The sequence below is a fragment of the Escherichia sp. MOD1-EC6021 genome, assembly GCF_002965245.1.
Lineage (GTDB): Bacteria > Pseudomonadota > Gammaproteobacteria > Enterobacterales > Enterobacteriaceae > Escherichia > Escherichia coli_F.
This window is the reverse complement of the sequence record NZ_PTRU01000006.1, coordinates 173,015-227,250: the sequence shown is the minus strand read 5'-3', so window position 1 is coordinate 227,250 and position 54,236 is coordinate 173,015. Positions and strand designations below refer to the sequence as shown.

The 54,236-nt window shown below is 49.9% G+C and carries 69 protein-coding genes, 1 tRNA gene and 2 pseudogenes (2 of these 72 running past the window's edge); 28 read left to right on the top strand and 44 right to left on the bottom strand.

Translation table 11 applies throughout. The annotated features are described in order from the left end of the window. The 10 genes in view from BEB54_RS09825 to BEB54_RS09780 are tightly spaced (at most 55 nt apart) and all read right to left on the bottom strand, a layout consistent with a single transcriptional unit that may run on beyond the window. Positions 1 to 362, bottom strand: partial view of a phage tail protein gene (locus BEB54_RS09825; protein WP_000975111.1) — the 5' portion only. The gene continues 217 nt to the left of window position 1, outside the view; 362 of the gene's 579 nt are visible here — the first part of the coding sequence; its start codon is at positions 360 to 362; its stop codon lies beyond the left edge, outside the window. A gap of 11 nt (positions 363 to 373) precedes the next feature. Beyond that, positions 374 to 727: a head-tail joining protein gene (locus tag BEB54_RS09820; RefSeq protein ID WP_105282181.1), complete on the bottom strand. Its 354-nt coding sequence runs from the start codon at positions 725 to 727 to the stop codon at positions 374 to 376. A gap of 11 nt (positions 728 to 738) precedes the next feature. Beyond that, on the bottom strand, positions 739 to 1,137 hold the full coding sequence (locus tag BEB54_RS09815; protein WP_000158854.1) for a DNA-packaging protein FI: 399 nt from the start codon (positions 1,135 to 1,137) through the stop codon (positions 739 to 741). Positions 1,138 to 1,178: 41 nt separating this feature from the next. After that, entirely contained in the window at positions 1,179 to 2,204 is a 1,026-nt protein-coding gene (locus tag BEB54_RS09810) for a major capsid protein (RefSeq protein WP_000063254.1), read from the bottom strand. A gap of 55 nt (positions 2,205 to 2,259) precedes the next feature. After that, positions 2,260 to 2,592 (bottom strand): head decoration protein, encoded by a 333-nt coding sequence (locus BEB54_RS09805; protein WP_001358225.1) that lies wholly within the window; start codon positions 2,590 to 2,592, stop codon positions 2,260 to 2,262. Between the two features lie 9 nt (positions 2,593 to 2,601). Next, on the bottom strand, positions 2,602 to 3,921 hold the full coding sequence (locus BEB54_RS09800) for a S49 family peptidase (RefSeq protein WP_000123242.1): 1,320 nt from the start codon (positions 3,919 to 3,921) through the stop codon (positions 2,602 to 2,604). Continuing rightward, positions 3,902 to 5,503, bottom strand: coding sequence for a phage portal protein (locus BEB54_RS09795; RefSeq protein WP_001345555.1), 1,602 nt, complete (start codon positions 5,501 to 5,503; stop codon positions 3,902 to 3,904). The genes BEB54_RS09800 and BEB54_RS09795 overlap by 20 nt, the downstream gene beginning before the upstream one ends. Beyond that, positions 5,500 to 5,706, bottom strand: coding sequence for a phage head-tail joining protein (locus BEB54_RS09790; RefSeq protein ID WP_000198149.1), 207 nt, complete (start codon positions 5,704 to 5,706; stop codon positions 5,500 to 5,502). Before BEB54_RS09790 ends, BEB54_RS09795 begins: the two co-directional genes overlap by 4 nt. Beyond that, a complete protein-coding gene (locus tag BEB54_RS09785) occupies positions 5,703 to 7,628 on the bottom strand; it encodes a phage terminase large subunit family protein (protein WP_001027321.1) in 1,926 nt (641 codons plus the stop codon). The genes BEB54_RS09790 and BEB54_RS09785 overlap by 4 nt, the downstream gene beginning before the upstream one ends. Beyond that, positions 7,603 to 8,148 (bottom strand): DNA-packaging protein, encoded by a 546-nt coding sequence (locus tag BEB54_RS09780; protein WP_000453576.1) that lies wholly within the window; start codon positions 8,146 to 8,148, stop codon positions 7,603 to 7,605. The genes BEB54_RS09785 and BEB54_RS09780 overlap by 26 nt, the downstream gene beginning before the upstream one ends. A 388-nt stretch (positions 8,149 to 8,536) precedes the next feature. Here BEB54_RS09780 and BEB54_RS09770 point away from each other — a divergent pair, with 388 nt between their 5' ends. Then, positions 8,537 to 8,731 (top strand): YlcI/YnfO family protein, encoded by a 195-nt coding sequence (locus tag BEB54_RS09770; RefSeq protein ID WP_001307652.1) that lies wholly within the window; start codon positions 8,537 to 8,539, stop codon positions 8,729 to 8,731. A gap of 362 nt (positions 8,732 to 9,093) precedes the next feature. After that, a complete protein-coding gene (iss, locus tag BEB54_RS09765) occupies positions 9,094 to 9,387 on the top strand; it encodes an increased serum survival lipoprotein Iss (RefSeq protein ID WP_000738421.1) in 294 nt (97 codons plus the stop codon). Positions 9,388 to 9,418: 31 nt separating this feature from the next. Here the strand turns inward: iss and rzpD are convergent, their stop codons facing one another. The 3 genes from rzpD to essD are packed head-to-tail and all read right to left on the bottom strand — an operon-like array spanning position 9,419 to position 10,589. Further along, on the bottom strand, positions 9,419 to 9,880 hold the full coding sequence (rzpD, locus tag BEB54_RS29925; protein ID WP_001082739.1) for a prophage endopeptidase RzpD: 462 nt from the start codon (positions 9,878 to 9,880) through the stop codon (positions 9,419 to 9,421). Beyond that, the gene (gene rrrD / locus BEB54_RS09755; RefSeq protein WP_001135278.1) at positions 9,877 to 10,374 is read right to left on the bottom strand and encodes a lysozyme RrrD; all 498 of its coding nucleotides are present in this window, start codon (positions 10,372 to 10,374) and stop codon (positions 9,877 to 9,879) included. Before rrrD ends, rzpD begins: the two co-directional genes overlap by 4 nt. After that, positions 10,374 to 10,589, bottom strand: a complete 216-nt coding sequence (gene essD / locus BEB54_RS09750) for a phage lysis protein EssD (protein WP_000839596.1) — start codon at positions 10,587 to 10,589, stop codon at positions 10,374 to 10,376. Before essD ends, rrrD begins: the two co-directional genes overlap by 1 nt. 588 nt (positions 10,590 to 11,177) lie before the next feature. On the opposite strand from essD, the gene BEB54_RS09745 reads away from it, so the two are divergent. After that, positions 11,178 to 12,275: a porin gene (locus BEB54_RS09745; protein ID WP_000737266.1), complete on the top strand. Its 1,098-nt coding sequence runs from the start codon at positions 11,178 to 11,180 to the stop codon at positions 12,273 to 12,275. A 189-nt stretch (positions 12,276 to 12,464) separates the two neighbouring features. On the opposite strand, the gene quuD is transcribed toward BEB54_RS09745, so the two are convergent. From quuD to BEB54_RS09670, 15 genes and pseudogenes are all read right to left on the bottom strand, one after another. Then, the gene (gene quuD, locus BEB54_RS09740) at positions 12,465 to 12,848 is read right to left on the bottom strand and encodes an antitermination protein QuuD (RefSeq protein ID WP_001204791.1); all 384 of its coding nucleotides are present in this window, start codon (positions 12,846 to 12,848) and stop codon (positions 12,465 to 12,467) included. A gap of 85 nt (positions 12,849 to 12,933) precedes the next feature. Then, positions 12,934 to 13,074 (bottom strand): YlcG family protein, encoded by a 141-nt coding sequence (locus BEB54_RS09735; protein WP_001586249.1) that lies wholly within the window; start codon positions 13,072 to 13,074, stop codon positions 12,934 to 12,936. Continuing rightward, positions 13,071 to 13,433 carry a crossover junction endodeoxyribonuclease RusA gene (gene rusA, locus BEB54_RS09730; protein ID WP_001099516.1) on the bottom strand — a complete coding sequence of 121 codons (363 nt, stop codon included), beginning with the start codon at positions 13,431 to 13,433 and terminating at the stop codon, positions 13,071 to 13,073. Before rusA ends, BEB54_RS09735 begins: the two co-directional genes overlap by 4 nt. Further along, on the bottom strand, positions 13,430 to 13,720 hold the full coding sequence (locus BEB54_RS09725) for a DUF1364 domain-containing protein (RefSeq protein WP_000774490.1): 291 nt from the start codon (positions 13,718 to 13,720) through the stop codon (positions 13,430 to 13,432). Before BEB54_RS09725 ends, rusA begins: the two co-directional genes overlap by 4 nt. After that, entirely contained in the window at positions 13,713 to 13,883 is a 171-nt protein-coding gene (locus BEB54_RS09720; protein WP_000224916.1) for a NinE family protein, read from the bottom strand. Before BEB54_RS09720 ends, BEB54_RS09725 begins: the two co-directional genes overlap by 8 nt. Next, complete coding sequence (ybcN, locus tag BEB54_RS09715; RefSeq protein ID WP_001050829.1) at positions 13,883 to 14,338, bottom strand: DNA base-flipping protein YbcN; 456 nt, start codon at positions 14,336 to 14,338, stop codon at positions 13,883 to 13,885. The genes BEB54_RS09720 and ybcN overlap by 1 nt, the downstream gene beginning before the upstream one ends. Continuing rightward, on the bottom strand, positions 14,335 to 14,436 hold the full coding sequence (locus tag BEB54_RS09710) for a hypothetical protein (RefSeq protein WP_072106870.1): 102 nt from the start codon (positions 14,434 to 14,436) through the stop codon (positions 14,335 to 14,337). Before BEB54_RS09710 ends, ybcN begins: the two co-directional genes overlap by 4 nt. A gap of 91 nt (positions 14,437 to 14,527) precedes the next feature. Then, the gene (locus BEB54_RS09705; RefSeq protein WP_000622057.1) at positions 14,528 to 15,010 is read right to left on the bottom strand and encodes a hypothetical protein; all 483 of its coding nucleotides are present in this window, start codon (positions 15,008 to 15,010) and stop codon (positions 14,528 to 14,530) included. Beyond that, positions 15,007 to 15,255, bottom strand: a pseudogene (locus tag BEB54_RS09700) (DNA polymerase III subunit theta). Before BEB54_RS09700 ends, BEB54_RS09705 begins: the two are co-directional and overlap by 4 nt. Positions 15,256 to 15,266: 11 nt before the next feature. Beyond that, positions 15,267 to 16,019 carry a DUF4145 domain-containing protein gene (locus BEB54_RS09695; protein WP_000371307.1) on the bottom strand — a complete coding sequence of 251 codons (753 nt, stop codon included), beginning with the start codon at positions 16,017 to 16,019 and terminating at the stop codon, positions 15,267 to 15,269. A 288-nt stretch (positions 16,020 to 16,307) separates the two neighbouring features. Beyond that, a complete protein-coding gene (locus BEB54_RS09690) occupies positions 16,308 to 16,601 on the bottom strand; it encodes a winged helix-turn-helix domain-containing protein (RefSeq protein ID WP_000145946.1) in 294 nt (97 codons plus the stop codon). Next, entirely contained in the window at positions 16,598 to 17,299 is a 702-nt protein-coding gene (locus tag BEB54_RS09685; RefSeq protein WP_001361480.1) for a replication protein P, read from the bottom strand. The genes BEB54_RS09690 and BEB54_RS09685 overlap by 4 nt, the downstream gene beginning before the upstream one ends. Then, positions 17,296 to 18,315, bottom strand: a complete 1,020-nt coding sequence (locus tag BEB54_RS09680; protein ID WP_000147901.1) for a replication protein — start codon at positions 18,313 to 18,315, stop codon at positions 17,296 to 17,298. The genes BEB54_RS09685 and BEB54_RS09680 overlap by 4 nt, the downstream gene beginning before the upstream one ends. Beyond that, on the bottom strand, positions 18,312 to 18,851 hold the full coding sequence (locus tag BEB54_RS09675) for a toxin YdaT domain-containing protein (RefSeq protein ID WP_001182887.1): 540 nt from the start codon (positions 18,849 to 18,851) through the stop codon (positions 18,312 to 18,314). Before BEB54_RS09675 ends, BEB54_RS09680 begins: the two co-directional genes overlap by 4 nt. A gap of 30 nt (positions 18,852 to 18,881) precedes the next feature. Then, complete coding sequence (locus BEB54_RS09670; RefSeq protein ID WP_000184665.1) at positions 18,882 to 19,109, bottom strand: helix-turn-helix domain-containing protein; 228 nt, start codon at positions 19,107 to 19,109, stop codon at positions 18,882 to 18,884. Positions 19,110 to 19,219: 110 nt separating this feature from the next. On the opposite strand from BEB54_RS09670, the gene BEB54_RS09665 reads away from it, so the two are divergent. The 14 genes and pseudogenes from BEB54_RS09665 (at position 19,220) to BEB54_RS09590 (ending at position 26,856) form a co-directional block, all read left to right on the top strand. Then, the gene (locus tag BEB54_RS09665) at positions 19,220 to 19,912 is read left to right on the top strand and encodes an XRE family transcriptional regulator (RefSeq protein WP_001295669.1); all 693 of its coding nucleotides are present in this window, start codon (positions 19,220 to 19,222) and stop codon (positions 19,910 to 19,912) included. 129 nt (positions 19,913 to 20,041) lie between these two features. Further along, a complete protein-coding gene (locus tag BEB54_RS09660) occupies positions 20,042 to 21,181 on the top strand; it encodes an ImmA/IrrE family metallo-endopeptidase (RefSeq protein ID WP_000741702.1) in 1,140 nt (379 codons plus the stop codon). Then, a complete protein-coding gene (locus BEB54_RS09655) occupies positions 21,178 to 21,690 on the top strand; it encodes a DUF4411 family protein (RefSeq protein ID WP_000581650.1) in 513 nt (170 codons plus the stop codon). Before BEB54_RS09660 ends, BEB54_RS09655 begins: the two co-directional genes overlap by 4 nt. Before the next feature lie 478 nt (positions 21,691 to 22,168). Next, positions 22,169 to 22,375 (top strand): phage encoded cell division inhibitor protein, encoded by a 207-nt coding sequence (locus BEB54_RS09645; RefSeq protein WP_000233576.1) that lies wholly within the window; start codon positions 22,169 to 22,171, stop codon positions 22,373 to 22,375. Between the two features lie 76 nt (positions 22,376 to 22,451). Further along, positions 22,452 to 22,748, top strand: coding sequence for a host-nuclease inhibitor Gam family protein (locus BEB54_RS09635; RefSeq protein ID WP_000995420.1), 297 nt, complete (start codon positions 22,452 to 22,454; stop codon positions 22,746 to 22,748). A 5-nt stretch (positions 22,749 to 22,753) separates the two neighbouring features. Continuing rightward, positions 22,754 to 23,539, top strand: a complete 786-nt coding sequence (bet, locus tag BEB54_RS09630; protein ID WP_000100847.1) for a phage recombination protein Bet — start codon at positions 22,754 to 22,756, stop codon at positions 23,537 to 23,539. Beyond that, the gene (locus BEB54_RS09625; protein ID WP_000186804.1) at positions 23,536 to 24,216 is read left to right on the top strand and encodes a lambda exonuclease family protein; all 681 of its coding nucleotides are present in this window, start codon (positions 23,536 to 23,538) and stop codon (positions 24,214 to 24,216) included. Before bet ends, BEB54_RS09625 begins: the two co-directional genes overlap by 4 nt. Beyond that, positions 24,213 to 24,395: a DUF1317 domain-containing protein gene (locus BEB54_RS09620; protein WP_105282179.1), complete on the top strand. Its 183-nt coding sequence runs from the start codon at positions 24,213 to 24,215 to the stop codon at positions 24,393 to 24,395. The genes BEB54_RS09625 and BEB54_RS09620 overlap by 4 nt, the downstream gene beginning before the upstream one ends. Next, positions 24,368 to 24,559: a DUF1382 family protein gene (locus BEB54_RS09615; RefSeq protein WP_000548537.1), complete on the top strand. Its 192-nt coding sequence runs from the start codon at positions 24,368 to 24,370 to the stop codon at positions 24,557 to 24,559. The genes BEB54_RS09620 and BEB54_RS09615 overlap by 28 nt, the downstream gene beginning before the upstream one ends. A 76-nt stretch (positions 24,560 to 24,635) precedes the next feature. After that, entirely contained in the window at positions 24,636 to 24,851 is a 216-nt protein-coding gene (locus BEB54_RS09610; RefSeq protein WP_000188870.1) for a hypothetical protein, read from the top strand. Positions 24,852 to 24,949: 98 nt separating this feature from the next. Beyond that, positions 24,950 to 25,168 (top strand): TraR/DksA family transcriptional regulator, encoded by a 219-nt coding sequence (locus tag BEB54_RS09605; protein WP_000763385.1) that lies wholly within the window; start codon positions 24,950 to 24,952, stop codon positions 25,166 to 25,168. Between the two features lie 47 nt (positions 25,169 to 25,215). Next, positions 25,216 to 25,494, top strand: coding sequence for a DUF4222 domain-containing protein (locus tag BEB54_RS09600; RefSeq protein WP_000488407.1), 279 nt, complete (start codon positions 25,216 to 25,218; stop codon positions 25,492 to 25,494). Next, positions 25,466 to 25,531 (top strand): annotated as a pseudogene (locus BEB54_RS29920) (helix-turn-helix domain-containing protein); the annotation flags it as partial. The gene BEB54_RS09600 and the pseudogene BEB54_RS29920, both read left to right, overlap by 29 nt. Positions 25,532 to 25,692: 161 nt before the next feature. Next, positions 25,693 to 26,856, top strand: coding sequence for an integrase (locus BEB54_RS09590; protein WP_000051902.1), 1,164 nt, complete (start codon positions 25,693 to 25,695; stop codon positions 26,854 to 26,856). A gap of 15 nt (positions 26,857 to 26,871) precedes the next feature. Here the strand turns inward: BEB54_RS09590 and BEB54_RS09585 are convergent. Continuing rightward, positions 26,872 to 26,948 (bottom strand) — tRNA-Arg (locus BEB54_RS09585). A 242-nt stretch (positions 26,949 to 27,190) separates the two neighbouring features. On the opposite strand from BEB54_RS09585, the gene fimZ reads away from it, so the two are divergent. After that, positions 27,191 to 27,823, top strand: a complete 633-nt coding sequence (fimZ, locus tag BEB54_RS09580; protein WP_000805420.1) for a fimbria biosynthesis transcriptional regulator FimZ — start codon at positions 27,191 to 27,193, stop codon at positions 27,821 to 27,823. Between the two features lie 2 nt (positions 27,824 to 27,825). On the opposite strand, the gene sfmF is transcribed toward fimZ, so the two are convergent. The 5 genes from sfmF to fimA all read right to left on the bottom strand — a co-directional run bounded on the left by sfmF (position 27,826) and on the right by fimA (position 33,466). Next, complete coding sequence (sfmF, locus tag BEB54_RS09575; RefSeq protein WP_105277234.1) at positions 27,826 to 28,341, bottom strand: fimbria assembly protein; 516 nt, start codon at positions 28,339 to 28,341, stop codon at positions 27,826 to 27,828. A gap of 10 nt (positions 28,342 to 28,351) precedes the next feature. Continuing rightward, positions 28,352 to 29,359 (bottom strand): type 1 fimbria D-mannose specific adhesin FimH, encoded by a 1,008-nt coding sequence (gene fimH, locus BEB54_RS09570; RefSeq protein WP_105277233.1) that lies wholly within the window; start codon positions 29,357 to 29,359, stop codon positions 28,352 to 28,354. A gap of 12 nt (positions 29,360 to 29,371) precedes the next feature. Further along, positions 29,372 to 31,981 carry a fimbrial biogenesis usher protein gene (locus tag BEB54_RS09565; RefSeq protein ID WP_001308462.1) on the bottom strand — a complete coding sequence of 870 codons (2,610 nt, stop codon included), beginning with the start codon at positions 31,979 to 31,981 and terminating at the stop codon, positions 29,372 to 29,374. Between the two features lie 30 nt (positions 31,982 to 32,011). After that, positions 32,012 to 32,704, bottom strand: coding sequence for a type 1 fimbria chaperone FimC (fimC, locus tag BEB54_RS09560; protein WP_105277232.1), 693 nt, complete (start codon positions 32,702 to 32,704; stop codon positions 32,012 to 32,014). A 219-nt stretch (positions 32,705 to 32,923) separates the two neighbouring features. Further along, on the bottom strand, positions 32,924 to 33,466 hold the full coding sequence (fimA, locus tag BEB54_RS09555; RefSeq protein WP_000776555.1) for a type 1 fimbrial major subunit FimA: 543 nt from the start codon (positions 33,464 to 33,466) through the stop codon (positions 32,924 to 32,926). 471 nt (positions 33,467 to 33,937) lie between these two features. Between fimA and folD the strand changes: the two genes are divergently transcribed. From folD to BEB54_RS09540, 3 genes are all read left to right on the top strand, one after another. Beyond that, positions 33,938 to 34,804, top strand: coding sequence for a bifunctional methylenetetrahydrofolate dehydrogenase/methenyltetrahydrofolate cyclohydrolase FolD (gene folD, locus BEB54_RS09550; protein ID WP_000729155.1), 867 nt, complete (start codon positions 33,938 to 33,940; stop codon positions 34,802 to 34,804). A 1-nt stretch (position 34,805) separates the two neighbouring features. Next, complete coding sequence (gene ybcJ, locus BEB54_RS09545; RefSeq protein ID WP_000190288.1) at positions 34,806 to 35,018, top strand: ribosome-associated protein YbcJ; 213 nt, start codon at positions 34,806 to 34,808, stop codon at positions 35,016 to 35,018. A 107-nt stretch (positions 35,019 to 35,125) separates the two neighbouring features. Continuing rightward, positions 35,126 to 35,647: a metal-dependent hydrolase gene (locus BEB54_RS09540; RefSeq protein WP_105277231.1), complete on the top strand. Its 522-nt coding sequence runs from the start codon at positions 35,126 to 35,128 to the stop codon at positions 35,645 to 35,647. Positions 35,648 to 35,682: 35 nt separating this feature from the next. Here the strand turns inward: BEB54_RS09540 and cysS are convergent, their stop codons facing one another. Continuing rightward, positions 35,683 to 37,068, bottom strand: a complete 1,386-nt coding sequence (gene cysS / locus BEB54_RS09535) for a cysteine--tRNA ligase (protein WP_105277230.1) — start codon at positions 37,066 to 37,068, stop codon at positions 35,683 to 35,685. A 173-nt stretch (positions 37,069 to 37,241) separates the two neighbouring features. Here cysS and ppiB point away from each other — a divergent pair, with 173 nt between their 5' ends. From ppiB to purK, 4 genes are all read left to right on the top strand, one after another. Further along, a complete protein-coding gene (gene ppiB / locus BEB54_RS09530; protein ID WP_000256002.1) occupies positions 37,242 to 37,736 on the top strand; it encodes a peptidylprolyl isomerase B in 495 nt (164 codons plus the stop codon). 2 nt (positions 37,737 to 37,738) lie between these two features. Beyond that, positions 37,739 to 38,461 carry a UDP-2,3-diacylglucosamine diphosphatase gene (lpxH, locus tag BEB54_RS09525; RefSeq protein WP_032302619.1) on the top strand — a complete coding sequence of 241 codons (723 nt, stop codon included), beginning with the start codon at positions 37,739 to 37,741 and terminating at the stop codon, positions 38,459 to 38,461. Between the two features lie 118 nt (positions 38,462 to 38,579). After that, complete coding sequence (gene purE, locus BEB54_RS09515) at positions 38,580 to 39,089, top strand: 5-(carboxyamino)imidazole ribonucleotide mutase (RefSeq protein WP_001295318.1); 510 nt, start codon at positions 38,580 to 38,582, stop codon at positions 39,087 to 39,089. Beyond that, positions 39,086 to 40,153, top strand: a complete 1,068-nt coding sequence (gene purK / locus BEB54_RS09510; protein WP_105277229.1) for a 5-(carboxyamino)imidazole ribonucleotide synthase — start codon at positions 39,086 to 39,088, stop codon at positions 40,151 to 40,153. The genes purE and purK overlap by 4 nt, the downstream gene beginning before the upstream one ends. Before the next feature lie 233 nt (positions 40,154 to 40,386). Here purK and BEB54_RS09505 read toward each other — a convergent pair whose 3' ends face one another. Genes BEB54_RS09505 through BEB54_RS09490 form a run of 4 tightly spaced genes read right to left on the bottom strand, consistent with a single transcriptional unit; the run spans position 40,387 to position 45,042 of the window. Then, positions 40,387 to 41,283 (bottom strand): carbamate kinase, encoded by an 897-nt coding sequence (locus tag BEB54_RS09505; RefSeq protein ID WP_105277228.1) that lies wholly within the window; start codon positions 41,281 to 41,283, stop codon positions 40,387 to 40,389. Next, a complete protein-coding gene (locus BEB54_RS09500) occupies positions 41,280 to 42,095 on the bottom strand; it encodes a DUF2877 domain-containing protein (protein WP_105277227.1) in 816 nt (271 codons plus the stop codon). Before BEB54_RS09500 ends, BEB54_RS09505 begins: the two co-directional genes overlap by 4 nt. A 10-nt stretch (positions 42,096 to 42,105) precedes the next feature. Beyond that, complete coding sequence (locus BEB54_RS09495; protein ID WP_000495348.1) at positions 42,106 to 43,365, bottom strand: DUF1116 domain-containing protein; 1,260 nt, start codon at positions 43,363 to 43,365, stop codon at positions 42,106 to 42,108. Between the two features lie 9 nt (positions 43,366 to 43,374). Beyond that, entirely contained in the window at positions 43,375 to 45,042 is a 1,668-nt protein-coding gene (locus BEB54_RS09490; protein WP_105277226.1) for an acyl-CoA synthetase FdrA, read from the bottom strand. Between the two features lie 316 nt (positions 45,043 to 45,358). Here BEB54_RS09490 and allD point away from each other — a divergent pair, with 316 nt between their 5' ends. The 3 genes from allD to allE are packed head-to-tail and all read left to right on the top strand — an operon-like array spanning position 45,359 to position 48,461. Beyond that, positions 45,359 to 46,408, top strand: a complete 1,050-nt coding sequence (gene allD / locus BEB54_RS09485; protein WP_088541942.1) for an ureidoglycolate dehydrogenase — start codon at positions 45,359 to 45,361, stop codon at positions 46,406 to 46,408. A 21-nt stretch (positions 46,409 to 46,429) separates the two neighbouring features. After that, positions 46,430 to 47,665 carry an allantoate deiminase gene (allC, locus tag BEB54_RS09480; RefSeq protein ID WP_105277225.1) on the top strand — a complete coding sequence of 412 codons (1,236 nt, stop codon included), beginning with the start codon at positions 46,430 to 46,432 and terminating at the stop codon, positions 47,663 to 47,665. Positions 47,666 to 47,675: 10 nt separating this feature from the next. Further along, complete coding sequence (gene allE / locus BEB54_RS09475; RefSeq protein ID WP_000540959.1) at positions 47,676 to 48,461, top strand: (S)-ureidoglycine aminohydrolase; 786 nt, start codon at positions 47,676 to 47,678, stop codon at positions 48,459 to 48,461. Between the two features lie 129 nt (positions 48,462 to 48,590). Here the strand turns inward: allE and glxK are convergent, their stop codons facing one another. The 5 genes from glxK to glxR all read right to left on the bottom strand — a co-directional run. Continuing rightward, positions 48,591 to 49,736: a glycerate 3-kinase gene (glxK, locus tag BEB54_RS09470; protein ID WP_105277224.1), complete on the bottom strand. Its 1,146-nt coding sequence runs from the start codon at positions 49,734 to 49,736 to the stop codon at positions 48,591 to 48,593. A 21-nt stretch (positions 49,737 to 49,757) separates the two neighbouring features. After that, positions 49,758 to 51,059, bottom strand: a complete 1,302-nt coding sequence (locus tag BEB54_RS09465; protein ID WP_032302608.1) for a uracil/xanthine transporter — start codon at positions 51,057 to 51,059, stop codon at positions 49,758 to 49,760. Positions 51,060 to 51,115: 56 nt separating this feature from the next. Beyond that, on the bottom strand, positions 51,116 to 52,477 hold the full coding sequence (allB, locus tag BEB54_RS09460; RefSeq protein ID WP_088541939.1) for an allantoinase AllB: 1,362 nt from the start codon (positions 52,475 to 52,477) through the stop codon (positions 51,116 to 51,118). A 60-nt stretch (positions 52,478 to 52,537) separates the two neighbouring features. Next, positions 52,538 to 53,992: an allantoin transporter gene (locus BEB54_RS09455; protein WP_105282178.1), complete on the bottom strand. Its 1,455-nt coding sequence runs from the start codon at positions 53,990 to 53,992 to the stop codon at positions 52,538 to 52,540. A gap of 169 nt (positions 53,993 to 54,161) precedes the next feature. Then, a protein-coding gene (glxR, locus tag BEB54_RS09450; protein WP_000765839.1) for a 2-hydroxy-3-oxopropionate reductase crosses the window boundary here: on the bottom strand, positions 54,162 to 54,236 show its final stretch. The gene runs 804 nt beyond the window's last position; 75 of the gene's 879 nt are visible here — the last part of the coding sequence; the start codon falls outside the window, past its right edge; the stop codon is at positions 54,162 to 54,164.

The window sequence follows — 54,236 nt, the reverse complement described above, 5'->3', positions numbered from 1 at the left end:
GGAATACGACGGTTTCCCACCACAAGCACGCTGCCGCCACCTTTCAGGGCTGAACGCTGCCCCTTTTTACGACGCCTGCGTCGGGACAGGACAATCCGCGCGTTACCCAGCTTTATTACGGGCAAATCCCCCCGGTTAACCTTGATTCTGGCCTGCGGATTTTTGACCGTGGCCCTTTTCAGCCTGGCCCTTTCCTTTACCAGTTTCCGGCGTACCTTTGTCTCACGGGCAACCTGTGACGCCGACAGCGATATCGCGGATGAAGCAACGCGGTTAATGGCCATTGCGGCGGCACCAGGCACCGCCGTTCTGCTGATACGGCTGAGGTTTTCAACGGCCTGCTCAAGACCTTTTATGGCCATACATCCCCCTTTCAGCGGCGACGGTTAACGGCAGGCGGTACGCCCCGCCCAAGCCAGAGATGACAGCTTCCACCATCACCCGGCGAAACCCGGTCTATCCAGAAGTTTTCCTCACCGATGGTCAGCGTGTCTCCACGCCGCAGTTGCCGCACATCATCAGTCCGGACAAACAGGGACGGGCTGGAGCCTTCAACGCGCACGCCCTGTCCGGCATAGCTGATATTTTCAGGGTCATCAAAAACACCACGTATTACTGCGCCGGACTGCTCACCGGATGTCATGGTGGCTGACGTTCCCATGTACCCGCGTATCGTTTCATCGGCGCGGGCAATGGCAGCATCGAACAGGTTATCGAAATCAGCCACAGCGCCTCCCGTTATTGCATTCTGGCCAGGCCGCGCTCTGTCATTTCAACTGCCACACCGGCAGAGACACGGAACTCCGTTCCCGGCAGCACAAAATCCACAGGCTCATCCCGCGTGGCGTGAAGTGCATCGGTATGCAGCGTCACCAGTGCCACGACCGTGACCAGATCAGCCGTATCCTGAATTACGGTATCCGGCGGCTCTGATACCACCTCATTTTCATGCCCGGTCAGCGCATTTTCCGGGCTGACAGGCGTGTCCTGGCCGGAAGTGTCATCCGAGTCATCAAGCTCCTCTTCCAGCTCTGCCACACGGAGCGCCAGTTCTTCCTTCGTCCCCGTCAGGCTGACATCACGGTTCAGTTGCTCACCCAGCACCTTAAGACGGGCAATCAGTTCATCTTTCGTCATGGACTCCTCCACAGAGAGAAAATGGCCCCGAAGGGCCATGATTACGCCAGTTGTACGGACACGAACGCATCAGGATCAGCCAGCAGCATCAGCGGTGCTGACTGAATCATGGTGAACTCACGCGCCGGATCGCCGGTGGTCACCCAGTTTTTCGGGTAGCGGGCAGAGGCGTTAATACCTTCGCGCTGTGCGTCCGCATCCTGAATGCAGCCATAGGTGCGCAGACCGCGTGCCTGAGTGTTCCCCAGCACCATCGTGTTGTCCGGCAGGAAGTTCTTTTTGACGTCGTTTTCCACGTACTGTCCGGAATACACGACGATCGCCGTATCGCCATACATCCCCTTATAGGACACCGCTTCGCCCAGGTCTTTTACCGCTGTCTCCAGCTCGGAATTAGAGCCGCGACGGGTATCCAGCTTCTCCTTGACGGCTTTGAAGGAACGGAACAGCGCCCAGCCTTTCGGATCAAACACGATGATATTCACCACGCCGCTGGCGTTCAGCGCATAGGCTTCGATATCGTCGGTCGGGTCATACGTGGACTTGTCACGCTTGCTCCACTCCGTACCACCGGACTGTGTGATGTTGTTCGCCGCACTGCGGCCCATATCCACCTCAACCGGATCGAAGGCTTCACCGGTCATGGTGTATTTGCCCTTAAGCACAGCAGAAACTGCCTGCATCTCTTCGACCTGAGCAATGGCCAGCTCTTCGTCTCGCATGTTCTGCATGATGATGCGACGGCGGCGGTAAGCCGGGTCCGCCAGATTCTGCGGATCTTCATCCGGCAGGCGACGCAGGGTCATCTGCGGATTCACCTCATGCTTGGGTTTGACATATCCCGGCGTAAATTCAGAGGTGGAGCCGCCACGGGAACGGATAACCTCACCGGAAACAATCGGCGAAACGTACAGCGCCATGTTTACCAGTCCCGGAATTTGTGAGAGATAGACTTTCTCCGTGGTGAAGGGATAGCTCTCACGGAAAAAGAGACGCAGAAACAGCGGATCAAACTTAAATTTCTGCTCATTTGCCGCCAGCAGCTGGGCGGTTGTGTACATCGACATAAAAAAATCCCGTAAAAAAAGCCGCACAGGCGGCCTTTAGTGATGAAGGGTAAGGTTAAACGATGCTGATTGCCGTTCCGGCAAACGCGGTCCGTTTTTTCGTCTCGTCGCTGGCAGCCTCCGGCCAGAGCACATCCTCATAACGGAACGTGCCGGACTTGTAGAACGTCAGCGTGGTGCTGGTCTGGTCAGCATCAACCGCCAGAATGCCAACGGCAGTACCGTCGGTGGTGCCATCCCACGCAACCAGCTTACGGGTGGAGGTGTCCAGCATCAGCGGGGTCATTGCAGGCGCTTTCGCACTCAATCCGCCGGGCGCGGTTGCCGTATGTGCCGGGTCACTGTTGCCCAGCGGCTGGTAATGGGTAAAGGTTTCTTTGCTCGTCATAAACATCCCTTACACTGGTGTGTTCAGCAAATCGTTAACGGCATCAGATGCCGGGTTACCTGCAGCCAGTGGTGCCGGTGCCCCCTGCATCAGACGATCCAGCGCAGTGTCACTGCGCGCCTGTGCACTCTGTGGTGCAGCTGCCAGAATGCGGCGGGCCGTTTCCACGGTCATACCGGGGGTTTCGGCCAGCACACGTGCCTGTTCTTCGCGTCCGTGAGCTTCCTCACAGTTGAGGATCCCCATAATGCGGCTGTTTTCTGCCGCAACCGCAGCGGTGATCTGCGCGTTCACGTCCGGCTGCGCCGCGCTGGCGTTTTCGCCCTCCGTCGCTTGCACCACGTCAGTAACGTCAGCCTGCGAAGCAGTGGCTGAAACAGTTGTTGATTGAGTCTCTTTGGTCATTCGCCCTCCTGAGAGACGGGATTTACGTGCATCCAGTGCATCACGCATAACGGTGATCGCATCGGTGCTGTTGACAAGTTCATCAGCCAGTCCGGCATCAATGGCCTCCTGACCGCTGTACACTGCAGCCTCGGTATCCAGCACAGCCTGCACGGACAGGCCGGTATATGCCGACACCTTCTGCGCAAATATCCGGCGGGTTGCATCCATCCGGGACTGCAGTGTCTCCCGGACATCACCCGGTAGATGGCTGTAGGGGTTGCCATCCACCTTATGGCTGCCGCTGTAAATCAGCGTGATTTCCACGCCCTGTTTCTCCAGCGCAGCGCCGTAATTACTGTGAGCCATCATGACGCCGATGGAGCCTGTCCGGGCGGTCTGCGTGACCAGACGCCGGGAGGCGGCGCTGGCAAGCAGCTGACCTGCACTGCAGTTCATGTCGTTGGCCAGCGCCCATACCGGCTTTATGTCACGCACACGGGCGATGATGTCAGCACAGTCAAATGCTCCCGCCACCATCCCGCCCGGTGTGTCCATATCGAGCAGAATGCCGTCCACCATCGGATCGCTGGCAGCCTGTTGCAGACGGGCGATAATGCCGTTGTAACCGGTCATTCCCGAATACGGCTGCAGCGCCCGCGTCCGGCTGACCAGCGTACCGGACACCGGCAGCACGGCGATGCCGTTCATGACCTGATAACTGCGGGCCTGTCGTGGTCCGTCATCATCACCGGATAACGCCAGCGCCGCGGGTGCCTCTCCGGCAGTCAGGCTGTCGCCGGATACTGCATCCGTCAGGCGACTGATCCCAAGCTGGCCTGCAAGCGCACAAAAGAAAACCCGCGCATAGGCGGGTTCAAGCATCAGCGGCTCATTAAAAGCCATGCTGGCAATATGCGGGAGATTACGCAGCTCTGCTGTCACTCTTCTCCTCCTCTGTTGATTGTCGCAGTCCGGATTCAAATGCCGCAGCCGCCCAGGCGGGCGGTTTAAGACCGGCTGCACGGCGCTCCATCGTTTCACGGACCTGCTGGGCAAAAATTTCCTGATAGTCGTCACCGCGTTTCGCGCACTCTTTCTCGTAGGTGCTCAGTCCGGCTTCTATCAGCATCACCGCTTCCTGAACTTCTTTCAGACCATCGATGGCCATACGACCGGAGCCTATCCAGTCGCAGTTCCCCCAGGCACTGCGGGCTTCCTGAAAGCTGAAGCGCGCTTTTGAAGGTAACGTCACCACGCGGCGAACGATGGCCTCTTCAAGCCAGCACAGAAACATCTGGCTCGCCTGACGGGATGCGACGAATTTTCGCCGCCCCATAAAGTACGCCCACGACTCGTTCGCACTGGCCCGTGCCGTGGAGTAGCTCATCTGGGCGTAATTCCGGGAAAGCTGCTCATACGAGACACCCAGCCCGGCAGCGATATACCGCAACAGTGACTGCTCAAACACGGAGTAGCCGTTATCCGTGTCCTGAGCCGTCTGCAGGTTCAGTGAGTCCCCCGGCATCAGGTGCGGCACTTTTGCGCCTCCCAGACGGACCGGTGCTGCGGCGTAATACGCGGCAATTTCACCAATCCAGCCCGTCAGCCTTTCCCGCTGCTCCTGACTGTTCGCGCCCAGAATAAAATCCATCGCTGACTGCGTATCCAGCTCACTTTCAATGGTGGCGGCATACATCGCCTTCACAATGGCGCTCTGCAGCTGCGTGTTCTGCAGCGTGTCGAGCATCTTCATCTGCTCCATCACGCTGTAAAACACATTTGCACCGCGGGTCTGCCCGTCCTCCACGGGTTCAAAAACGTGAATGAACGAGGCGCGCCCGCCGGGTAACTCACGGGGTATCCATGTCCATTTCTGCGGCATCCAGCCAGGATACCCGTCCTCGCTGACGTAATATCCCAGCGCCGCACCGCTGTCATTAATCTGCACACCGGCACGGCAGTTCCGGCTGTCGCCGGTATTGTTCGGGTTGCTGATGCGCTTCGGGCTGACCATCCGGAACTGTGTCCGGAAAAGCCGCGACGGACTGGTATCCCAGGTGGCCTGAACGAACAGTTCACCGTTAAAGGCGTGCATGGCCACACCTTCCCGAATCATCATGGTAAACGTGCGTTTTCGCTCAACGTCAATGCAGCAGCAGTCATCCTCGGCAAACTCTTTCCATGCCGCTTCAACCTCGCGGGAAAAGGCACGGGCTTCTTCCTCCCCGATGCCCAGATAGCGCCAGCTTGGGCGATGACTGAGCCGGAAAAAAGACCCGACGATATGATCCTGATGCAACTGGATGGCGTTGGCGGCATAGCCGTTATTGCGTACCAGATCGTCTGCGCGGGCATTGCCACGGGTAAAGTTGGGCAGCAGGGCTGCATCCACACTTTCACCCGGTGGGTTCCACGCCCGCAACTGCCCACCAAATCCGCTGCCACCGCCGTGATAACCGGCATATTCACGCAGCGATGTCATGCCGTCCGGCCCCAGAAGGGTGGGAATGGTGGGCGTTTTCATACATAAAATCCTGCAGGTCCCCTGCGTCGCTGTGTCATGCCGGTCTGCACTTCCAGCTCCGCAATGTATTTTTTCAGGTCAGACACGGAAGTGGCCGTAAACTCCACTCGCCGTCCGTCTTTCTGTACCGTTGCCACCCGTTTTCCTGTCATCAGGTCATGCAGTGCCGCACGGGCAGCGGCAAGTTCTTCCTGTCGCGTCATTCATCCTCTCCGGATAAGGCACGGGCGTAATCTGCCAGTGTTTTCTTGTTGGTTGCTGCACCATCCTCTTCCTGCAGGCTCGCCAGCAGTGCACTGAGATCCAGCTGCCAGCGGGAAATACTGATGCGCAGCGCCGCCAGCGCATAAACGAAGCAGTCGAGTGCCTCATTGCGTCGCTTTTTGCTGTCCCACAGTATTTTTTTCCTGCCATCCACCCATTTTTCGACCTGCTCTTCAGCAGTCAGCTGCTGCGCTTCGGTAAGATCAAAAATATCCGGGTTATTCGGGAAGTGAACGGCACCGGGAAGCGGTTCATCCCCTTCCGGCGTCAGTGTGAAGCGGTTATAAATCTGCTCTTTCGCGGTATCCGTACCAATTTCGGTAAGGTAAACCCCGTTTTTGTTTCGCTTACGTGGCATGCTGGCCACCGGCTTTCCGTAGACGGATGCCCCTTTAATGGGGATCACCCGGAACAGCCCATGTTTTTTCGAGCGTTCATACACAATGGTCGGGTCAATCCCGCCAGTATCCCAGCAGATACGGGATACCGACATTTCTGCACCATTCCGGCGGGTATAGGTTTTATTGATGGCCTCATCCACACGCAGCAGCGTCTGTTCATCGTCGTGGCGGCCCATAATAATCTGCCGGTCAATCAGCCAGCTTTCCTCACCCGGCCCCCATCCCCATACGCGCATTTCGTAGCGGTCCAGCTGGGAGTCGATACCGGCGGTCAGGTAAGCCACACGGTCAGGAACGGGCGCTGAATAATGCTCTTTCCGCTCTGCCATCACTTCAGCATCCGGACGTTCGCCGATTTTCGCTTCCCACGTCTCACCGAGCGTGGTGTTCACGAAGGTTTTACGTTTTCCCGTATCCCCTTTCGTCTTCATCCAGTCTTTGACAATCTGCACCCAGGTGGTGAACGGGCTGTACGCTGTCCAGATGTGAAAGGTCACACTGTCAGGCGGTTCAATCTCTTCACCGGATGACGAAAACCAGAGAATGCCATCACGGGTCCAGATCCCGGTCTTTTCGCAGATATAACGGGCATCAGTGAAGTCCAGCTCCTGCTGACGGATGACGCAGGCATTATGCTCGCAGAGATAAAACACGCTGGAGGGGTCATCCGGCGTCCATTTGAGGCCAAACGGCGTCTCTTTATCGCCAAATTTAAGGTACTGCTCCTCCCCGCAGTGCGGGCAGGCAACATGAAAACGCATAAAATGCGGGGATTCACTGGCTGCACGCTCAATCTGGCATGTGCCTCTCACTTTGGGCGTGGAGCCACGGATGGACTTTGGCCAGACCGAGCCTTCAATACGCTTATCGCCCAGGAACGTCGGAGAGCCTTCCTGTTCAATATCCTCATCAAAGGCAGCAAGTTCATCATAACCCGCCACATCCACCGACTTTTCACGGTAGTTTTTTGCCGCTTTACCGCCCAGGCACCAGAAGCCACGACCATTGGAAAAACGCTTCATGGTGAGCGTGTTATCCCGGTGCTTTTTGCCATACCACGGAGCCAGCGCCAGCAGCGACGGAATATCGCGGATGGTCGGCTCAACGTGGGTTTTCATAAAGTTCTCGGCATCACCATCCGTCGGCAACCAGATAAGGGTGTTGCGCTGCTTATGCTCTATGAAGTAGGCATAAACACCCAGCAGCATTTTGGAATAACCAACACGGGCAGACTTCACCACATTCACCTCGCGGACGTAGTCACTGCCCATCGCATTCATGATGGCCCGCTGAAAGGGCAGTGTTTCCCAGCGCCCTTCCTGGTATGCGGATTCTTTCGGGAGATAGTAATTGGCATCCGCCCATTCAACGGCGGTCTGTGGCTCCGGCCGGAACAGTGAGCGAAGCCCGGCGCGGACAAAATGCCGCAGCCTGTTAACCTGACTGTTCGATATATTCACTCAGCAACCCCGGTATCAGTTCATCCAGCGCGGCTGCTTTGTTCATGGCTTTGATGATATCCCGTTTCAGGAAATCAACATGTCGGTTTTCCAGTTCCGGAAAACGCCGCTGCACCGACAGGGGGATCCCGTCGAGAATACTGGCAATTTCACCTGCGATCCGCGACAGCACGAAAGTACAGAATGCGGTTTCCACCACTTCAGCGGAGTCTCTGGCATTCTTCAGTTCCTGTGCGTCGGCCTGCGCACGCGTAAGTCGATGGCGTTCGTACTCAATAGTCCCTGGCTGGAGATCTGCCTCGCTGGCCTGCCGCAGTTCTTCAACCTCCCGGCGCAGCTTTTCGTTCTCAATTTCAGCATCCCTTTCGGCATACCATTTTATAACGGCGGCAGAGTCATAAAGCACCTCATTACCCTTGCCACCGCCTCGCAGAACGGGCATTCCCTGTTCCTGCCAGTTCTGAATGGTACGGATACTCGCACCGAAAATGTCAGCCAGCTGCTTTTTGTTGACTTCCATTGTTCATTCCACGGCCAAAAACAGAGAAAGGAAACGACAGAGGCCAAAAAGCCCGTTTTCAGCACCTGTCGTTTCCTTTCTTTTCAGGGGGTATTTTAAATAAAAACATTAAGTTACGACGAAGAAGAACGGAAACGCCTTAAACCGGAAAATTTTCATAAATAGCGAAAACCCGCGAGGTCGCCGCCCCGTAACCTGTCGGATCGCCGGAAAGGACCCGAAAAATGATAATAATTATCATCTACATGTCACAACGTGCATCTACGCCATCAAACCACGTCAAATAATCAATTATGACGCAGGTATCGTATTAATTGATCTGCATCAACTTAACGTAAAAACAACTTCAGACAATACAAATCAGCGACACTGAATACGGGGCAACCTCATGTCAACGAAGAACAGAACCCGCAGAACAACAACCCGCAACATCCGCTTTCCTAACCAAATGATTGAACAAATTAACATCGCTCTTGAGCAAAAAGGGTCTGGGAATTTCTCAGCCTGGGTCATTGAAGCCTGCCGTCGGAGACTAACGTCAGAAAAGAGAGCATATACATCAATCCAAAGTGATGATGGATGAACATCCCGGTTTCTTCCACCATCGCACCGGAAAAGCGACTATGAGGGTAACCCTGCGTCTGTCAGCACAGTAAAACCCGGTGTGCATCGTTTTTGATTATTCCCGCACACTCACGCAGAAGGAATTCCCCGTCGGGCTACGGTCATGGTTAATGCGGGAATACGGCGACGATACAGCGCAGCTAAAAGGGTAATAGACGGATAGACCGGTTTATTTCATTCCACAGGATTCTGAGTGTCCCCAACTTCCTCCAATAGTCTGAGCGTACACCTATATAGTTTTAATTTTCATCAATCCATTTAACTATCGTTTAATTGTTGTCACATAGGATTCTGCCGTTTTTAACAATGCAGGATAATAAGATGAAAAAAATGTTGTTTTCTGCCGCTCTGGCAATGCTTATTACAGGATGTGCTCAACAGACGTTTACTGTTGGAAACAAACCGACAGCAGTAACACCAAAGGAAACCATCACCCATCACTTCTTCGTTTCGGGAATTGGACAGGAGAAAACTGTTGATGCAGCCAAAATTTGTGGCGGCGCAGAAAATGTTGTTAAAACAGAAACCCAGCAAACATTCGTAAATGGATTTCTCGGTTTTATTACTTTAGGCATTTATACTCCGCTGGAAGCGCGTGTGTATTGCTCACAATAATTGCATGAGTTGCCCATCGATATGGGCAGCTCTATCTGCACTGCTCATTAATATACTTCTGGGTTCCTTCCAGTTGTTTTTGCATAGTGATCAGCCTCTCTCTGAGGGTGAAATAATCCCGTTCAGCGGTGTCTGCCAGTCGGGGGGAGGCTGCATTATCCACGCCGGAGGCGGTGGTGGCTTCACGCACTGACTGACAGACTGCTTTGATGTGCAACCGACGACGACCAGCGGCAACATCATCACGCAGAGCATCATTTTCAGCTTTCGCATCAGCTAACTCCTTCGTGTATTTTGCATCGAGCGCAGCAACATCACGCTGACGCATCTGCATGTCAGTAATTGCCGCGTTCGCCAGCTTCAGTTCTCTGGCATTTTTGTCGCGCTGGGCTTTGTAGGTAATGGCGTTATCACGGTAATGATTAACAGCCCATGACAGGCAAACGATGATGCAGATAACCAGAGCGGAGATAATCGCGGTTACTCTGTTCATTGCTGACCCCACAAACAGATTTCACGCTCAATCTCACGACGAGTCATGAGACCTTTCCATTGCTTACCGCCAGCATATGTCCAGCGACGTAGCTGATCACATGCGCCTTTGATATCGCCCTGGTTTATTTTGCGAAGAAGCGTCGATGTTCTGAAATTGCCAGCGCCCACGTTGTAAACGAACAAGTAAAGAGCGCCGCGCGTTGTTTCCGGTATATCAACTTTTATGTACGGGTTAATTTGTCTGGCGACCGTGGCAAGGTCTTTATTCAGGAGGGCTTTGCATTCTGCTTTGGTATACGTTTTACCGAGCATGATGTCTTTTCCTGTATGCCCGTGACATACAGTCCATACACCAACAATATCTTTGTATGGTATGTAGCTGACACCTTCCAGACCATCGTTACCACTTGGGCCAGTGATTAACACTGATGCTATAGCAATTGCTCCGCCACCAATAGCAGCAGCAACGGCTTTTCGTAATGATGGAGGCATTATTCACCTCTCGCAGCCTTGCGCTTATCTTCTTTAATCTTGAAATAAAGGTTTGTCAGGTACGTCAGCAGGCCAAATACCAGGCTACCCAGCACACCTATTGCTGCCCACTGTGAGGGCGTGACTTTATCGAGCAGCTGTAAAAACCAGTAACCGGCACTACCTGCTGAGGTGCCATAGGCGACACCCGTTGTTAACTTATCCATGGATTTCATAACCCCACCTCGCAGACAAAGCGGGTGTAAATTGAGGGAATACAACGTATCGCAAAAAAGCAGAAACGTAACAGACTCGGAGTCAGTGAATAACTCAGGTATTGAGTTATCAGCTAATATCGAGACTCAAAAAATGGAAAAACCAGCTCGACGGCGGGTTTAAGCTGTGTGACGAAGTAACCACTCTTAACAGCATAACCAATTTTTTACGTACGTAAACCACTGAATGATATTTATGAGAATGCTACCGAGTGTTCAAAACTCCACCACAAATACATAAGAAAACCTCAACAAATAACCAATAAATAATTTCAGACGTTATTTTTAGTTGATTTAAATTAAACTGCCGAATTATAGAACCCCCATAAATAACAGCCATTAATATAAATTAGCTAATAGGTTTATTTTTGTTCAAATAAGAGCCATAAATAGGTTTCGATAGAAAAAGTTCAGATAAAAATAGAGATCTACTTCACAAATTAAATGAGAAACTAAAACTTACATCTTGAAATAATCACATTGATTAGATGAATATTTATCGCGCAGTGACATCATTTTTTAATAATAGTTCAAAAAAAAGGGCTCACGATGAAAAAATTAACAGTGGCAATTTCTGCTGTAGCTGCATCAGTACTGATGGCGATGTCTGCTCAGGCAGCTGAAATTTATAATAAAGACAGTAACAAGCTGGATCTGTACGGGAAAGTTAATGCTAAGCACTACTTCTCCTCTAATGATGCAGATGATGGTGATACTACTTATGCCCGTCTTGGCTTCAAAGGTGAAACCCAAATCAACGATCAACTGACTGGTTTCGGTCAGTGGGAATATGAATTCAAAGGCAACCGCGCTGAATCTCAAGGTTCCTCCAAAGACAAAACCCGTCTTGCATTTGCAGGCCTGAAATTCGGTGACTACGGCTCAATCGATTACGGCCGTAACTACGGTGTAGCATACGACATCGGTGCGTGGACTGACGTTCTGCCAGAATTCGGTGGCGATACCTGGACCCAAACAGATGTGTTCATGACTGGTCGCACCACTGGTGTTGCAACCTATCGTAACAACGACTTCTTTGGCCTGGTTGATGGTCTGAACTTTGCTGCTCAGTACCAAGGCAAAAACGATCGTAGCGATTTCGATAACTACACCGAAGGTAACGGTGATGGCTTCGGTTTCTCTGCTACCTATGAATACGAAGGATTCGGTATCGGTGCAACTTATGCAAAATCTGATCGTACCGACACTCAAGTTAATGCAGGGAAAGTTCTTCCTGAAGTATTTGCTTCCGGTAAAAATGCAGAAGTTTGGGCCGCAGGTCTGAAATATGACGCTAACAACATTTACCTGGCCACTACCTATTCTGAAACCCAGAATATGACTGTATTTGCTGATCACTTCGTTGCTAATAAAGCCCAAAACTTCGAAGCTGTTGCACAATATCAGTTCGATTTCGGTCTGCGTCCGTCCGTTGCTTACCTGCAATCTAAAGGTAAGGATCTTGGAGTATGGGGCGATCAGGACTTAGTCAAATATGTTGATGTAGGTGCAACCTATTACTTCAACAAAAATATGTCTACTTTCGTTGATTACAAAATCAACCTGCTTGACAAAAATGACTTCACTAAAGCACTCGGTGTAAGCACTGATGACATCGTTGCTGTAGGTCTGGTTTACCAGTTCTAATCTGATTACGAAAAAGATATGTTGCGGGAGGCATTGCCTCCCCAACATATAAGTGGCTCCCTCAAGCCACTTCCTTTAGAAGCACAACCTTGCTTCTAACTATATAAACCTTCTGTTATATATTACCCTTTATTTTTGGGGGCGTCTCAACGCCCCATTTTTAATAATTTTTAGTAAACAATTGGCATATTAATTAGAGTTATTAACAACGATATCCATCTCTAACCGGATATCTAATGCCATTAACATCCCTTCAATTATGCCCTCAGCCTTCTGTAACCTTTTCCCGATATAACCATCAGAGCAGCAATGCTTACCTGCCAGTGACATGAATGTCATACCGACTACATAATAATCTACTAATAAATCGTGCAAATCGCTGTTGTTCTTTTTCAGACGGGCCATGCACCCGCAAATGATCATAGCGTCATCGTCACAACATTGCGGGCGAGATTTTACTTTTGAAGTAATTAATCCCTTAAAACCGGCGGCAATGGACGACCAGGTCACATCTTCATGATTATTAGCCGCCCACGCTCCCCAACGCTCAAGAACCATCTGAATATCACGCATCAACTTACTCCACAAAAATCAGACCAGAACGCCAATTACAAGCAAAAATCAATAAAACAGTATTAGTTGATTGTTATCTCTGACTTCATACTCCTGCTCCTGTCAGGGTTTTGGCGTAATTCCTCAGTATTCGGTAATCGGTCAAAACAGAACTGGGGAAACGATATAAGCGCAGGCGCATCCAGCGGTGGCGAAGAAGTTCTGCCATATAAGACTCAAACATCATTCATCTCCCAGTTCAGTGATGGTCAGTTCCAGCTTCCCACCTTTGGTAACAGGCATCTTCACAACGCGGTAATCAACGACCAGCTCATCATCCAGCCAGAAACCTGCTTTAGTGAGTGCGTCAAAAGCGGCTTTTTGCAGATTATCCAGGTCACGGCGACGGCGATCCGGCATGTGGCACTCAATGCGGATTTTCACAGGCATAGCCAGACCGATATCCAGCATTGAGCCTTTAATGATTCGGGCGACGTTATCGCGGTATGCCTGCCCTTCTGCGCTGATGTGCGTGCGCCCTCGATTATGGCGGTAGTAGCGGTTATTGCTCGGCGGCCAGGGTAGTGTGATGTGGTAAGTATTCACGCCTTAATTACCCCCTCTTTCAGCCAGATAACCTGCGTTCTCGCCATACCTTCCAGCGCGCATTCTTTTGCATATCCAGCGTCAACAAAATGCGTGCGGCGGTCGATTTCGTCGTGGCAGGCAGAACATGCAATGGTGGCAATCAGGTCTGGCGGTTTGATACCGGTACCGCACAATCCAGCCAGCCGGATATGTGCCAGTACAGACGTCTCAGAATTGCCATTACATACGCCAGGGATTCTTACCTGGCATTCCCGACCACGCGCTGCTTTTCTCAAATCAGCCATGATTCCTCCTTGCTGCCAGTCGCAACCATTTTTTATCAACCAGGCTAGCGGTATATCCGAGCAGTGTTGGTATTTCGGATGGCTTCAGCTCAGGCTTACGCTTACGACGATTAGATACTCTGTAGATGTGTCCGTTCATGACACGAATAAGCGGTGTAGCCATTACGCCTCCTGCTTGTCGCGGAGCAGCTGGAACTCGCAGCTCTGCGGAATAGTCAGGTGGCAGCCAATATTCATCGCCCAGGCTTCAACCTTACACAGGAAGACATACATCTCTCCGGTATCGAGATCGGAGGTATGACGTAATGACTGAATGGTGGTGATTTCACCGGTTACGACATCAACCAGTTCTTTGGTTTCATAACCGAGATAAGTGTGTTTGAGAGCATCTTTTACCCAAGGTGGAGTGGCGAACGTTTTACCCCTGCTGATGAGGTATTCACTGATTTCGCTGTACCACATGTGGCTGAGTGCATTCTGGGAAAGACTGCGTCTCTCGCGCCACGGTTTAAGCACCATGCGAAAGCATTTGCCGTCCTCCAGATAAGGCTGGATCTGCTGACCGATAGCGGTGAAGTTACCACGATGCAATTTGATGCCATCTTGTAGGAGGTTCACGATTCACCTCCGCAGAGGTCAAACGCTGGATGCAAAAAATCGCAGGTGCATTTCTGCATCTGTGACAGCAAAAGAGAGTTTAGATTGTATGTGCGCATAAACGTCCCCGTTTAGCGCAGAAGTCACCGATGTTGTTCAGGCTCCGGTGACATTATTATTGCTGGTTGATTATGGAAAATCAAAGGTAGATTAATTTAATAATCCTTGGAGAAATCTCACGCACCACCTCAATAGTTGCGCTTGCTCTTGAGAATCAACAAAAAGATAAGCGTCTTTATTTCCGTGGAAAAGGTTATTTCTTATCCTTATAACTATCTTTAATACTGTAGACATGGTGTTTAGATCTGTTGCTGCGTCATTTTGAAGTCCATTAACTATTCCCCGCCTATCTCTCTCTCGACCGACACAGAGGGCGTCAAGTCTTTCCTGCGCATCCCCATTCAAAATGTATCTCTGCTTAAAATCGTGAAAAAGTTCGTTGGGCACCTTTATCCCGGCGTCAAGTAACGTTCGCGCATAATTTAAACTGTCTTCCCCCTTAGCAAAGCCACCAAAAAAACTTTGCTCGACCCTAGGAAAAATCATGCAGAATTGAAGATAAACATCAATCAGTTCATCAGATGGAGGCTCCGATAAATTAAGTAACCGCTGCAGTCCTTCTGCACTTATCATTTTTCACCTTCCTGCTTAAGATGTCGAGGAGCGGATGCCTTGGGCAGCGCGATGCTCTGCTCGCGGTAATGTCGTGGCCGCTCCAAAAAATAGTCCCGCAAATGCTCAGGCTGCTCACGCATCACCGCTTCGGCAATAACCGGTATATTAAGGCGCTCTTTGTAGGTAACTCAGGAGACAGCAAGGTCAACGTTAACCTTCTCGCGCTCTTCTTGTGTTTTAGCGGCAATATTCCGCTTCGACATGGCGTTACGTTTTACTCCTTTTTGGGTGCATACACGTTGTTTATCCGTTCAATATGAATAGTTACATCCGGGCTTTCTAAGAATAAGAAGTCAATCAAATGACCAATGAGAATGCAGGCATCATTAATAGAGGACCTTGTGACTTTAATCCCTCCATGACTGCCGTGATTCCCCAACCACTTTAACGCCATGAATGCATCTTTATTTGGTCCCAGTTTATCTGAATAATTTGTGATTCTTTCATGCGTAGAAAGACGTATTATCTTGCCTTTAACTGTTTTCTCTCTTGGTACATCAAGACTATCAAGCATCATCTCCAGTATGGTTCTCATGGTGTTCACCGCTGAAGCTGGGTGCGAGGGGATCAGAGCTGATACTTCCGCCAAGAGATCAGCTATATCTTCAGGGCACTTTTCAGGAAACAGGAATAGAGGAAGTGGTGGATAGAAATACTTAGGACGGAAACCAGAAACATACCAACGCTCCGTCATTTCGTCATTGAAGCATTCTACAGCAACAACCTGCCCAGACAAAGCAACCTTCTCCTGGCAGGCTTGGCGGGTACAGCGCAGCACGCAACTGAATACTCCTCCCGACATTTCCTCATCAAACCATACTTCATCTCTAAACTGAGTTGTTGCGCTTGAATCAGTTTCTACAAAACTATCAGCGACAATCTCCAGTGTTTCATTCATACAGTTCGGGCAGCGCCAAGCTGGTGCGTCATTTCGTTTAAACGTGGCATACAGTAATTTAGGATCCATATTTTTTTCTCCGTGCTTAACGTTTTTGGTTGCGTTAACACTCTATAGGATTTTGCAGCCTTTACTAGTTCATACCCAACCGGTCTTAGTAGGCATATTGAATTACAATCAGCTAATTAAGTTCCTCTACATCGAGGGTATAGTCGCATCAGCAACACGGAACTCGCGCTCAAATTCTGCAAGATCCTGCTCAAGTGCAACGTAGTTTTCGCAACACAACCATGACGCCCTCAGCACTCTCTACCACATCGCAATGGCACGAATACCCACACACTCATAACGTTTCGCTTATACCCCTCCCCTCCCCCAAAACATCAATACCCGTTTCATCACGGCACTCTGGCGACACTCCTTGAAAATCAGGTTCGTGCTCACCTTTCCTTCCCGCTCCTCCCTGGTAGCGAACCGGTAATACACCGTTCGCCAGACCTTGCGATCAACGACCAGGATTCCTGCCCGTGCCATTTTGGCTGCTGCCTGATTGATGCTGGTTACAGTCACGCCTGTTGCCGCAGCTACATCCGGCGCGCAGAAAGTCCGGTGCGTTTTCAGGTAGTGAAGAATTGCCTCTTTGCCTGTCATACACTGGCTCCTTTCAGTCCGAACTTAGCTTTGATTTCTGCGATCTTCGCCAGAGCCTGAGCCCGGTTAAGTGGTCTACCGCCCATGACAGGAAGTTGTTTTACTGGTTCAGGTATCGCCTCACCACGATTAATTCGCGCGGTCATACAAGTCAGTTCATCGGCAGCCTTGCGCCGTAATTCCGCATCAGTCAGCGCATTGGCCCGCATGTTCTGATACAGGTTGGTAACCAACCAGTAGTGCGCGTTTGATTTCCATGGATAAGACTCTGCATCCGGATAAAGGCCACGCTTCCGGCAATACTCGTAAACCATATCAACCAGCTCGCTGGCGTTTGGCAGCCCGGCGTTAACGGATGCTTCTTCCCGGCACCAGGCGACAAACTGCCCGGGTGATGGCAGGAATGGTCGATTCTGCCGACGGGCTACGCGCATTCCAGCGTTAACCTGTTCCATTGTGGTGATCCCGTTTTCCCGAAAAGCCAGCACCCACTGGCGGCGGATTTCGTTCAGTTCATTCTGGTCACGGTTAGCCAGGCTCGCCGGGAAAGTTGCCAGTAACTGGCTGAACACACCGTTGATGATCTGCGCTACCTGCTGTACCTGCGGCTTTTCGTCGTACTGTTCCGGCATGTTGTTGGCGATCCGACGCATCTGCTCACGGTCAAAGTTAACCATCTGTGCGGCGATGTTTTTCATAAATCCACCCCGTAAATCCAGTCAGTGTTTGTCAGGTCGAGTTTTGGTTTGCTGGCTATCATGCCTGCCTGTTGCTTGTTACGGTTGATTTCGAGTTGGGTCCACTTGTCGCGGAGTTTGGCCGGACTTAGCACGTTACCGGACCAGAAGTTGTCCTGGCATGCCCAGCGGAAAAGCACGCACATGTCGCGGTGGTTACGTCCGTCACGTTCACGCATCAGGCGGATATCGTTAGCCCACCCTGCAAAATTCGGTTTTCTGGCTGATGGTGCGATGGTCTTCACCATGTCAAACATCCACTCTGCGGCGGTCAGGTCTTCTGCTGTCCCCCACTTGCTGCCGCTCTGAATTGCAGCATCTGGTTTCACCACAGGAAGATCGTTTTCTGGTTGGTCAGAGGATTCGCCAGAATTCTCGGACGAAAAAGGTTTTATATTGTCTTTTGTTAGTTTGTCTTTTGTGTTTACCTGATTCGGGTAAACGCCTTTACCTGATTTGGGTAAACTTTTCTTACCTGATTCAGGTAAATTTACCTCTTTCAGGTAAACTTTATTTTTCTTACCTGATTCGGGTAATGTTGACCATTCACTGACCACATTATTAATACCGATATTCCGCCCGCTCTGAATCAAAATCCCACGCTTTACCAGAACACTTTTTGCAGCAGAACACTTGTGCGGTAATATCCCGGTCAATCCGGACAGTTGCTCGTTGCTCACCCAATCCAGTTTTTTATTAAAGCCATATGTTTTGCGCATGACAGCCAGGAAGACCAGAAGCTGGTGCTGTGTTAATCCGGCCAGCATCACAGCTTCCAGCAACTCATTTGCAATGCGCGTATAACCATCATCGAGATCTGCCACGCGCGGCTCCTTTTGTGCCGCATCCGGCACTGGAAAATTGAATATCTCAGCAGTGTTTGCCATAATTCCTCCCGCAATGAGTGTGTTACGATTTGCACCTGAAAGTCGGTTCTGTTCCAGCAGACCGGCTTTCGCCATTTCTGAACCTGTCATATCGCCCCCAGCATGGTAGTAACCATCGCCATCAATGGACCAGCCAGATCTGGGTCCACACGAAACATCGATACAATACCTTCACTAATTTCCTTCAGTTTCTGGTGGCGTGGTGCGTTGAGAATGACAGCCTGTTTTGCCTCACTGAGTTCCTTTTCCATTTCAGCCAACCTAGCCATGAAGCTATCCTGCTCAACCAGGTAACCGCGATATTCCAGCGGTAGTACCGCCAGAATTGCCGGGGTCAGTTCACGCACGTTATTTCGGTATTTTTCAGAATCGAATTTGTTATCGAGGAAGCGGAACAGCTTCTGGCGTGCACGGCTGACATCATCAGGGAAATCGATGGTGCCGCCGCCCTGCTCCCGATACTCATTCACAATGAGTGTGGCAACGACATCCTGATTATCTACAGCCGACCAGGCGCGGACGGCATCACGGATTTTTTCGTGGCCTGCCACCTGTTTTGTTTGAGAACGATTTATCACCGCAGTCGGGCTAAATCCGCTAGTCTGTTGGTATGTAAGTGGTTGCATAGTCATTGCCTTATCAGTTAACGCCGCAGTTTAGGCGGCAGAATTACTCGCGTTAAACAATGGTGCGAGGTCGGGACGAATATCTGCTGGTTTAATCTTTCCACCAGTGGCTGAGACAATTTTCATTACATAGCGGGCATCAATTCCGCCACCGTGTAGCCAACGCCAAACTGTGGGTTGGGCTACACCGCATAGATCTGCCAGTCGTTTTTGACTGCCTGTAATACTGATTGCGAGTTGAATGGTTTGATTTGTCATTATCAATTCCTATTGGTATTGCAATGAATGAATAATAGCAATGCGTATTAATCCAAGCAATAGCAAAACGTGTTTTGACCATCAATACGCAAGCGTATAAATTAAAACTTATGAAAAAAGAAACTCTTGCTGATCGCTTAAATCTAGCGATGGAACAATCTGGAATGTCTCAAGGCGCTCTTGCAAAGGCGTCTGGCGTAGCTCAACCCACAATCTGGAGACTGACAAGCGGCAACGCGCGCGGCTCAACAAAAATTGTTGAAATAGCTAATGCATTGGGTGTTCGAACAGAATGGCTCTCTTCAGGCATAGGCCCGATGAGAAATGACGGTCAACAATCAGGGAAGCCTGCTGTCAGCCATTCCAAATACTTCAAAATTGACGTTCTTGATATAGAAGTCAGTGCCGGGCCGGGTGTAATCAACCGTGAGTTTGTAGAAGTTCTACGCTCGGTTGAATACTCGTTTGACGATGCTCGTCACATGTTCGATGGCAGGAAGGCGGAAAATATCCGCATCATTAACGTGCGTGGTGACAGCATGTCAGGAACGATCGAACCAGGTGATCTGCTGTTCGTTGATATCACGGTTAAATCTTTCGACGGTGATGGTATCTATGCGTTTCTGTATGACGACACCGCCCATGTAAAACGCCTGCAAATGATGAAGGATAAGCTGCTGGTTATCTCTGATAACAAGAGCTACTCACCGTGGGACCCGATCGAGAAAGACGAGATGAACCGCGTGTTCATCTTCGGGAAAGTCATCGGGAGCATGCCGCAGACATATAGAAAGCATGGGTAGAAATCAGAACAAAATTATGCACTTCGCTTTTCAGCTTACTGTAGTAAGGCAATAAATTAGGCTTGACGTTAGCTATCAGGTGCACAACAATAATTGTTGAATAATAGTTTTTTTTAACTAGGTGATAACATGGCAGCGGTTGAATTTCAATTGTCTAGGAAGATGATTGATTGGATAGCAAATTCTCAAGGAGTTTCTATCGAAACTCTTGCTGACCAAGTCATGCCCAAAAAGATTAATAAATTTCTTAACGGAGTGGTAAGTAAATCCGCAGCAGAAAAACTGGCAAAAATTGGAGGAATCCCTTTCGGTTTTTTATTTCTTGAAACGCCACCAACTCCAGCCAAACCCAAGATCCCTGACTTAAGGCAAGCTATAAATAGCCGTGAGTTAGGAAAAGATTTTTTTGATGTTTACTATGATATAGAATATAAACTTGAGTGGTACAAAGACTATTTAAGAGAAAATGGTAATGATGATCCACTCGATTTTATTGGTAAATTTAAATTTAATAGAAAATTAAATTATAAGGTTGTTGCTACAGACATAGCAAACACAATACATTTTGATATACAAAAAGAGATAAAAAATGTCACTTTTGAGAGCTATTTTTCTAAAGTGGCAAAATTAATAGAAGACACTGGCGTATTAGTTTTCAAGAATGGTGTTGTGGGTAATAATAATAAAAGAAAACTTGACACGCGAGAGTTTCGTGGTTTCTGTATATCTGATAGCGTTGCTCCGATCATTTTTGTAAATAGCTCGGACGCGTTATCTGCGCAGGTATTTACATTATTTCATGAGGTGGCTCATCTTTGGCTTGGAGTCGATGGAGTCTCTGGGTGGGACACAGAAAAAAACATAGAATCTTTTTGTAATAAAGTTGCTGCTGAAATCTTAATGCCTGATAATCTCTTCAAATCTTTCTGGCTTAATGCATCCAGCGATAATAATTATTATCGAGTAAAAGAGGTTTCTAAGTTATTTAAGGTTAGTGATTTCGCTTGTGCAATCAAAGCGTTACAATTAGATTTGATAGAAAGAAACACTTTGGAGATAATTAAAGATCAAGCTTACAATAAGCCCAAAAAAGAATCTAATGGTGGTTCTTTCTTTAACACATTACCTGTTCGTAACAGTCCAAAACTTACGAATATAATAATTTCCAAAGCAATGTCTCAACAATTACCATTAAGGGAAGCAGGCGTACTGCTAAATGTAAAAGCAGATACAGTTGTTGAATTTTATAAAAAACGAGAATCTCTATGATTCATAATGGAAAATTCTTAATTGATAGTAATGTCTTCATAGAGGCAAAAAACTTTGCATATAACTTCAATTATTGCAAAATATTTTGGGATTTTCTTCTCGCTTTACACATTAATGGTCTGATTTATAGCATTAATGCTGTAAAAAAAGAACTATGTGCAAAAGATGATCCATTGTGTAAATGGATTAAAGAAGAGTTACCATCATCATTCTTCGAAGATGAGCATAGTTCAATAGAAAATTATGCAAAGTTAATAAATTGGTCAACTAAATTAGATGTTACCGAAAAGGCAAAGTTTGATTTTGCAAGCCATGAAAAAGCAGATGCTTTTTTAATAGCCCATGCGATGACACATGGATATACTATTATTACCCATGAGAAACCATCCGGTGGCAAACCTAAAAAAAGAATAATGATCCCGGATGCTGCTGCTTCTCACGGCGTTAAGACATTAACACTATATGAATTTCTTCCAAGATACGCTAGTCATAATTTTTCTTTGAAATAAAACGTCCCGGCCACCGTGCCGGGTTTTCTTTTGCCTCCCCTCATCACACACACCGTTCAAAAAACCACCACACCCCCGCTTCAGTTATCGCTATGCGATGCAAGTCACAAAATTAATTCTTTTTGCTATCAAATATTTAATATCAAAACACATCTAGCAATAGCAATAAGTATTGATATCATCAATAGCAATAGCTATTATCACCATGTCGCAACAACACAACGATACGGCAATCACCTGATTCACCGTTGCGATGACCGCTTAGATCCGCAGCTTGAATTTCAGCAGGCTCCGGGGAGTGCGAGGGGTGAAGCGGACGCGTGAACGTCGGTGTGACCAGCTGAAATCAACTCAACACTTCATACCTCAGTCGCTTCAACGAGGCGGCTTAGTTATGACAACCGGCGGCCATCCACCGCCTGAATACGCGCAGAAGTCTTTATATGTTCAGCAGCCCAGCTTACGGGCAGGAGTTTTTATGGTTCATCAACATTACGGAACGCAGACCGTTAATCGAGGTGCGGTCATGCCAGGAATGCTGGTCAAACACAAAGATGGTACCTGGACTGCATCAGCTAATTTACGCGGACGGCTTTATCTGCATCGCGGCATCGAGCGCACTTATACCCGTGATTTGCTCGTGGAAGTTTTTCTCGACGGACGCGGTAACGGCCTGAATCACTAACCCCCCTTTCCTGTTTTCCTAATCAGCCTGGCATTTCGCGGGCGATATTTTCACAGCCATTTTCAGGAGTTCAGCCATGAATGCTTATTACATTCAGGATCGTCTTGAGGCTCAGAGCTGGGCGCGTCACTACCAGCAGATCGCCCGTGAAGAGAAAGAGGCAGAACTGGCAGACGACATGGAAAAAGGCCTGCCCCAGCATTTGTTTGAATCGCTCTGCATCGATCATTTACAACGCTGCGGGGCCAGCAAAAAAGCCATTACCCGTGCATTTGATGACGATGTTGAGTTTCAGGAGCGCATGGCAGAACACATCCGGTACATGGTTGAAACCATTGCTCACCATCAGGTTGATATTGATTCAGAGGTATAAAACGGATGAGTACAGCACTCGCAACGCTGGCTGGGAAGCTGGCTGAACGTGTCGGCATGGATTCTGTCGACCCACAGGAACTGATCACCACTCTTCGCCAGACAGCATTTAAAGGTGATGCCAGCGATGCGCAGTTCATCGCATTGTTGATCGTCGCCAACCAGTACGGCCTTAATCCGTGGACGAAAGAAATTTACGCCTTCCCTGATAAGCAGAACGGCATCGTTCCGGTGGTGGGCGTTGATGGCTGGTCCCGCATCATCAACGAAAACCAGCAGTTTGACGGCATGGACTTTGAACAGGACAACGAATCCTGCACATGCCGGATTTACCGCAAAGACCGCAATCATCCGATCTGCGTTACCGAGTGGATGGATGAATGCCGCCGCGAACCATTCAAAACCCGCGAAGGCAGAGAAATCACCGGACCGTGGCAGTCGCATCCCAAACGGATGTTACGGCATAAAGCCATGATTCAGTGTGCCCGTCTGGCCTTCGGATTTGCTGGTATCTATGACAAGGATGAAGCCGAGCGCATTGTCGAAAATACTGCATACACTGCAGAACGTCAGCCGGAACGCGACATCACTCCGGTTAACGATGAAACCATGCAGGAGATTAACACTCTGCTGATCGCCCTGGATAAAACATGGGATGACGACTTATTGCCGCTCTGTTCCCAGATATTTCGCCGCGACATTCGCGCATCGTCAGAACTGACACAGGCCGAAGCAGTGAAAGCTCTTGGATTCCTGAAACAGAAAGCCACTGAGCAGAAGGTGGCAGCATGACACCGGACATTATCCTGCAGCGTACCGGGATCGACGTGAGAGCTGTCGAACAGGGGGATGATGCATGGCACAAATTACGGCTCGGCGTCATCACCGCTTCAGAAGTTCACAACGTGATAGCAAAGCCCCGATCAGGAAAGAAGTGGCCTGACATGAAAATGTCCTACTTCCACACCCTGCTAGCTGAGGTTTGCACCGGTGTGGCTCCGGAAGTTAACGCTAAAGCGCTGGCCTGGGGAAAACAGTACGAGAACGACGCCAGAACCCTGTTTGAGTTCACTTCCGGCGTAAATGTTATTGAATCCCCGATCATCTATCGCGACGAAAGTATGCGCACCGCCTGCTCTCCCGATGGTTTATGCAGTGACGGCAATGGCCTTGAGCTGAAATGCCCGTTTACCTCCCGGGATTTCATGAAATTCCGGCTCGGTGGTTTCGAGGCCATAAAGTCGGCTTACATGGCCCAGGTGCAGTACAGCATGTGGGTGACGCGAAAAGATGCCTGGTACTTTGCCAACTATGACCCGCGTATGAAGCGTGAAGGCCTGCATTATGTCGTGATTGAGCGGAATGAAAAGTATATAGCGAGTTTTGACGAGATGGTGCCGGAGTTCATCGAAAAAATGGACGAGGCACTGGCTGAAATTGGTTTTGTATTTGGGGAGCAATGGCGATGAAACATCCTCACGATAATATCCGCGTAGGCACGATCACTTTCGTCTACTCCGTTACGAAGCGAGGCTGGGTATTTCCCGGCCTTTCTGTTATCAGAAATCCACTGAAAGCACAGCGGCTGGCTGAGAAGATAAATAATAAACGGGAGACGGTATGCACAAAGCATCTCCTGTTGAGTTAAGAACGAGTATTGAGATGGCACATAGCCTTGCTCAAATTGGAGTCAGGTTTGTGCCAATACCAGTAGAAACAGACGAAGAATTTCATACGTTAGCCACATCCCTTTCACAAAAGCTGGAAATGATGGTGGCGAAAGCAGAAGCAGATGAGAGAGACCAGGTATGACAACCACTGAATGCATTTTTCTGGCAGCGGGCTTCATATTCTGTGTGCTTATGCTTGCCGACATGGGGCTTGTTCAATGACACCTCAGCAAGAAAACGCCCTTCGCAGCATTGCCCGTCAGGCTAATTCTGAAATCAAAAAAGCCAGACAGCAGTTTCCGGATAAAAACGTCGATGACATTTGCCGTAGCGTACTAAAGAAGCACCGCGAAACGGTAACGCTGATGGGATTCACACCGACTCATTTAAGCCTGGCGATCGGCATGTTGAACGGCGTCTTTAAGGAACGGTGAACATGAAAAGCAAAATCATCAGGGAGCTACAGGCTCCTTTTTTATTATTCGCATTTACCCTCAAGCGTATTAACCAACAATTCAGGGATTAATGAAAGATGGCAGACATCATTGATTCAGCATCAGAAATCGAAGAATTACAGCGCAATACAGCAATAAAAATGCGTCGTCTGAACTACCAGACTGTATCCGCAACTCATTGTTGTGAGTGTGGCGATCCGATAGATGAGCGAAGACGCCTGGCTGTTCAGGGTTGTCGGACTTGTGCGAGTTGCCAGGAGGAGATCGAACTTAAGAACAAACAATGGGGACTGTGATGGCCTCAAAGCAGCAAATTTCAACATCGTCCAACTGAGGTGTAAAAATGTTCAGAATCATTTTTCCTAACACCTGGTACGTCGACCACCACGGCACTCCCTGCAAAATCCTGCGTTCTACCCACAACAAAGTTCACTACATCCGAAAAGGCAGAACATGTATCGCCAGCATGTTCCGCTTTAATCATGACTTTGAACCTGTGAATAAAGCTGATGCAGATCGGATAGCAGAAGAGATCGAAACGGCAGAACACATTAAGAAGTTACGTGACATGCGTTCAAAAAGCAGAGGTAACCATGGAATCATACAGCCTCACACTCGATGAGGCCTGTCAGTTTCTTAAGATATCCAGACCAACCGCCACCAACTGGATACGAACAGGCCGCCTACAGGCAACACGTAAAGATCCAACCAAGCCAAAATCTCCTTACCTCACAACACGGCAAGCCTGCATTGCGGCGCTTCAGTCTCCGCTGCATACTGTCCAGGTGAGCGCGGGTGATGGCATAACAGAGGAAAGAAAATGTCACTCTTCCGCAGAAATGAAATATGGTATGCCTCGTATTCGCTCCCGGGCGGGAAACGAATTAAGGAATCTCTTGGCACAAAGGACAAGCGGCAAGCTCAGGAGTTGCACGACAAGCGAAAAGCAGAACTCTGGCGAGTAGAAAAGCTAGGGGATTTACCTGATGTCACTTTTGAAGAGGCCTGCCTAAGATGGCTTGAGGAAAAAGCTGATAAAAAATCTCTCGATTCAGATAAAAGCCGGATTGAGTTCTGGCTTGAACATTTTGAGGGTATAAGGCTTAAAGATATCTCGGAGGCAAAGATTTACTCTGCTGTAAGCAGAATGCATAACAGAAAGACGAAAGAAATATGGAAACAGAAAGTTCAGGCCGCCATCAGGAAAGGTAAAGAACCGCCTGTTTATGAACCAAAGCCAGTATCAACTCAGACAAAGGCAAAGCATCTTGCCATGATAAAGGCCATTCTCCGTGCTGCAGAACGCGACTGGAAGTGGCTGGAAAAAGCGCCTGTCATCAAGATACCAGCGGTCAGAAACAAGCGAGTCAGATGGCTGGAAAAGGAGGAAGCAAAACGCCTTATTGATGAGTGCCCCGAACCACTGAAATCTGTCGTCAAGTTTGCGCTGGCAACTGGTCTGAGAAAGTCGAACATCATAAATCTGGAATGGCAACAAATCGACATGCAGCGACGAGTTGCCTGGGTGAATCCAGAAGAGAGCAAATCAAACCGCGCCATTGGTGTGGCGCTGAACGATACCGCCTGTAAAGTGTTGCGTGATCAAATAGGCAAGCATCACAAATGGGTGTTTGTACATACCAAGGCGGCTAAGCGAGCAGATGGAACATCAACGCCTGCGGTCAGGAAGATGCGCATCGACAGCAAGACATCATGGCTATCAGCTTGTCGTCGTGCAGGAATTGAAGATTTCCGTTTCCATGACCTCAGACACACCTGGGCAAGCTGGCTGATTCAGTCAGGCGTCCCATTATCAGTGCTTCAGGAAATGGGCGGATGGGAGTCCATAGAAATGGTTCGTAGGTATGCTCACCTTGCGCCTAATCATTTGACAGAGCATGCGAGGAAAATAGACGACATTTTTGGTGATAATGTCCCAAATATGTCCCACTCTGGAATTATGGAGGATATAAAGAAGGCGTAACTGATTGAATTGTAATGGCGCGCCCTGCAGGATTCGAACCTGCGGCCCACGACTTAGAAGGTCGTTGCTCTATCCAACTGAGCTAAGGGCGCGTTGATACCGCAATGCGGTGTAATCGCGTGAATTATACGGTCAACCCTTGCTGAGTCAATGGCTTTTGATTTGGTTGCTGAACAAGTGAACGACCGCGTCTGATTTTCTGATTTATTTCGCTATAGCGGCAAACAAACGTACACCGCTGCGCGTCTGAATCAAGAAAACCCGTATTTTCATGTATCAAAGTACAATTTCCCGCCCTAACGGAAAATTGTCCGATCCTATGAGACTGATAACTATGAAACCAACGTCGGTGATCATTATGGATACCCATCCTATCATCAGAATGTCCATTGAAGTTCTGTTGCAAAAAAACAGTGAATTGCAGATTGTCCTGAAAACGGATGATTACCGCATAACCATCGATTATCTCCGAACCCGTCCTGTTGATTTAATCATTATGGATATAGACTTGCCCGGTACAGACGGTTTTACCTTCCTGAAAAGAATCAAACAAATCCAGAGTACGGTGAAGGTATTATTTTTATCATCAAAATCAGAATGCTTTTATGCGGGCAGAGCGATACAAGCGGGTGCTAACGGTTTTGTCAGTAAATGCAATGATCAGAATGATATTTTTCATGCCGTTCAGATGATTCTCTCTGGATACACTTTTTTCCCCAGTGAAACGCTCAACTATATAAAAAGTAATAAATGCAGCACCAATAATTCAACAGCTACTGTGCTATCTAATCGTGAAGTGACTATATTACGCTATCTGGTTAGCGGATTATCTAATAAAGAAATTGCCGACAAACTATTACTTAGCAATAAAACAATTAGTGCGCATAAATCTAATATTTATGGCAAACTCGGTTTGCATTCAATTGTAGAACTTATCGACTACGCCAAATTATATGAATTAATATAATATTAATTATAATTGATCATAAATATCGCATCCGCTTTCGCCACACCTGGTTGGACACCGCTGGCTAACGCTCGATAATTGGCAAAAAAGTTTAGCGTTACATTGCCATTTGCATCTACCTCCTCAGTCGGGCTCGCCTCGCCCAGCGCAAGCCGGGAGCGATCGCTCTTGCGTAATTCGATGGCGACGGTTTGTGCCATTGCGGGATCGTCCAGGGCCAGCAGGTTGGCATCGGATGCCGGCGTTCCCGTAAATAAAATCGCGACTGATCCCGGAGGACATTCTTCCAGGCGCAGACTAAAAGGAACAAGTGCCGTGGTATCGCCAGCGGCCAGCAATTGTGTCGTGGGCCATCTTCCTAAATCTACCGTCTTATCAACATCCGCTGTATTTACGGTACAGGAGAAATCAACAACGTTACCGTGCAAATTGATATTAATCGTTCCTAAAGGGTCCGTGGCCCATACGCTGGAACTCCACAGTAACCCGCAGAAACAGCTAAAGATTACTCTTCTCATTCTCCGTACCTCATTGATAATCGACGCGTAAATACCCCAGCGCGCTAAACGGTCCTTCGGCAGGTTTTTGACCAGTAATACTGATAGGCCAGGCGCGAAGTGTGACATTGGCTGCCGCAGCTGCATCCAGACGGAAAGGAATAACGCTATTGAGATCGTTAGGCGTGATCGGCGTATCGTTCTGATCGGCGACAATAAAACCTAAATCCTGATTGTCCGACACCATCGCCTGACCAGAAACGGCACTGGCTTCCAGACGCATTGTTAAATAAGCCTGCGCAGCAACATTCGTACATTTGATCGCAATATTCTTGGTTTGTGGCATGACACCATTAGGTCGATTCCCCGGCCCTGCCGCACTAAATAACGATGCACCGATATCACCAAAATCAAATTCAACAATTTGCCCGGCATTTAATTCGCAGTTTTGCGGTACTTCAACCCGGCCACCAAAACTAATGGTATAAACAGGTGTAACCAACGGATCGTAAGGCGTTGATGTCACATACACGGTAAACATCACCTGTCTGGGGATCTCCACCATGTTAATAAAAGGACGAATAACCTTTAAACGAAATATCAAACGAGAATCCATCACCCCGAACGGAAGGTTTTGCGAAACGTTAGGATCTGTTCCCATACGGATATAATTTTGCGGGGGAAACTGAATATCCATCACGCTATCAACCAGACTCATCGCACCTAATAGATAATCATTTAATTGCATATATTTATAATTATCGATAGTTTCCTGAACAACAAAGTTGGTGACATAACTACGGTATGTATAATTCACCAGCGTGCCGGGTGGGCAAATTGCTGACACACCTACCCAGCCGGATTTTTCCGGTAAAACAACAATCTGACCTGGCTGGTTATTGGTGCTATTAAAGACATTTGAGAGATCATAGTGTTCATCTTCTGCTACGCCAGTACTATTTGCACAAACAGTAGCCCAGGATATGTTTGTTAACCACAAACATGCCATTGCCAATAATGACCTGCAGATTATCTTCATTGATAATTTCCTTTATGAGCCAGGATGTGTGCAAACTGCCGAAATAACAGTGACGGCTTGCTGTAAGCTTTGCTTCGGCAATACATAGTGCGCAATGCAACGTGAGTTCGCGCCGTCTCCCCACTGAACCAGTAATTCACCAGACAATGGCGCACCACTTAAATAAACTTGCCCGTCATCACCCACCATACTGGTTATTCCGGTACTGTTTTCCCGTACCAGTGATCCAAACGGCACCGGTTTTCCGCCCTGGGTAACGGTAATGAGCGCCCGCACGCCTATGCGGGTATCAAAATTGGCACGAACCAACGCGCCTTGCGTCGGCACAACGCTGCTAATATTTTTTTCAACATCAATGGAATTCCCCATCGTATTGGTATCAAGCGCGATACGGTTATACCGATAAACCGTGGCATACGGCATCACCGCATAGCCGCGCCAGTCGGTTAAAATTCCAGTTTGATTTTCAATGCGTACACCGCCTGCGCCAGGCGCTTTAATCAAAACATTGGTATCCCCTAAAGGCTGGCTCAGCGTTATACCATTTTCATGCCCGACCACACCGCCAGACAGCTGCCAGTTAACGTCATGTTGATCGCGGTCGTAGTTATACCCGACCCCCAGCGTACCGTAAGCGGCCTGCCAGTTTGCCGTGGCGCTGCCCGTGTACCCATTATTCGAGGTATCGCCCTGGCTTACGTGATAACTCAGGTTGTGGCCTTCCAGTAAGGTCCCTCCAACGCCTGCCAGCCAGCTATTTTGCCCGTTGCTGTTACGGTTGGCGTTAAAGGAGGCATAAGCGCGATCGAGCGCATTTTCCCGGGTGTAGCGACGTTTGGTCAGAACATTGAAAGGCACTGAAACATTAAGTCCGACAATACGTTCGTTATCGGGGATCCCTACAGATTCATTCCACGAAAATGAGAGTGAATAACTGATGCCAACCCAGCTGCTGGTATACCCCACCTGATACCAGGTATCTGAATCCGAAGTATTCCAGTATTTTTGATGGGTACCAGAAATATAAAGCGAGCCAAAGTCATTAAGTGATTGTGAAATATTTAACTGCAAACGGTCTTTACGACTAAAGCGTAAATTGTGGTAATTCACGATTATCGGTTCATCGCGATGCTCACCGTCATAATCGTAATCATATTCGTACCCCTCCATTCGACGATACGCAACATCATCAAGGGTATAAAAACCTTGTGTCGAATAGCGGTAACCCATTAACTGAAAATTGGTGCCGAAAGTGTTCATTGATTTCGCATAGAGGAAGCGAATGGAATCCCCCTCATGACGACTGTCGTCGGCTAACTGACTGCGCGCATGCGTTACATCCAGCGACACTGCGCCCCAGTTCCCGAGGTTGCGCCCCAGCCCTAACAAAAAGGCGGTGTAATTTGCAGATAATTGCGTCCCGCCGTAGGCAGTAAATTCCTGTGGTAAACCGCCGAGTGCCGTGCCCTGAAAAAAGAAAGGCGACGATTGCTGACTATTACCGCTACGAAAATCGCCCGCCGTCAGGTCAAATTTGAAACGCCCTTCGCGTTGTAAAATTGGCACTGTTGAATACGGAATAGTGTAATTCTGCTGATTACCATCGCGCTCATCGATGGTGACGTCCAGATCGCCATTTGAAGATGTCGGGTGCAAATCTGTAATTTCGAAAGCGCCGGGGGAAACATAGCTTTGATAGATAATAAAACCATTTTGCCGAATCGTTAGCTGGGCCGCCGTACGGGCAATCCCACGTACCGTTGGGGCAAACCCTTGCTGGCTATCTGGATACATATTATCAGAAGAATAAAGCCGTACACCTCGAAATCCGACGCCATCGAAAATATCACTCCCTGTATTACCGTCTCCCATTACCAGTTCACTTTTCAGCGGAATAATGGCGCGCTGTACCCAGGTGCCAATATTATTCCACTGTTCTGAATGATATCCATTTCCGCGAAAATAGTTCCAGGAACCATTGTTGCGTAAACGCCACGGGCCAATATTAATCCCACTGAGTTCACTAAAAAAATAGCTATCGTTACCATTACCTCTGTTACCGGTAAAATTATAATTCAGGAGTAAAGCAGGAATACCTTCATCCCACTCTTCAGGCGGAATGTAACCGTGAGCGCTACTCAACAACGCTATCTGAGGAATAGTGATGTTCAGGCGCATCGCTGCAAAATCAAAGTTAATTGTGGCATCAGGTACAGCTTTCAGTAAATTAATGCATTTATTATTTTGCTGCTGGGCTAACTCGGGGAATGCACTGCTATTAAGGCCAATTCGTTCAAGGAGTGCCTGGTTAAAACAAGGCATTAACCCACCTGATTTATCACCTGTATTTACTGTCGTCGATTCAAATACGATATCCTGTGAACCAATGAACTCATCATTACGCCAGAGATCCACCCGATACACACCCGCAGGTTGATGATTACCTCTCTCAAAGCGCGATAAATCAGCAACGGATGTGCCATTCTCTAATAAAAATGCCGGGTTGAAATAACTTTCCGCATAGCTTAAAAAGGAGGGTAAAATGGCAAGAGATGAATAACAAATTCCGGCCAGACACCAGGTATACCTCTGCGGAATATCCGTAGTAGTCGGTATTTTCATAATTAGCTCTGATATTGTCAGATGATTCGGTTAGTTTAAGTTCACTTCTCTGACCGGGGTTACTGAACCATAATCATTAACGGTCTGAAATTTCAGTTTTCCCTGTATTCCTGAGGGTAAGGGAATTTGTGAATTAACTCTGGGTGCAGCCATAGCATTCCCCAACTTTTGGCTGCCCACTTGCAGGTTAACCAGGGTGACATAAAAAGGTGATGGATTATGAACATTGATATAGTTACCGGATCGCGAAAACTTGAGTGTGTCCGGCGCTTCTGCGGGTAATTCTTGTAGTTGAATTGGACGGAGAAATAACTTCATGCGCGATAAAATCGCCAGTTGCAAAACATTCCTGCCGTTCAATGCATTTTTATCTACCGAAGGGATCGTCTTAACATTCATCCAGAACAAAGACTCACGATCTGCCGCCAGCGGTGGACCGGTGTAAATAATACGCAAGGTATTTTCGCTTTTGGGTTCACTAACAAACAGTGGCGGTGTAATGATGAATGACTTTTCTTTTACACCGCTACTGTTTTCAATCCACGAATTGACCAGAAAGCGCTCATTGGTATGGCTATTTCTAATCCATACCGCAGTCTGTTTAGCATCAGCGGGATAAATAATACGCGTGGCACCTAATGCGATCCCTCCGGCAGCATGGGCGCTGGCCGAAATGATTAAATAAAATATAATGAGCATCAATAACTTTATTTTAGTCATCATAGTTAATACGCCTTGTGTATTCCTGACGGCAAAAATAAGAAATATAAAGAAATGATTGCTTTGGTTTATTACAACACATCATTCCCTTTTCATTTAATAAAGCGGCATGATACAAAGTGAACATGATTTCGATTTACATTGCCACCATACCGCTTCAGACAACCGGTACATTACTTTGTTATAAGACGTGATATATAATTCAAAACAACGTTGTTTTGATTATTCGTATCTCATAATAAAAGTCGCGTCAGCATTTGCTTGCCCTGCTGATGCACTTGTACCGGTGCCTTTATAACGTGCAGAAAAATGAAGAACGTTGGTCCCGGGGATCAAGTTCTGGTTGGTTGAGAAGCTATTCCCATCAGGTTTGAGAATTGCGGATGTATTATCAAGTATTTCAATACCGACACCCGTTGCTGTTGTTGTATTGGTACTGGATGCAATGGCCAATAAATTATCATTGATTGCATCCGCCTGACCAGAAAATGCAACGGCAGCATTAGCGGCAACAACAGGATCGCAGTCGTTCAACTGTATAGTGAATGGAATTAATGCAGAGGTATTACCAACAGCATTGAAAATATCGGTACGATATTGACCGAGTGTGACAACCTGGTCTGCCGAGTCAGTATTCACTGAACAGGCAGCATTCACCAGTTCGCCTTCAAAGTGAATTGTACCGCCATCTACAACGGCAGCATAACTACCCGTAGCGGCGAATAGTGCGGCAGCCAGCGCAGACGAAATAAATCTTAATTTCATATATATTCCTTCAATCTCATTTATCGACTCCACATCCGTATATAACCGATTACTTTATTTAAGACACTGATAGTAGTAAAATTCCTTTTTATCCTCTAAGAATGTCTTAATTGAAAATATGCACTCTATTCTAAAAAATAGAGAGCCCCGTTAGATGAATATTTCCGCGCAAAATATATTCAACACAAATATAGACCTGAAGCGGTAAATTACCAGGCTGAAAATTCTTTTTATATTGTCAGGTATTTCTTAAATTATCTTAATCCTTAGACAAGGAAATAAATCAGTTCCAGATTTACAACGTCATCATGGACGAAAAATGAAGCTTTCAATTTCAGCGACGGTGCGCCTCACCTTCGCAAGAGGTCGCTTCACGCGATAAATCTGAAACGAAACCTGACAGCGCGCCCCGCTTCTGACAAAATAGGCGCATCCCCTTCGACCTACGTAACAGATGGAATCCTCTCTCTGATGGCAGCAAAGATTATTGACGGTAAAACGATTGCGCAGCAGGTGCGCTCTGAAGTTGCTCAAAAAGTTCAGGCACGTATTGCAGCTGGACTGCGGGCACCAGGACTGGCCGTAGTACTGGTGGGTAGCAACCCTGCATCGCAAATTTATGTCGCAAGCAAACGCAAGGCTTGTGAAGAAGTCGGGTTCGTCTCCCGTTCTTATGACCTCCCGGAAACCACCAGCGAAGCGGAGCTGCTGGAGCTTATCGATGCGCTGAATGCCGACAACACCATTGATGGCATTCTGGTCCAACTGCCGTTACCGGCGGGTATTGATAACGTCAAAGTGCTGGAACGAATTCACCCGGACAAAGACGTTGACGGTTTCCATCCTTATAACGTCGGTCGTCTGTGCCAGCGCGCGCCGCGTCTACGTCCTTGCACCCCGCGTGGTATCGTCACACTGCTTGAGCGATACAACATTGATACCTTCGGTCTTAACGCCGTGGTGATTGGCGCATCGAATATCGTCGGTCGCCCAATGAGCATGGAACTGTTGCTCGCAGGTTGCACCACCACCGTGACTCACCGCTTCACTAAAAATCTGCGTCATCACGTAGAAAATGCCGATCTATTGATCGTTGCCGTCGGTAAACCGGGCTTTATTCCTGGTGACTGGATCAAAGAAGGCGCGATTGTGATTGATGTCGGCATCAACCGTCTGGAAAATGGCAAAGTTGTGGGCGACGTGGTGTTTGAAGACGCGGCTAAACGCGCCTCATACATTACGCCTGTTCCGGGCGGCGTTGGCCCGATGACGGTTGCCACGCTGATCGAAAACACGCTACAGGCGTGCGTTGAATATCATGATCCACAGGGTGAGTAACATGGCGACATTTTCTTTAGGTAAACATCCGCACGTTGAGCTGTGCGACTTGTTGAAGCTGGAAGGCTGGAGCGAAAGCGGTGCGCAGGCGAAAATCGCGATTGCTGAAGGCCAGGTGAAAGTCGACGGCGCGGTTGAAACGCGCAAACGCTGCAAAATCGTCGCCGGTCAGACAGTGAGTTTTGCAGGTCACAGCGTACAGGTTGTTGCCTGATCCCTTTTCCGGCCTGTATCAACAGGCCGGTTCTCTTTTCAGACTTTTGCCCTCTACGCCCCGTTCATCCATGCTGATAGCATCGACATTTTGCCGAAGCGACCATCATGCCAACCGTTATTACGCACGCCGCCGTTCCCCTTTGCATTGGTTTAGGGTTGGGGTCGAAAGTCATCCCTCCGCGCCTGTTATTTGCCGGAATCATCCTGGCGATGCTGCCCGATGCCGACGTATTGTCGTTTAAATTTGGCGTTGCTTACGGCAATGTTTTTGGTCATCGCGGGTTTACCCATTCGCTGGTGTTTGCGTTTGTTGTCCCGCTGTTATGTGTGCTGATTGGACGTCGATGGTTCAGGGCTGGGCTGATTCGCTGCTGGCTGTTTTTAACCGTTTCGTTGCTATCGCACAGCTTGCTGGATTCAATCACCACTGGCGGCAAAGGTGTTGGCTGGCTGTGGCCGTGGTCAGATGAACGCTTTTTCGCTCCCTGGCAGGTGATTAAAGTCGCGCCGTTCGCGTTGTCTCGTTACACCACGCCGTACGGGCATCAGGTGATTATTTCTGAATTGATGTGGGTGTGGTTGCCGGGGATGCTACTGATGGGAATGTTGTGGTGGCGCAGACGATAACCGGATGCGAAAACTCGCATCCGGCAATAGCGCAATTACTTACGACGCCAGGTGGTCCCTTGCGGGCCATCTTCCAGCACGATCCCCATCTCGTTAAGACGGTCACGCGCCGCATCTGCCGCCGCCCAGTCTTTCGCTTTACGGGCATCCAGACGCTGTTGAATTAAGGCTTCAATCTCAGCCACTTCGCTGTCGTCTGCCTGCGCGCCGCTTTGCAGGAATGCTTCTGGTTCTTGCTCCAGCAGGCCCAGCACGGCAGAAAGTTTACGCAGATGAGACGCCATTGCGTTCGCCGCTGCCATATCTTCTGCTTTCAGACGGTTCACTTCACGCGCCATATCAAACAGCACGGAATAGGCTTCCGGGGTGTTGAAATCGTCGTCCATCGCTTCAATAAAGCGCGCTTCAAACGCTTCGCCACCCGCAGGAGCAACGGTTTTATCTGTGCCGCGCAGCGCAGTGTAGAGACGCTCCAGCGCCGCGCGTGCCTGCTTCAGGTTCTCTTCGCTGTAGTTCAGCTGGCTGCGATAGTGGCCCGACATCAGGAAGTAACGCACGGTTTCCGCGTCGTAGTATTTCAGCACATCGCGCACGGTAAAGAAGTTACCCAGCGATTTGGACATCTTCTCTCGGTCAACCATTACCATCCCCGAGTGCATCCAGTAGTTCACATACTGACCATCATGGGCACAGGTGGACTGAGCGATTTCGTTTTCGTGGTGTGGGAACATCAGGTCTGAACCACCGCCGTGGATATCAAAGTGGTTACCCAACTGCTTGCAGTTCATTGCCGAACATTCAATGTGCCAGCCTGGACGGCCTGCGCCCCACGGAGACGGCCAGCTCGGTTCGCCCTCTTTCGACATCTTCCACAGAACGAAGTCCATCGGGTTGCGTTTGTCGTCGACCACGTCAATGCGCGCGCCTGCCTGCAGCTGGTCGAGATCCTGACGCGACAGCACGCCATAGGTTGGATCGGTCGGTACGTCGAACATCACGTCGCCGTTGTCCGCCACATAAGCGTGACCTTTGGCGATCAGTTGCTCAGTGAGCTCAATAATTTCTGCGATATGGTGCGTCGCGCGCGGCTCCATATCCGGGCGCAGAATGTTCAAAGCATCAAAATCTTTGTGCATTTCGGCGATCATGCGATCCACCAGCGCTACAAAGCTTTCGCCATTTTCATTGGCACGCTTGATGATTTTGTCGTCGATATCGGTAATGTTGCGCACATACTTCAGCTTATAGCCGAGGAAACGCAAATAGCGTGCAACCACATCAAAGGCAACAAAGGTACGCCCGTGACCGATATGACAGAGATCGTAAACGGTGATTCCACACACGTACATGCCGACTTCCCCGGCGTGAATAGGCTTAAATTCCTCTTTTTGGCGTGTCAGAGTATTGAAGATTTTTAGCATCGAAGATTCCGTTTAGACATGTGTGGGTAATTGAGTTGCGTATAATACCCATATTTCCCGCGCGAATCAGCATACATTGCGTGATGATCCGATCGTGCGGTTATGCTATAACACCACCCTATATATGACCCAAATCGGGTTGAAGCACCAATCAAACGGAACAGGATGCAAAAATGGTTACTTTCCACACCAATCACGGCGATATTGTCATCAAAACTTTTGACGATAAAGCACCTGAAACAGTTAAAAACTTCCTGGACTACTGCCGCGAAGGTTTTTACAACAACACCATTTTCCACCGTGTTATCAACGGCTTTATGATTCAGGGCGGCGGTTTTGAGCCAGGCATGAAGCAAAAAGCCACCAAAGAACCGATCAAAAACGAAGCCAACAACGGTCTGAAAAACACCCGCGGTACGCTGGCAATGGCCCGTACTCAGGCACCGCACTCTGCAACTGCACAGTTCTTCATCAACGTGGTTGATAACGACTTCCTGAACTTCTCTGGCGAAAGCCTGCAAGGTTGGGGTTACTGCGTGTTTGCTGAAGTGGTTGAAGGCATGGACGTGGTTGACAAAATCAAAGGTGTAGCAACCGGTCGTAGCGGTATGCACCAGGACGTGCCAAAAGAAGACGTTATCATTGAAAGCGTGACCGTTAGCGAGTAATCGTGGCGACACTCTTTATTGCAGATCTTCATCTCTGCGTGGAAGAACCGGCGATCACCGCCGGTTTTCTGCGTTTTTTAGCGGGGGAAGCCCGCAAGGCCGACGCGCTGTATATTCTTGGCGATCTGTTTGAAGCATGGATTGGCGATGACGATCCCAACCCACTCCATCGCCAGATGGCCGCAGCGATCAAAGCGGTATCCGATTCCGGCGTTCCCTGTTATTTCATTCATGGCAACCGTGATTTTCTGCTTGGCAAACGCTTTGCCCGTGAGAGTGGCATGACGTTATTGCCGGAAGAAAAAGTGCTCGAACTTTATGGTCGTCGGGTGTTGATTATGCATGGCGACACGCTGTGCACCGATGACGCGGGTTATCAGGCTTTTCGCGCCAAAGTCCACAAACCCTGGCTGCAAACGCTATTCCTCGCCCTGCCGTTGTTTGTGCGTAAACGCATTGCCGCGCGAATGCGCGCGAACAGCAAAGAAGCCAACAGCAGTAAATCGCTGGCAATCATGGACGTTAACCAAAACGCGGTGGTCAGTGCGATGGAAAAACATCAGGTGCAATGGCTGATCCACGGGCATACCCATCGCCCGGCGATCCATGAACTGATCGCCAATCAGCAACCTGCTTTCCGCGTCGTGCTGGGTGCCTGGCATACGGAAGGTTCAATGGTGAAAGTCACGGCGGATGACGTTGAGTTGATCCATTTTCCATTTTAAAAAAACGCGCAACTTTGCTGATTTTATAGCCGCGCAACCGTTTTCCTTGCTCTCTTTCCGTGCTATTCTCTGTGCCCTCTAAAGCCGAGAGTTGTGCACCACAGGAGTTTTAAGACGCATGTCTTCCCGCAATAATCCGGCGCGTGTCGCCATCGTGATGGGGTCCAAAAGCGACTGGGCTACCATGCAGTTCGCCGCCGAAATCTTCGAAATCCTGAATGTCCCGCACCACGTTGAAGTGGTTTCTGCTCACCGCACCCCCGATAAACTGTTCAGCTTCGCCGAAAGTGCCGAAGAGAACGGTTATCAGGTGATTATTGCGGGCGCAGGCGGCGCAGCGCACCTGCCGGGCATGATTGCCGCCAAAACGCTGGTGCCAGTGCTGGGTGTGCCAGTACAGAGCGCCGCACTGAGCGGTGTCGATAGCCTCTACTCCATCGTACAAATGCCGCGCGGCATTCCGGTGGGTACGCTGGCGATTGGTAAAGCTGGCGCGGCAAACGCGGCGTTACTGGCAGCACAAATTCTTGCAACTCATGATAAAGAACTGCACCAGCGTCTGAATGACTGGCGCAAAGCCCAGACTGATGAAGTGCTGGAAAACCCGGACCCGCGAGGTGCGGCATGAAACAGGTTTGCGTCCTCGGTAACGGGCAGTTAGGCCGTATGTTGCGCCAGGCAGGCGAACCGTTAGGCATTGCTGTCTGGCCGGTCGGGCTGGACGCTGAACCGGCGGCGGTGCCCTTTCAACAAAGCGTGATTACCGCTGAGATCGAACGCTGGCCGGAAACCGCATTAACGCGCGAGCTGGCACGCCATCCAGCCTTTGTGAACCGCGATGTGTTCCCAATTATTGCCGACCGTCTGACTCAGAAGCAGCTTTTCGACAAGCTTCACCTGCCGACTGCACCGTGGCAGTTACTTGCCGACCGCAGTGAGTGGCCTGCGGTGTTTGATCGTTTAGGTGAACTGGCGATTGTTAAGCGTCGCACTGGTGGCTATGACGGTCGCGGTCAATGGCGTTTACGCGCCGATGAAACCGCACAGTTACCGACTGAATGCTACGGCGAATGTATTGTCGAGCAGGGCATTAACTTCTCTGGCGAAGTATCGCTGGTTGGCGCGCGCGGCTTTGATGGCAGCACTGTGTTTTATCCGCTGACGCATAACCTGCATCAGGACGGTATTTTGCGCACCAGCGTCGCTTTCCCGCAGGCCAACGCACAGCAGCAGGCGCAGGCCGAAGAGATGCTGTCGGCGATTATGCAGGATCTGGGCTATGTGGGCGTGATGGCGATGGAGTGTTTTATCACTCCGCAAGGTCTGCTGATCAACGAACTGGCTCCGCGTGTGCATAACAGTGGTCACTGGACACAAAACGGTGCCAGCATCAGCCAGTTTGAGCTGCATCTGCGGGCGATTACCGATCTGCCGTTACCGCAACCGGTGGTAAATAGCCCGTCAGTGATGATCAACCTGATTGGTAGCGATGTGAATTATGACTGGCTGAAACTGCCGCTGGTGCATCTGCACTGGTACGACAAAGAAGTGCGTCCGGGCCGTAAAGTGGGGCATCTGAATTTGACCGACAGCGACACATCGCGTCTGACCGCGACGCTGGAAGCATTAATCCCGCTGCTGCCGCCAGAGTATGCCAGCGGCGTGATGTGGGCGCAGAGTAAGTTCAGTTAACCTGGTACTCATATTCCTGCCGGATGCGGCGTGAACGCCTTATCCGGCCTACTAATCCGGTACCCATTGTAGGCCTGATAAGACGCGTCAAGCGTCGCATCAGGCATGGTGCGCCGATTACCGGATGCGGCGTGAACGCCTTATCCGACTACCAATCCGGTACCCATTGTAGGCCTGATAAGACGCGTCAAGCGTCGCATCAGGCATGGTGTGCCATATGCTGGATGCTCCCATCACGACAGCGAAATACAGGTCCCCGCTTCGCCCGCCAGCGTCTCTTCAATCCGCGATAACGCCCCAATCCACGCAGGTTTACCACGGCTTCTGACATAGCCACTTACCGCCGTCACCTTCGGTCCCATCGCCCCATCGGCTTTGGCAAATGGCGCTAACTCATCCGGTGTGGCATGGCGAATGGCGCGTTGCTGCGGCGTTCCCCAGTTTTCATAAACCGCGTCAGCATCGGTGAGGATCACCAGTCCATCGGCATTAATCTGCTCGGCAAGCAACGCCGCGGCGAGATCTTTATCAATCACCGCTTCACTCCCTGCTCCGTCATCCGTCACCGGAACACCGCCGCCGCCACTGCAAATCACCACATGCCCCTCTTTGAGCAACAACTCGATGGCTTCACTGTCGAGAATTTTACGCGGTTGCGGAGACGCCACCACCCGGCGTAAATATTTACCATCACGTTTCATCTGCCAGCCATAAGCCGCTTCCAGTGCCTCTTGTTCTTCTGGCTGATAAACCGGGCCGATAAACTTCTCTGGCTGCAAAAACGCGGGATCATCAGACGAAACCTCAATGCGCGTCAGCACCGTCGTGACAGGCGGCATCTGCGGCTGTGCGCTCAAGCTCTGCGCCAGCATATAGCCAATCATCCCCTGGCTTTCCGCCACCAGCACATCCAGCGGATACGGTTCTACCTCTTTCCACGCCAGATTCTGTAACGCCAGCAGCCCCACCTGTGGCCCGTTGCCGTGAACAATCGCCAGCCGATAAGAACGGGCCAGGCGCGCCAGTGCGGGTACAGCACTGGCAATGTTGCGATATTGATTTTCTGCCGTCAGCGCTTCGCCGCGCTGGAGTAAGGCGTTGCCCCCAAGAGCTACAACCAGTGTTTTCATGGTGTTCCTTGTAATAATTGTTGACCAAGCCAGAACCCCAGCAGCGTATCGGCCCCTGACGTATGCCCCAGCGCCAGCAGCGAATCAATCGCCACAGCAGTACGTTTCGGGCAACTCAGAGCATGAACAAAGTGCAGGAGTGGCGAGGCGAAATATCCTTGCGCGGCATAACGTAAATAATTAACGCTCACCGCTGTGGTAACGAGTTGAAGATTGTCGGAACAGGCAAAAAACGGGCGACCGGAGCGCGCATCTAAAGCGCCATAATACCAGGCTGCCAGCAGCATTCCCGTTAGCGTGTCATCATGACTCGGCGTTAATCCCGGCCCTTTACCCAGCCAGTGCCGCCAGTCGGTCTTAACGCCATTGAGCGCGGCCTGAAAACAGTGACGAAACTGGCGTAATTCAGCAGGCAGCGGATCGCCTGCCGCCAACGCCAGCGGCCCGAAAAGCCCGGTTTCCTCCGCGCGTTGCATCCATGTAGCTGCAAGCGGTTGAGGATGCGCAGGCGGCGTAATACGCAGCAAACAATAACGCTGTGGCTGTTTAACCGTGAAACGCCCGAGGCGAATCCCTTGAGCCATAACCTGCGGTCGTTCATTGCCGCATAATCCACCGCATAACGCATCGAATTGTGCGCGGCGAAGCACCCATCCTCCGGGACCGAAACCACTTCCCTGACGATGCAGCGTTAACAATTCACCGCTTTCCGTCATCAGGTTAATCGCCCGCCGCCACACGCCCGCTAACCGCCAGGACTGGCGATAATTCGGTGCACTACGACTGGCAAGCAGAGGATGGATGATCGTCATTGCGCGTTCCTCAACCAATCCCCATGCTTTCAGCCAGAGCTTCCAGCGCCTGTTCAAAGCACGCCAGCGGTGCCCGTACAGTGCCTGCACCAATCTGCCCGATCCCCGCCTCTTTATGGGCGATACCCGTATTGATGAGTGGTGTAATGCCGGTTTCTACCACGCGACGAATATCCAGCCCCAGACACGCGCCCTGGAAATCCCAGCCGGGGATCTGCAACTGCATATTGCGTTCAAGGAAGATTTCCGCCATCTCTTCAGATACCGCTCTGGCCGCTTCCATGCCACCCGCACCGACAAAGCGCGTTACGCCAGGGGCGGCGATCATTGCCGCACCACCGATACCAAAGGTTTCGGTAATCGCGCTATCGCCCATATCCGGGTTCGCCTGCTCCTGCGAGAAGCCGGTGAAAAACAGACCTTGGGGAGTGTTTACAGGCGCAGTAAACCAGCGTTCGCCCAGCCCGCTGACCCGAATCCCGAACATATTGCCGTTGCGGGTCATAGCCGTGACGATGCTGCCTGCGCGGATCATCGCACCAGCATCCATCGCCGCCTTGCAATAGGCCATCGCGAGGTTAAGGAAGAACTGATCGGTCACGCTGAGGAAATCCATCACTTCCGCAATGTGCTGTTTATCATGATCGAGGCGAGCAATTTGTGGGGCCAGCGCACGCATTAACAGTGCTGAGGAAGCAATATTGCGCTGATGGAATTCATCGCCCATGGTAATGCCCTGCGCCATCATCGCGGTGAGATCGATACCGCGCTCCATGCGCCCCAGCGCCGCGCTTAATACTGGCATTAACACATCGCGCATCCAGCGATGGCGAGTCAGGACATCTTCGCCGTAAGCGCCAAAACGCATCACTTTGCCGATACCTTCGTTGAGGTTGCAGTACGCCCGATTGCCGTCGGTCACGTTCTCGACCACCAGCATCGGCATACTGGCAGAAGTAATGCCGCCCATTGGCCCGACAGCATTCACATGGTGACAAGGAATGAAGTTCACTTCCCCCTGCTCCAGCATTGCCAGTGCCTGCGCTTCATCTTTCGCCCAGCCTTCAAACAGACATGCGCCCACACATGCCCCTTTCATGGGTCCGGTCATCTCCTGCCAGCGCATCGGCGGCCCGGCGTGAAGCAGTGTTTTACCCTGATTTAATTCATTAATTAGTGAAGAAGCCGGTTGCACATCCAGCCAGTGTGGACGAGCGCGACGAATTTGTTCGATAACCGCAGCATTGGCTTGCGCCACTGATGTAAACATGGGAACCCCTTATTGCAAACGTTCTAATAAACGAGCCAGTTTTTTATTGCCGCCGGCGACTGGCGACCATTGGTAATGCACAACCGGTTTGCTGGCGCTTTGTAGTTCCAGCGCAAAGCTGCGTAACCCGATGTTAATCACGGCGACGTTTTCCAGTAGTGACGGTGTGTGTGGCTGTGTGGCAGGCAAGAGCGGATGAATTAACGCCGCCGCCAGCAAGGTGGCTTCCGGCAGCGAACTCACTACCGCGATCCCTGCATCTTCCAGCATGGCGATTTGCTGCGAACGGCATTGCGGGTCACGTTCAGTGCCTGTCACTGTGGCAATGGCATACAGTAGTTGATTGTCTGAACGCGCGGCACAGGCTTTTTGCCAGGCGCTTACCAGCGAGGCTGCAGGATCGGCAGTCGCACCGAAGCCAATCACCACATCAAGCAGCAATACGCGCACTTGCGGTTTAGCGCCGAGATCGGCAATTAACTGGTTGCGTAAGGTTGGGTCGATCATCGGATGGGGACGCCCGACGGTGTAGAAATCATCGCCGAGGTCAATGATCTGGTGACCATCGGCGTCCAGCATCATGCCGTGATGATGGGTATCGTCAGCTACCACGCCAAGGTGCGCGGCGAGTAATCCCGCCGCTTCGGCGGCTAACGTACCGCCGGTATACAGGCCGCAAATAAATCCACTGCTGGCAGACGCTATCGCGTTACGTCGCGCCGTAACGCGTGAAAGCAGGCAAGCCAGGCGTGCAGCCTCATCCAGCGAGGAGGCAAACCAGACATTCTCGTCGCGGGCCACCGCCGGGATATAACCTAAAAACAGCGCCACCGTTGGTTTGCCGGTTGCTTTCATGGCATTAACAATTTTCAGACGCACAGCTTCGGCAGGCGGTTTTGAAACAAACGCCAGCACTTCGCTTTTCTCATCTACACTGAGCATTTCCAGCGCCGTTAGCGCACTGATGCCGCCCACTTCACGGCTGAGATCGCGCCCGCCAAGACCAATCGCGTGAGTAATTCCCTCACCTGCCAGCGCAATCTGTGAGCACAGCTCCTGAATCCCGGTACCGGAAGCGCCAATGACGCCAATGTTGCCTTCCGGCATCACGTTAGCAAAAGCCAGCGGCGTGGCGGCAATCATCGATGTACCGCAGTCCGGCCCCATCACCAGCAAACCTTTTTCCCGCGCGCGGGTTTTAAGTTGGATTTCATCTTCCAGCGTGACGTTATCGGAGAACATCATCACGTTGAGGTTGCGATCCAGCGCCTGGTTCGCCAGTTCCGCCGCATACTCGCCAGCCACTGAAATCAGCGCCAGATTGGCATTGGGTAATTTCTGACTGGCACTGTCCCAGCGACGTACCTGCGTCAACGCCTGGCTGCTGCCCGTTCCCTGCGCCAGTTGCTTTAGCGCCTCTTCAAGCTGCCGCATAATCGCCTGCGCGATCCCTGCATCCGCCGCTTCGCTACGAATCGCCACGCAAATATCGTTCGGCGTGGCGTTATTAAAATCGTCATGCCAGAAACCTGTAGTCTCTAATAACGCTTTATTGGCGGGCGTACCCATCATTACGGAAACATCATCAACATTTTCTGATTCGCTGAGTTTTCGTGAAATAATCATTAAACTGACCGAATCCTGAAAACACCCTTTTTTAATAAAGGCGTGGATCATAACAACTCCTTAAAAATTGCACCCATGGCAATTGCACGAGCAGTGTTAATGTGGCGATTACGGTATCGATGACAACGAGTAAATAAGGTGATGAATATCACACAGACATTATTAACAAAAGAATTCAAATAACCGCCAGACTATTACGCGTTATTTTTTAATAAGCATAGTTGTTTTAAAAACCAGGTTAAAAGCGAGCGGATTATCAAATAAATTCTAACTATATTTTTTTGCCTGTCTGGATCACATAATCCAGATATTTTCCCTGTATGTTAATTGCAGTCATGCTTCACACCGTCGTTAAAAAGGAAGACAGATGAAAATCAGTCGGGAAACACTCCACCAGCTAATCGAGAATAAACTCTGTCAGGCTGGGTTAAAACGTGAGCACGCTGCAACCGTGGCTGAAGTATTGGTTTACGCCGATGCCAGAGGGATCCACTCTCATGGCGCGGTGCGCGTTGAATACTACGCAGAGCGCATATCAAAAGGCGGCACCAACCGCGAACCAGAGTTTCGTCTTGAAGAAACCGGACCGTGCTCGGCAATTTTACATGCCGACAATGCCGCCGGACAGGTCGCGGCAAAAATGGGTATGGAACATGCCATCAAAACCGCCCAGCAAAAAGGCGTTGCGGTGGTCGGTATCAGCCGGATGGGTCACAGCGGCGCAATCTCTTATTTTGTACAGCAGGCAGCCCGCGCCGGATTGATTGGCATTTCGATGTGCCAGTCCGATCCAATGGTGGTGCCGTTTGGCGGCGCGGAAATTTACTACGGCACTAACCCACTGGCCTTTGCCGCGCCGGGAGAAGGCGACGAAATTCTTACTTTTGATATGGCGACTACCGTACAGGCATGGGGAAAAGTGCTCGACGCCCGCTCGCGCAATATGTCTATCCCGGATACCTGGGCGGTCGATAAAAACGGTGCACCAACCAGCGATCCCTTCGCGGTTAACGCCCTGCTCCCGGCTGCCGGACCGAAAGGTTATGGCCTGATGATGATGATCGACGTCCTCTCAGGCGTCTTACTCGGCTTACCGTTCGGGCGTCAGGTCAGTTCGATGTATGACGATTTACACGCCGGACGTAATTTGGGGCAATTACATGTAGTTATTAATCCGAACTTTTTCTCCTCCAGCGAATTATTCCGTCAACATCTTAGCCAGACCATGCGCGAATTAAATGCCATTACCCCCGCGCCCGGTTTTAACCAGGTTTATTATCCCGGACAGGATCAGGATATTAAGCAACGCAAAGCCGACGTTGAAGGCATCGAAATTGTTGATGATATTTATCAGTATTTAATTTCCGACGCGCTTTATAACACGTCATACGAAACGAAAAATCCCTTTGCGCAATAATTGTTGAGACAGGACTTTCTTATGATTACACATTTCCGTCAAGCTATAGAAGAAACGCTGCCCTGGCTTTCCTCTTTTGGCGCTGACCCAGCGGGTGGGATGACCCGTTTACTTTATTCGCCGGAGTGGCTGGAAACCCAGCAGCAATTTAAAAAAAGAATGGCAGCAAGTGGGCTGGAAACACGTTTCGATGAAGTGGGGAATTTATACGGCCGCCTGAACGGCAGCGAATACCCTCAGGAAGTGATTCTGAGCGGTTCGCATATTGATACCGTGGTTAACGGCGGTAACCTCGACGGACAATTCGGCGCACTGGCGGCGTGGCTGGCGATTGACTGGCTGAAAACGCAATACGGCGCGCCGCTGCGAACGGTCGAAGTGGTGGCAATGGCGGAAGAAGAAGGCAGCCGCTTCCCGTATGTCTTCTGGGGCAGTAAAAATATCTTTGGGCTGGCGAATCCTGACGACGTGCGGAATATCTGTGATGCCAAAGGAAATAGTTTTGTCGATGCAATGAAGGCTTGCGGATTTACTCTGCCGAACGCCCCACTAACTCCGCGCCTGGACATCAAAGCCTTTGTCGAACTGCATATCGAACAGGGTTGTGTGCTGGAAAGTAATGGTCAGTCAATTGGCGTGGTGAATGCGATTGTCGGGCAACGTCGCTACACGGTGACGCTGAACGGCGAATCAAACCATGCAGGCACCACGCCGATGGGTTATCGTCGTGATACGGTTTACGCTTTCAGTCGCATTTGCCATCAGTCAGTTGAGAAAGCGAAAAAGATGGGCGATCCGCTGGTGCTGACCTTTGGCAAGGTGGAGCCGCGCCCGAATACGGTGAATGTAGTGCCGGGTAAAACCACGTTCACTATTGATTGTCGTCATACCGACACTGCCGTGTTGCGCGATTTTACCCAACAGTTAGAAAACGACATGCGGGCGATTTGCGATGAAATGGACATTGGTATTGATATCGATTTATGGATGGACGAAGAACCCGTGCCGATGAACAAGGAGCTTGTCGTCACCCTGACAGAATTGTGTGAAAGCGAAAAACTGAATTACCGGGTAATGCACAGTGGTGCCGGGCACGACGCACAAATTTTCGCGCCTCGCGTGCCGACCTGCATGATTTTCATTCCCAGCATCAACGGGATCAGCCATAACCCGGCGGAACGCACTAATATTAACGACCTTGCCGAAGGGGTCAAAACGTTGGCACTCATGCTTTATCAACTTGCCTGGCAGAAATAAGGAGTCATAAATGGGATATTTAAATAACGTCACCGGTTACCGCGATGATTTACTGGCTAACCGTGCGATTGTTAAACACGGTAATTTCGCGCTGCTAACCCCGGACGGTCTGGTAAAAAATATTATTCCGGGCTTTGAAAATTGTGACGCGACAATCCTCTCCACGCCAAAGCTGGGGGCCTCTTTTGTTGATTATCTGGTCACACTGCATCAAAACGGCGGCAACCAACAGGGCTTCGGTGGTGAAGGAATTGAAACGTTCCTGTATGTGATCTCTGGAAATATCACTGCCAAAGCCGAAGGGAAAACATTTACCTTAAGCGAAGGTGGTTATCTTTATTGCCCGCCAGGCTCCTTAATGACTTTTGTTAACGCCCAGGCCGAAGACAGCCAAATCTTTTTATATAAGCGTCGCTATGTTCCGGTAGAAGGTCATGCGCCGTGGCTGGTTTCTGGCAATGCCAGCGAACTGGAACGCATTCATTATGAAGGCATGGACGATGTTATTCTGCTGGATTTTCTGCCCAAAGAGTTAGGTTTTGATATGAACATGCATATCCTCTCTTTTGCGCCAGGTGCCAGCCACGGTTATATCGAAACTCACGTCCAAGAACACGGTGCCTATATTCTTTCCGGTCAGGGGGTTTATAACCTCGACAATAACTGGATCCCGGTGAAAAAAGGCGATTACATCTTTATGGGCGCTTATTCCTTACAGGCCGGTTATGGCGTAGGGCGTGGTGAAGCGTTTAGTTATATTTACTCGAAAGATTGTAACCGCGACGTTGAGATTTAAGTCATACCACACGCCTGATTATTTTTAGCTATGTTGGATTTTGCCACGGTTTATACCGTGGCTTTTTTTGTAGTCAATTCAGGTAAAAAAAAGATGCGATATAAATCGCATCCGCTTTAAAGGTAAGAGTCAGTTTTTAATTCCCTGACCTATTTTAATGGCGCAGGCAATATTTCGCGCACAGTTGAAGAGATTGGTTTCACCGCTGGCGAGCACTTCGGCTAAAGGTGCCAGACGTGGCAAAATGCTGAATACCGCGTCAATGCCGTACTGGTGCACCACTTCCACGCCATCACCCAATACGCCAGCAATCCCAATCACCGGTACATTAAACTGCTTCGCCACCGATGCCACACCCAGCGGCGCTTTACCGCCTGCCGTTTGCGAGTCGATGCGCCCTTCCCCGGTGATCACCAGTGCTGCACCCTGCACCGCCTGCGCAAGATTGACCGCATTCAACACAATCTCAATACCCGGTTTAATATCCGCATTGAGGAATACCGCCGCCGCAATGCCCATGCCTCCGGCAGCACCGCCGCCCGCCATCTGGCAGACGTTGATTTCAGTTAGCTGTTGTAAAACACGGGCGTAATTTTGCAGCCCCTGTTCCAGCTCTTCGACCATTTCTGGCGTTGCCCCTTTTTGCGGGCCAAACACCGCCGCCGCGCCGCGTGCCCCTACTAACGGATTATCTACATCGCACGCTACTTCAATATGGCAGTTCGCCAGGCGCGGATCGCACTCCTCCATCTCAATGCTTGCCACGCGCGCTAAATTGCCGCCGTTAGCCACCAGCACCTGACCGTCGGCATCGAGAAAACGCACACCGAGCGCCTGCGCCATGCCCATACCGCCGTCGACCGTCGCGCTACCACCAATGCCGAGAATAATATGGCGAATATCGTTATCCAGCGCATGGCGAATTAACTCCCCCGTACCAAAACTGGAGGCCAGCAACGGATTACGCTTTTCAGGCTCGACCAGCATCAGGCCACTTGCCGCCGCCATCTCAATCACCGCCGTTTTCCCGTCGCCGGTAAGGCCATAAAAAGCATTCACTGTTTCGCCCATCGGCCCACAGACTTCAAGCGTCACAATGTTGCCGCCCGTCGCGGCGACCATCGCATCCACCGTTCCTTCGCCGCCATCCGCTATCGGCAAACAGATATAGTGCGCATCGGGAAAGAGGGTCGAAAACCCGGCTTTAATTGCCTGACAACATTTTTCTGCACTTAAGCTCTCTTTAAACGAGTCTGGCGCAATGACAATCTTCATTATCAATCCTTTTTCAACAAATTATTCGATGCGTTCCCACGGAATAAGATTATCCATAAGAACAGCCAGTAAAATTCCGACCAGTAAGCCGTTACTGAGCAGAGGACGAAGCGTTAATGGAAGGTCTTGCAGATACACAGGCGGTAATGCCATTAAAAATATGCCGACAAATAACGGCAATGCGAGTCGATAAATATTGCGAGCGGTAAACGTGATTTGCTGGCTAAACACCAGCGCGGAAAAGAGTAAAGGCAGATAAGAAACCAGCATGACCGCGCTACTCACTGGTAAGGGGATACTGCAAAACAGTCGCGTGAGTGCCGGAACCAGTGCCACCAGCAGGCAAATAACGCTGCCATAAATAAACGAACGCCGCGTGTAATCGCCAGTCTGGGTTAATAAACCAATGGATGAAACAAACGGTGAAAATGGAATTACCGCCAGCGGCACGGTTATCAGCGTCATAAATCCGGTCGCCACAAAGCTGCGACGATAACGCGTATTCCCCGCGCCCTGTTGCGGATAAAAAACATCCGTGCCACGAATCGCACCGTAGGTATTGCTGATATTTACCAGACCTGTAATCACCGCCGTCAGAATAATCCCCGGCAACAAAGCACCGCCACTGCCAAGCGGGAACCACTGCCAGTGCAACTCACCGGAAAGCGAGTGCGAAGAAGGAAAGCAAAAGTACCACAACAACCAGCCGGTTATGGTACCGACCAGCAGGCCATAACGGGCAAAACGTTGCGGCAGGAAGATAATCATCGCCAGTACCAGGCACATCACCGCCACCGAGAGAGCGAACGGCGGTAACTGAATTTTAAAATTCGGGTCGGCTATGCCAAACGGCAGGCCGAGCATACCTTTGAAAAAGATAGTGGTCAGCTGCGCGCCCAGCATCAACATAAACAAGACCATCACAGACGGCGTAAATAACCGCGCCAGGCGATGACCTAATCCGCTAAAACCAATCAACATCGTCAGCACGCCAGAAATCGCAATCCCTACCGCCAGACTGGTAGCGATATCGTTGATCGGGGTCCCGCGCGATGCTTCGCCAAGGGTGATAGTAAGGATGGTTCCCCACCACAGGCCGCCCGGACCTTCCATAATAGCGCGACGATGACCGCAGAACGCCTGAGCGAAACAGGCCAGCGCGGTAGCAAGAAAAGCATATTGCGTGAGCGTAAGCAGGCTACTTTGCGGCAACTGAAAAGCCGAAAGTAGCGTAGGAGGAACCACAACCGTGTTGCAAAAAATAAAGAAAAACCACTGAAATCCTGATAACAGGCTTTCACGGCTCACTGCAAAATTGAACATAAACACACCTTAACCGGAGAATGCCCGCCGCAAGGACGGGCATTGCAGGGGCCAGATTACTGCTGATGTTTAAGGATAAATTGACCTTTCGGCGCAACAGGGAAGCCCTGTTCGATGTCGTAAATCACATCACCACGTAAGAGGGTTTTCGTGATACGCGCGCCAATGGTACGGCCAACATACGGGCTGACTTTGTGGCGATATTCCAGATCGTCATTGGTAAGAACATAGCTGCTATTCGGCTGAATGAAGACGAAGTCGGCATCTTTTCCTGGGGCGATACGGCCTTTTTGCTGCAGACCGAAAATATCTGCTGCGTTAGTCGCCATTAATTTGCCGAACATCGGCAGAGACATACCGCGTTTCTGTACCGCTTCATCGAACATCACGTCCATGCAGCTTTGCAGACCGGCGATACCGCCCCATGCTTTCATGATGTTACCGGCTTTCATTTCCGGCGGGCATGGAGAGTGGTCGGAAACCAGGCAGTCGATTTCACCGTTAAACAGTTTTTCCCACATGCCTTTCTGGTTTTCCAGATCGCGGATCGGTGGTGAACACTTCGCCAGAGTACCGATTTCTTCGAACTGATCGGTATCCAGTACAAAGTAATGCGGGCAGGATTCACAGGTAACGTCCTGGCCTTCCTGACGCGCACGAGTCACCTCTTCAACACCTTCCGGGCTGCTGATGTGGCAAACGTGCAGACGGCAACCGGCGACTTTCGCCAGGTACAGTACGCGGCGAATCGCTTCCACTTCGGTAAACACCGGACGCGAAGCCACATAGTCATGAGCGGTTACGCGACCTTCGCGCTTCGCTTCTTCGCCCAGTTCGTCACAGATCAGCGCATTTTCGCAGTGCACCAGCACTGGCTGACCCAGTTCGCCCAGCTTCTGTGCGCCTTTGAAAAACTGCCAGTCGTTTACGTCACGGAAGTCGTTGTCGATACCGCGATCGCCACAGGTTGCAACGAAGCATTTGAAGCCGACAACGCCCACTTCATCCAGCTCATGCAGACGGTCGATGTTGTAAGACACCAGGCCACCGAGTTGCGCCGCATCGATAGTCAGCTTGCCTTTAGCGGCATCAAACTTCAGTTCAATCGATGCGCGGTCAACCGTTGCAGGCAGCTGGTTGAGCGGCATTTCGATCATGGTGGTGATACCACCTTTTGCCGCTGCGCGAGTACCCGTTTCATAACCTTCCCAGTGGCTACGACCCGGTTCAGAAATATGGGTGTGCGCATCAACCATGCCTGGCGAAACCACCAGACCAGACGCATCCATAACTTCTATTGCATCGCCCAGATCCTGACCGATAGCAGCAATTTTTCCGCCTTTAACGGCGATATCTACAACGCGAGCTTCGTTTTCTAAAATAACGGTGCCGTTTTTAATGATTAAATCAAAAGACATAACAAACTCCTTGTAAAATACAGATTGGATTTTTAACTCAATGTTCAATATCGGGATTAATTAACCTGTGACTTTTTGTTCTCCTGTTTTTTCTGCTGCAGTACGTTTCTTTAATAAGGCGTAGGCCGCAAAGGCGACAATAACGCCGACAAACCATGAAACGCGTGATAAAGACTCCATGAACGGAATAAATTTACCACCGAGAGATAAAATAACGGCGACCAAAGTTACTGAGAACGCGGTAAGGTTAAAGCCGTTATCGTAATATTTGAAATCCCCTGCTGCGGTATACAGTTCATCAAGATTAATTTGTCCGCGCATCACCACAAAATAATGCGCCATCATCACACCAATTACTGGACCCAGCATTCCGCCGATAATATCGAGGAACAGATAAATGCTGTCCTGATTTTCCATTAATTTCCACGGACAGATCAGCAAACTGATAATACTGGCAATCAGTACGCCGTTTTTATAGGTCAGTTTCGTCGGTGCAATAGCGGCTATCTGATAACCAGCCGGAATAATATTACCGGTGGCGTTAGTGGAGATAGTCGTCATCAGAATAACCAGTACCGCAAAGAACGAGGCAAACAGGCTATCCCAACGCTGAACAATATCCAGCACGTTCCAGGTGTCAGCGCCGTAGTGAATACTGGCTCCGGCAATAATACATACCCCGGCGACCGCAAACAGAATATAGGCCACAACTAAACCCAGCGTTTGCCCCAGCGCCTGCTCACGAAACGAGTGGGCGTTTTGCGTAAAGTCGGATGCGCTCACCGCCGGTGCCGCCCAGACCGCAACTACCGCGTTAATCACCACCAGGAACAGGAAGCCACCGTTTTCTGCTTTCTGAATACCGCTCGGAATGTAGTCAAAGATTGGACCGATCCCGACCAGCGAAATCGCCCAAATCGCCATACCGCCGAAGACAACATAGATACACGGGTTAAGAATGGCGGTGAATTTATTTAAAACTTTGCCACCACCGAAACCGATTCCGACGTTCACCAGCCAGAAGAGTAAGAAAGTGATTAAGCCCGGTAGAGAAAGCCCTAACAGGGTAAAATCACCACCGAGAGTTAAAAATCCCGGCCAGATTTTGCCAATCAGGATCAAGCAGGCCAGCGATCCTGCGTAACATTGCAGGCCAAACCACATAATGGCAGCAATCCCGCCTCTTAATAATCCGGGAAACAGTGCACCACGTACGCCATAAGAAGCACGCAGGATCATGGCAAATGGTACGCCGTATTTACTGCCCGCAGCACCGTTTAATACCATTACCGCGGCAATGAAAAAGGCGCTGAGGATAATTGCCAGCATAATACTAAAGGTAGACAAGCCGAGAATAAAAAAGCCGCCGACCATCACATAATTGGGAACGTTATGAACCGAACCCATCCATAAGGTAAAATAGTTAAATGTTTTCCAGGTCCGCTGGCTTTGCGTTTTCGGCAATAGATCTTCGCTATAGCCGCGTTGCTGGAATAGTTTTCTCTGATGTTCCATAAATCCCTCTTAATTTCACGTATCGAATAACGTCTTTTTAATCTAGCTATGAGGAACAAATAAAATAAAAATATTATTTTTAATACTGAAGCAACATCTTTGGCTGCTTTCTTTTTTTAATATTGCTGGCCGATTCATTTTCTGATATCGGCCATTTTTATTGCGGGTATCAGGCCAGTTTATGGTTAGCCATTAATTCCAGCGCCTGCACTAACGCAGAGTGATCCAACTGGCTGCCACCGTT

Bases quoted from the DNA above. Each gene is read 5' to 3' on its own strand.
- BEB54_RS09815 (WP_000158854.1), bottom strand. From the start codon at position 1,137: ATGACGAAAGATGAACTGATTGCCCGTCTTAAGGTGCTGGGTGAGCAA.
- BEB54_RS09810 (WP_000063254.1), bottom strand. From the start codon at position 2,204: ATGTCGATGTACACAACCGCCCAGCTGCTGGCGGCAAATGAGCAGAAA.
- BEB54_RS09805 (WP_001358225.1), bottom strand. From the start codon at position 2,592: ATGACGAGCAAAGAAACCTTTACCCATTACCAGCCGCTGGGCAACAGT.
- BEB54_RS09795 (WP_001345555.1), bottom strand. From the start codon at position 5,503: ATGAAAACGCCCACCATTCCCACCCTTCTGGGGCCGGACGGCATGACA.
- BEB54_RS09790 (WP_000198149.1), bottom strand. From the start codon at position 5,706: ATGACGCGACAGGAAGAACTTGCCGCTGCCCGTGCGGCACTGCATGAC.
- BEB54_RS09780 (WP_000453576.1), bottom strand. From the start codon at position 8,148: ATGGAAGTCAACAAAAAGCAGCTGGCTGACATTTTCGGTGCGAGTATC.
- BEB54_RS09770 (WP_001307652.1), top strand. From the start codon at position 8,537: ATGTCAACGAAGAACAGAACCCGCAGAACAACAACCCGCAACATCCGC.
- iss (WP_000738421.1), top strand. From the start codon at position 9,094: ATGAAAAAAATGTTGTTTTCTGCCGCTCTGGCAATGCTTATTACAGGA.
- rzpD (WP_001082739.1), bottom strand. From the start codon at position 9,880: ATGAACAGAGTAACCGCGATTATCTCCGCTCTGGTTATCTGCATCATC.
- rrrD (WP_001135278.1), bottom strand. From the start codon at position 10,374: ATGCCTCCATCATTACGAAAAGCCGTTGCTGCTGCTATTGGTGGCGGA.
- essD (WP_000839596.1), bottom strand. From the start codon at position 10,589: ATGAAATCCATGGATAAGTTAACAACGGGTGTCGCCTATGGCACCTCA.
- BEB54_RS09745 (WP_000737266.1), top strand. From the start codon at position 11,178: ATGAAAAAATTAACAGTGGCAATTTCTGCTGTAGCTGCATCAGTACTG.
- quuD (WP_001204791.1), bottom strand. From the start codon at position 12,848: ATGCGTGATATTCAGATGGTTCTTGAGCGTTGGGGAGCGTGGGCGGCT.
- BEB54_RS09735 (WP_001586249.1), bottom strand. From the start codon at position 13,074: ATGATGTTTGAGTCTTATATGGCAGAACTTCTTCGCCACCGCTGGATG.
- BEB54_RS09725 (WP_000774490.1), bottom strand. From the start codon at position 13,720: ATGGCTGATTTGAGAAAAGCAGCGCGTGGTCGGGAATGCCAGGTAAGA.
- BEB54_RS09720 (WP_000224916.1), bottom strand. From the start codon at position 13,883: ATGGCTACACCGCTTATTCGTGTCATGAACGGACACATCTACAGAGTA.
- BEB54_RS09710 (WP_072106870.1), bottom strand. From the start codon at position 14,436: ATGCGCACATACAATCTAAACTCTCTTTTGCTGTCACAGATGCAGAAA.
- BEB54_RS09705 (WP_000622057.1), bottom strand. From the start codon at position 15,010: ATGATAAGTGCAGAAGGACTGCAGCGGTTACTTAATTTATCGGAGCCT.
- BEB54_RS09695 (WP_000371307.1), bottom strand. From the start codon at position 16,019: ATGGATCCTAAATTACTGTATGCCACGTTTAAACGAAATGACGCACCA.
- BEB54_RS09690 (WP_000145946.1), bottom strand. From the start codon at position 16,601: ATGACAGGCAAAGAGGCAATTCTTCACTACCTGAAAACGCACCGGACT.
- BEB54_RS09685 (WP_001361480.1), bottom strand. From the start codon at position 17,299: ATGAAAAACATCGCCGCACAGATGGTTAACTTTGACCGTGAGCAGATG.
- BEB54_RS09680 (WP_000147901.1), bottom strand. From the start codon at position 18,315: ATGACAGGTTCAGAAATGGCGAAAGCCGGTCTGCTGGAACAGAACCGA.
- BEB54_RS09675 (WP_001182887.1), bottom strand. From the start codon at position 18,851: ATGCAACCACTTACATACCAACAGACTAGCGGATTTAGCCCGACTGCG.
- BEB54_RS09670 (WP_000184665.1), bottom strand. From the start codon at position 19,109: ATGACAAATCAAACCATTCAACTCGCAATCAGTATTACAGGCAGTCAA.
- BEB54_RS09665 (WP_001295669.1), top strand. From the start codon at position 19,220: ATGAAAAAAGAAACTCTTGCTGATCGCTTAAATCTAGCGATGGAACAA.
- BEB54_RS09660 (WP_000741702.1), top strand. From the start codon at position 20,042: ATGGCAGCGGTTGAATTTCAATTGTCTAGGAAGATGATTGATTGGATA.
- BEB54_RS09655 (WP_000581650.1), top strand. From the start codon at position 21,178: ATGATTCATAATGGAAAATTCTTAATTGATAGTAATGTCTTCATAGAG.
- BEB54_RS09645 (WP_000233576.1), top strand. From the start codon at position 22,169: ATGGTTCATCAACATTACGGAACGCAGACCGTTAATCGAGGTGCGGTC.
- BEB54_RS09635 (WP_000995420.1), top strand. From the start codon at position 22,452: ATGAATGCTTATTACATTCAGGATCGTCTTGAGGCTCAGAGCTGGGCG.
- bet (WP_000100847.1), top strand. From the start codon at position 22,754: ATGAGTACAGCACTCGCAACGCTGGCTGGGAAGCTGGCTGAACGTGTC.
- BEB54_RS09625 (WP_000186804.1), top strand. From the start codon at position 23,536: ATGACACCGGACATTATCCTGCAGCGTACCGGGATCGACGTGAGAGCT.
- BEB54_RS09620 (WP_105282179.1), top strand. From the start codon at position 24,213: ATGAAACATCCTCACGATAATATCCGCGTAGGCACGATCACTTTCGTC.
- BEB54_RS09615 (WP_000548537.1), top strand. From the start codon at position 24,368: ATGCACAAAGCATCTCCTGTTGAGTTAAGAACGAGTATTGAGATGGCA.
- BEB54_RS09610 (WP_000188870.1), top strand. From the start codon at position 24,636: ATGACACCTCAGCAAGAAAACGCCCTTCGCAGCATTGCCCGTCAGGCT.
- BEB54_RS09605 (WP_000763385.1), top strand. From the start codon at position 24,950: ATGGCAGACATCATTGATTCAGCATCAGAAATCGAAGAATTACAGCGC.
- BEB54_RS09600 (WP_000488407.1), top strand. From the start codon at position 25,216: ATGTTCAGAATCATTTTTCCTAACACCTGGTACGTCGACCACCACGGC.
- BEB54_RS09590 (WP_000051902.1), top strand. From the start codon at position 25,693: ATGTCACTCTTCCGCAGAAATGAAATATGGTATGCCTCGTATTCGCTC.
- fimZ (WP_000805420.1), top strand. From the start codon at position 27,191: ATGAAACCAACGTCGGTGATCATTATGGATACCCATCCTATCATCAGA.
- sfmF (WP_105277234.1), bottom strand. From the start codon at position 28,341: ATGAGAAGAGTAATCTTTAGCTGTTTCTGCGGGTTACTGTGGAGTTCC.
- fimH (WP_105277233.1), bottom strand. From the start codon at position 29,359: ATGAAGATAATCTGCAGGTCATTATTGGCAATGGCATGTTTGTGGTTA.
- BEB54_RS09565 (WP_001308462.1), bottom strand. From the start codon at position 31,981: ATGAAAATACCGACTACTACGGATATTCCGCAGAGGTATACCTGGTGT.
- fimC (WP_105277232.1), bottom strand. From the start codon at position 32,704: ATGATGACTAAAATAAAGTTATTGATGCTCATTATATTTTATTTAATC.
- fimA (WP_000776555.1), bottom strand. From the start codon at position 33,466: ATGAAATTAAGATTTATTTCGTCTGCGCTGGCTGCCGCACTATTCGCC.
- folD (WP_000729155.1), top strand. From the start codon at position 33,938: ATGGCAGCAAAGATTATTGACGGTAAAACGATTGCGCAGCAGGTGCGC.
- ybcJ (WP_000190288.1), top strand. From the start codon at position 34,806: ATGGCGACATTTTCTTTAGGTAAACATCCGCACGTTGAGCTGTGCGAC.
- BEB54_RS09540 (WP_105277231.1), top strand. From the start codon at position 35,126: ATGCCAACCGTTATTACGCACGCCGCCGTTCCCCTTTGCATTGGTTTA.
- cysS (WP_105277230.1), bottom strand. From the start codon at position 37,068: ATGCTAAAAATCTTCAATACTCTGACACGCCAAAAAGAGGAATTTAAG.
- ppiB (WP_000256002.1), top strand. From the start codon at position 37,242: ATGGTTACTTTCCACACCAATCACGGCGATATTGTCATCAAAACTTTT.
- purE (WP_001295318.1), top strand. From the start codon at position 38,580: ATGTCTTCCCGCAATAATCCGGCGCGTGTCGCCATCGTGATGGGGTCC.
- purK (WP_105277229.1), top strand. From the start codon at position 39,086: ATGAAACAGGTTTGCGTCCTCGGTAACGGGCAGTTAGGCCGTATGTTG.
- BEB54_RS09505 (WP_105277228.1), bottom strand. From the start codon at position 41,283: ATGAAAACACTGGTTGTAGCTCTTGGGGGCAACGCCTTACTCCAGCGC.
- BEB54_RS09500 (WP_105277227.1), bottom strand. From the start codon at position 42,095: ATGACGATCATCCATCCTCTGCTTGCCAGTCGTAGTGCACCGAATTAT.
- BEB54_RS09495 (WP_000495348.1), bottom strand. From the start codon at position 43,365: ATGTTTACATCAGTGGCGCAAGCCAATGCTGCGGTTATCGAACAAATT.
- BEB54_RS09490 (WP_105277226.1), bottom strand. From the start codon at position 45,042: ATGATCCACGCCTTTATTAAAAAAGGGTGTTTTCAGGATTCGGTCAGT.
- allD (WP_088541942.1), top strand. From the start codon at position 45,359: ATGAAAATCAGTCGGGAAACACTCCACCAGCTAATCGAGAATAAACTC.
- allC (WP_105277225.1), top strand. From the start codon at position 46,430: ATGATTACACATTTCCGTCAAGCTATAGAAGAAACGCTGCCCTGGCTT.
- allE (WP_000540959.1), top strand. From the start codon at position 47,676: ATGGGATATTTAAATAACGTCACCGGTTACCGCGATGATTTACTGGCT.
- glxK (WP_105277224.1), bottom strand. From the start codon at position 49,736: ATGAAGATTGTCATTGCGCCAGACTCGTTTAAAGAGAGCTTAAGTGCA.
- BEB54_RS09465 (WP_032302608.1), bottom strand. From the start codon at position 51,059: ATGTTCAATTTTGCAGTGAGCCGTGAAAGCCTGTTATCAGGATTTCAG.
- allB (WP_088541939.1), bottom strand. From the start codon at position 52,477: ATGTCTTTTGATTTAATCATTAAAAACGGCACCGTTATTTTAGAAAAC.
- BEB54_RS09455 (WP_105282178.1), bottom strand. From the start codon at position 53,992: ATGGAACATCAGAGAAAACTATTCCAGCAACGCGGCTATAGCGAAGAT.